At 68.1% G+C, this 57,671-nt stretch carries 22 protein-coding genes (1 of these 22 running past the window's edge); 19 read left to right on the top strand and 3 right to left on the bottom strand.

Annotated elements, in window-relative coordinates; translation table 11 throughout:
• The 5 genes from A6A27_RS23860 to A6A27_RS23840 form a co-directional block, all read left to right on the top strand.
• Positions 1 to 29,552 carry the 3' portion of a hypothetical protein gene (locus tag A6A27_RS23860; protein WP_143194132.1) on the top strand. The gene continues 6,526 nt to the left of window position 1, outside the view, so 29,552 of the gene's 36,078 nt are visible here — the last part of the coding sequence; the start codon falls outside the window, past its left edge; it ends in the stop codon at positions 29,550 to 29,552.
• A gap of 291 nt (positions 29,553 to 29,843) precedes the next feature.
• Positions 29,844 to 31,157, top strand: coding sequence for a hypothetical protein (locus A6A27_RS23855; RefSeq protein WP_073836886.1), 1,314 nt, complete (start codon positions 29,844 to 29,846; stop codon positions 31,155 to 31,157).
• 273 nt (positions 31,158 to 31,430) lie between these two features.
• Complete coding sequence (locus tag A6A27_RS23850; protein WP_073836885.1) at positions 31,431 to 34,151, top strand: hypothetical protein; 2,721 nt, start codon at positions 31,431 to 31,433, stop codon at positions 34,149 to 34,151.
• A complete protein-coding gene (locus A6A27_RS23845) occupies positions 34,148 to 37,468 on the top strand; it encodes a right-handed parallel beta-helix repeat-containing protein (RefSeq protein WP_073836884.1) in 3,321 nt (1,106 codons plus the stop codon). The genes A6A27_RS23850 and A6A27_RS23845 overlap by 4 nt, the downstream gene beginning before the upstream one ends.
• A 50-nt stretch (positions 37,469 to 37,518) precedes the next feature.
• Positions 37,519 to 39,945: a hypothetical protein gene (locus A6A27_RS23840; protein WP_073836883.1), complete on the top strand. Its 2,427-nt coding sequence runs from the start codon at positions 37,519 to 37,521 to the stop codon at positions 39,943 to 39,945.
• Here the strand turns inward: A6A27_RS23840 and A6A27_RS46155 are convergent.
• The 3 genes from A6A27_RS46155 to A6A27_RS47575 form a co-directional block, all read right to left on the bottom strand.
• Positions 39,911 to 40,936 carry a MinD/ParA family ATP-binding protein gene (locus A6A27_RS46155; RefSeq protein WP_241825424.1) on the bottom strand — a complete coding sequence of 342 codons (1,026 nt, stop codon included), beginning with the start codon at positions 40,934 to 40,936 and terminating at the stop codon, positions 39,911 to 39,913. The genes A6A27_RS23840 and A6A27_RS46155 overlap by 35 nt on opposite strands.
• 178 nt (positions 40,937 to 41,114) lie before the next feature.
• Positions 41,115 to 41,624 carry a thioredoxin family protein gene (locus A6A27_RS23830; RefSeq protein ID WP_143194131.1) on the bottom strand — a complete coding sequence of 170 codons (510 nt, stop codon included), beginning with the start codon at positions 41,622 to 41,624 and terminating at the stop codon, positions 41,115 to 41,117.
• Between the two features lie 302 nt (positions 41,625 to 41,926).
• Positions 41,927 to 42,349, bottom strand: coding sequence for a WhiB family transcriptional regulator (locus A6A27_RS47575; protein WP_073836881.1), 423 nt, complete (start codon positions 42,347 to 42,349; stop codon positions 41,927 to 41,929).
• Positions 42,350 to 43,200: 851 nt separating this feature from the next.
• Between A6A27_RS47575 and A6A27_RS43335 the strand changes: the two genes are divergently transcribed.
• The 14 genes from A6A27_RS43335 (at position 43,201) to A6A27_RS23760 (ending at position 57,394) form a co-directional block, all read left to right on the top strand.
• Positions 43,201 to 43,506 (top strand): hypothetical protein, encoded by a 306-nt coding sequence (locus A6A27_RS43335; protein ID WP_143194130.1) that lies wholly within the window; start codon positions 43,201 to 43,203, stop codon positions 43,504 to 43,506.
• Between the two features lie 106 nt (positions 43,507 to 43,612).
• Positions 43,613 to 44,047 carry a peptidase inhibitor family I36 protein gene (locus A6A27_RS47570; RefSeq protein ID WP_073836880.1) on the top strand — a complete coding sequence of 145 codons (435 nt, stop codon included), beginning with the start codon at positions 43,613 to 43,615 and terminating at the stop codon, positions 44,045 to 44,047.
• 1,486 nt (positions 44,048 to 45,533) lie between these two features.
• Positions 45,534 to 45,887, top strand: a complete 354-nt coding sequence (locus tag A6A27_RS44370) for a hypothetical protein (RefSeq protein ID WP_158074036.1) — start codon at positions 45,534 to 45,536, stop codon at positions 45,885 to 45,887.
• Positions 45,888 to 46,053: 166 nt separating this feature from the next.
• Entirely contained in the window at positions 46,054 to 47,397 is a 1,344-nt protein-coding gene (locus A6A27_RS23810; protein WP_073836878.1) for an ammonium transporter, read from the top strand.
• On the top strand, positions 47,394 to 48,563 hold the full coding sequence (locus A6A27_RS44365) for a hypothetical protein (protein ID WP_073836877.1): 1,170 nt from the start codon (positions 47,394 to 47,396) through the stop codon (positions 48,561 to 48,563). The genes A6A27_RS23810 and A6A27_RS44365 overlap by 4 nt, the downstream gene beginning before the upstream one ends.
• Positions 48,553 to 51,252: a sensor histidine kinase gene (locus tag A6A27_RS23800; protein ID WP_073836876.1), complete on the top strand. Its 2,700-nt coding sequence runs from the start codon at positions 48,553 to 48,555 to the stop codon at positions 51,250 to 51,252. The genes A6A27_RS44365 and A6A27_RS23800 overlap by 11 nt, the downstream gene beginning before the upstream one ends.
• A 2-nt stretch (positions 51,253 to 51,254) precedes the next feature.
• Positions 51,255 to 51,689: a roadblock/LC7 domain-containing protein gene (locus A6A27_RS23795; protein WP_073836875.1), complete on the top strand. Its 435-nt coding sequence runs from the start codon at positions 51,255 to 51,257 to the stop codon at positions 51,687 to 51,689.
• A 6-nt stretch (positions 51,690 to 51,695) separates the two neighbouring features.
• Complete coding sequence (locus A6A27_RS23790) at positions 51,696 to 52,130, top strand: DUF742 domain-containing protein (RefSeq protein WP_083672803.1); 435 nt, start codon at positions 51,696 to 51,698, stop codon at positions 52,128 to 52,130.
• Between the two features lie 25 nt (positions 52,131 to 52,155).
• Positions 52,156 to 52,692, top strand: a complete 537-nt coding sequence (locus A6A27_RS23785; RefSeq protein ID WP_198940423.1) for a GTP-binding protein — start codon at positions 52,156 to 52,158, stop codon at positions 52,690 to 52,692.
• A gap of 114 nt (positions 52,693 to 52,806) precedes the next feature.
• Positions 52,807 to 53,091: a hypothetical protein gene (locus tag A6A27_RS23780; RefSeq protein ID WP_143194128.1), complete on the top strand. Its 285-nt coding sequence runs from the start codon at positions 52,807 to 52,809 to the stop codon at positions 53,089 to 53,091.
• A 5-nt stretch (positions 53,092 to 53,096) separates the two neighbouring features.
• Positions 53,097 to 53,303, top strand: coding sequence for a hypothetical protein (locus tag A6A27_RS23775; protein ID WP_143194127.1), 207 nt, complete (start codon positions 53,097 to 53,099; stop codon positions 53,301 to 53,303).
• Between the two features lie 1,047 nt (positions 53,304 to 54,350).
• A complete protein-coding gene (locus A6A27_RS23770) occupies positions 54,351 to 54,869 on the top strand; it encodes a hypothetical protein (RefSeq protein WP_241825423.1) in 519 nt (172 codons plus the stop codon).
• A gap of 311 nt (positions 54,870 to 55,180) precedes the next feature.
• Complete coding sequence (ltrA, locus tag A6A27_RS23765) at positions 55,181 to 56,812, top strand: group II intron reverse transcriptase/maturase (RefSeq protein WP_241825422.1); 1,632 nt, start codon at positions 55,181 to 55,183, stop codon at positions 56,810 to 56,812.
• 93 nt (positions 56,813 to 56,905) lie between these two features.
• Positions 56,906 to 57,394 (top strand): reverse transcriptase/maturase family protein, encoded by a 489-nt coding sequence (locus A6A27_RS23760; RefSeq protein WP_241825421.1) that lies wholly within the window; start codon positions 56,906 to 56,908, stop codon positions 57,392 to 57,394.
• Positions 57,395 to 57,671 lie beyond the last annotated feature (277 nt).

The raw sequence follows: 57,671 nt of genomic DNA, 5'->3' as shown, positions 1-57,671 counted from the left end.
TGCGGCGGCTGGATCCGCAGAGGGTCGGCAGCTTTGAGAACGTTAGGGAGGATTGGGTCGGCCGGTTGGCTGATCACCCCGGTACGGGGATCGCGCTGTTCGACCCAGCGGTGCGGAAGTCGGCCATGATGGACGGCCTGCGGAAGCCAGTTGACACGGCCGAAGCGCTACGCCGGGGATTGGTGACGGGCGCCCGGGAAAGGTTGCCCGAAGATGTGGGGCCTCGTGTTCCGGGGGGCGAGGCATTCGGGCATGAGGAGTCCAGCCGGGCAGGGGCGTCCCGCGCGTCCGCCGGTGGCGGTGACCGTACGGTGGAGGCGGTTCGGCTGGCTTCTGAGAGGTCTCGCCATCCGAGGGGTATGGGTAGGAGGCGGGAAGGCGTCGCTTCGCCGTTGGCCGGTGCGCGCGGGGGCGTACCGGTTTATGAGGCGCTGGAAGACGGCAGCACTGCGCCGGCGAGTCGGGATCTGCCCCAGGTGCCGCGGGCCTATCTCGCTATGCCGTTTGATCAGTTGGCAGCCCTGATCAAGGCTCTCGATCTCGCCGGACCTGAGCGGCAGGTCACGGCTGCGCGGTCGTCGTCGCCGGTGGAGGATCAGGATGCGGTCGCGCTGGTGCACCTGGTGCGAGACCTGGGCTGGCGTTACCTTCTCGGGCGGCTGAGGTTCCTGTACGGGCTGGCGGACCTGGTCACCCTGGAGCTGCGGAAGAGTCAATTCGGCCACTATCTGTCGTCATCCGCGGATGTGGATGCCGCATTGGGCTTGCACCCTGCAATTCGGGAAAGGCTCGTTGAGCTGCGGCAGCCTGGCGGGATATTGGTGCGCGTCGCCGTAGAATTCAACGGGTTGGACGCGGACGCTCAAACTCGATCGAAGTCCCGGCTGGTATCTGATATCGCCTTCAAGGTCCTGGGAGTGGCGCCGAGATACGACAGCGCCGCCTTGGTGGGCCGGGTGCGGAATGATGCGCTGCCACAGGTGCCGCAGGCCTATCTCGCTGTGCCGCCTGAACTGTTGAGTTCGCTGATCCAGGATGTTGATAGCGCGGGGACCTTCACCGGGGATCCCGAGCATCCGGTGGAGCAGCAGATCGCGGTTGCGTCGTTGTTGTCGCCGGCTGCCGTGCGGGATCAGGATGCGGTCGCGCTGGTGCACCTGGTGCGAGACCTGGGTTGGCGTTCCCTTCTCGGGCGGCTGAAGTTCCTGTACGGGCTGACGAACCTGGTCACCCTGGAGCTGCAGAAGAGCCAAATTGGCAGCTATCTGTCGCCATCCACGGACGTAGGTGCCGTCCAGAGGTTGCACCCTGCCACACGGAAAAAGCTCGTTGAGCTGCGGAAGCCGGGCGGAATACTGGCGCGGGTCACTGAGGCATTCAACGGGCTGGAGGTCGGCGCTCGAACTCACCCAACGCCCAGACTGGCAGCCGATCTTGCCGTCAAGATCCTGGGAATGGTTCCCGGGCTTGCGGGCGGCGCGCCTATGAAGTCGGGCGCGGATGAGCCTGAACCAGGTCCGGTTGCCGGCCCGTCGAGGGTCGACCGCCCGCTGCCACCTGGACAGCAGCAAGGCTCCGGAACGGGTCGTTGGCAGATGGAGGAGCAGCTAACCGGGTATTTCGATGAGTCCAGCCACGCGGTGTTGCCCTCGTACGGGGAGCCCAGCCACGAAGGGTCACCCGCGCACGCGGCCTCGGCGCAGACGCCAGTGCTGCCTTCGTCTGAGGTGGGGCCTTCGGCTGAGGTGCGGCAGTCGTCGGCGGTTGAGTTGGCGGCTGTGGTGCGGGCGGAGGCGCGGAAGATTCTGGCCGCATCGTCGGAGACCAGGCCGGGCTCGGGGCAGCAGGAGTCGCTGGCGCGGAGGCGTGCGCGGGTGGAGAGGTTCCTTTCCGAGGTGGAGCCTCTGCTGGTGCGGGCGCCTGCGGAGGTTTGTGTGCCGTTGGTGGCGGCCGGTTATGGGTTGCTGACTGATGGCCGGTTTACGAACAGGCCGGTTGATGATGGTCAGCTGGCGACGACTGATTTGTCGGCGGTGTTGGCCGCGCTTAACGGTGAGTTGACTGCGGTACGGGATGTTGACCTGGGTGCGTTGAGGACCCAGTTGCAGGCCAACCCCGGGGCGATGGTGTTGGTGTCGGAGGTTCCGCCCCGGGTGCGTGGGGGGCTTCCGGGGCTGCGGCACGCGTACTGGTTGTGGGTTGACGACGAGGGTGTGGTGCGGCGGTTGGATCCGCAGCGTCCTGGCAGCTTCGAGAACGACGCTAACGAGGACTGGGTCAGGCAGTTGGCCCACCCGGGTACGAGGATCGCGCTGTTCGATCCGGCGGAGCGGAAGTCGTCCAGTCTGGACGATGTCCTACGGAGTACGCCGGTCGACGCGGTTGAAGCACTGGTCGACCCGGACAATGTCCTCCGCAAGCACGGCGCGATCCGCCTTGAGGTGGGCGGCCGCTGGATTGTCGAGCTGCCGCCCGAGATGACCGGGACGGTGGAGCCCGGCAACGTTCTGGCCAAACGGCCCGGATTGGAGCTGGTGGTCGGTAAAGAAGACTATTGGCTCGGGGACGATGGTCAGCTGTATGACCTTCTCGGTGATCCTGGTGAACAGCCTGACGGCAGCGTAGTGACCAAATTCATCGTGGCAGTCCAGGGCGACCCGATTGCCAGTTTGCCCGGTGATGCCGGCCGCGTGAGCTGGGATTCCTGGTTCAGCGCCTTCCTGGAGATCAAAAACTGGTTGGACAGGGCTCCGACCTGGACGCCTGGGAGCGTAGTTTCCGAAGGAAACCGGATAAGCCAACTTCCCGGTCAGGGCGGATGGGAGCTCTCACCCGTAGGTTCTCCGGCGAGAGTCTTCAATCCGTATGAGCGGGTCCCGGATGACCTCGACGTCCAATACACGGTTGGGCTGCCGTTGGGCAGTGTGGAGGGCTTTTTCGAGTGGCTGCTGCTCCGCGCGGATCGTTCATACCTTGAAGAGTCGCGAGGCTCCCTCGAGGACGGCCTGGTATTCGGTGCCGAAGTTGCCGCTCTATTCCTGAAGAAGCGTGGCCACGAGGTTTCACCACATGCCCTGGATGTGCTCGGCCAGGTCAAGGAGGTTAGGGATCTGCGCGGGTTCGCGGTCCTCACCTACATGCAGGTTGCTGCCCTGGTAAGTGGGCTAGTTACGGGGACAGTTCGCGAAAACTGGGCGGCCGCCGTTCTGCGGAACCCGCTGCAAGCGGTCCGGAAAGAGCTGTCGGAAGACGCGCGAGATTTTCTTGAGGCAAATGCTGAGGAAATCGCAAGCCTCTTCGTGCATCGCTATCTCGATCGGAACCGCGATATCGTCAGAGGCTACGCCGAATACTTGGGTACTTCGGAGGAAAACGTCGCCATCCTGGACATCCGAGACGGCCGGCCCTCTTTCAGTGTCGAGGACTATCTCAACAATTCATTGAAGAGCGTGTCGCCTGGCTCGTCTTTGAGTCAATACGAGGCGCTTGGGGTAAACCGGCACCCTTGGGAGCACGAGGACCTGGATACGAACGGTGGCGGCCATGAACTGCCGTTGCTGCTGTTGGCGCTGCCGTCCTTCGGCGTGACCGCGGAAGAGCTCGGGCAGAATTTCCAGGGGTTCGCCGACGTTAGTAGGACGCTGTACGGCGAGGCTGATGCCCTTCATGGCTTGGCCTCCGGCTACAGCGGGGAGGTGATGGTCAGCCACATCTTGCAGGATCCGTTGACGCGGGCCGGTTTACGGATGCTCGATTCGGTTCGCGCCCTGCCGCAGTCGAGTGCGCTCCTGAGTTCGGAAGATTACTCAGCGATCGTCCGACAATTGGGAAGGCTCCCGCTCGTCGTCGGTCGTCATGAATCGGCGTGGCGGAGCGGCCTCGACGAGCTCAAGCAGAATTTGCAAGCACTCGAACTGCTACTGGAATCCCGGGAAACATCCTCGCCGGATGACGGCTCGGAAGACCCGGGTGACGACTCGGTAGCGACGGCGACAAGCGATCTGCAGGCTGTTGCGCAGCAGATAGACGCCCTGCTGGAGGGCGGCTTGGCGGGGGTTGCCCGCCCGCTACCGCTGCCACCCGGACGGCAGCAGGGCTCTGGAACGATCGACCGCGCGTCAGATTCAGACCAGAGGCCGCAGCGCTCGGGCCACGATATCGAAATCGAAGTCGAGGAACCGAGCCCGAGCCCGAGCCCGAACCTGGACCCGGACCTGGGTCTTGCGGAAACGGCCCTGGACTTCGACCGGATCCCTGGGCGCGGGCCGGGTGGGGCGGTGCGGCGGCTGCATGATGGGGTGTGGCTGGTGCATTCGTCGGCCCATGCTGATGGGGACTTCGAGCGGGTGGCCGAAACGGGTCCTGACACGTTTGGCGCCATGGGTGCCGAGGCGGAACATGTCATCATATGGTCGGAAGACGATCACGATGGACAATGGTACGTAAGCGCGATGGATGACTGGTGGACGATACCTGAGTTCCTTTCCGAAATATCGACGCTTGTCGACTACGCTCGGCCGCTGGTATTCGTACCGATCGGGGCGAGCGAGAGCGAGGCGGAGGCCTTCGGGAGTGCAGTCCAGGCGGAGGTCGATCAACGGGCGTTCATGAACAACCCCGTCCGGCCGTCCGCCGGGTTGGTTGTTGCTTTGCCGGACGGCGAGCTACCACGGGTGAGCTACTATTCGCCGTTCAACGACGAGACCTTCGCAGAGTTGTCTGACGCGCTCACTGACGCGCGGGAGGTCGCGCCCGTTTCCGACTCTGGGCCGATTGACGTGGAGGCGCTACGCCAGGCCTTGGTGACGGGTGAGCCGGTAACGCCGGCAAACTGGGTTCCTCGTGCTCCTCGCGACAGTAGCGACGTTCCTGAACTTCTCGGGTACGCGGACGGGAAATCCGGCCGTCCGCTGGAGATGGAGCAGGCTCCCGTGTTGCGGGTGTCGCTCGATGAGATACGGACCATGTCGGAGCTGTTGGTTCCGGGTAGTGTGTGGCGGCTGCCGCGGGAGGGCGAGCCGGCGAGGGAGATCCCCATTCGGCGGATAAAAACTCAAGATGGCGTCACCCGGGAGTATCCGGCGGGTGTGGTAGTTGTGCAACTGCCGGCTACCGAGGCGGAGCCCGCGTCGTTTGTGATGTTTGTGACCAGGGGCTTTGACCTTCATGGCCTTGAACTGGGCTGGGCGACCCGGTACCGGAACGACCTGCAGGTAATCACGCTAATTTCTGCAGAAGACTATTTCGCGTGGGAAATGTCTCCCCGCGACTCCCGGCCCACCATCGAATACGGCCGGCTCAACACTGAGGCGGATGGAGTCGGCTCGGCCGGAACGCGTATCTGGGTTGATGGTTGGAAGGACGCGGCCCAGTACAGGGATCTGTTGCCAGAGGGTCCTGTGGCCAGCCCCAGCCTCGTGCTGCCTGATGCGGCCCAGGACTCCGAATTTGTTAATGAATTGAAGAAGCTCGGGGTGGTTGTTCTCCCTGCTGGCCGCGGGGGACAGTTGACCGAGGACCGGCCACCCGGGTACGTGGAGCGCCGCCACGGAGGCTCACCCCCCGCGTACGCGGGCGCCGGGCAGACGCTAGTGCGGCCGTCGGCTGGGGCGCGGCAGTTGTCGCTGGTTGAGTTGGCGATCGAGGTGCGGGAGCAGGCGCGGACGATTCTGGCCGAACCGTCGGGGACGAGTCCGGCCTTGGGGCCGGTGGCGCAGCGGCGTGCGCGGTTGGCGGAGTTCCTTAGCGTTGCGGAGGATTTGCTGGAGGGGGCGCCGGCGGAGGTTTGTGTGCCGTTGGTGTCGGCCGTGTTCGGGTTGCTGACTGATGGCCGGTTTACGAACCGGTCGGTGGATGACAGTTATGCGGCGACGACTGATCTGTCGAGGGTGTTGGCCGCGCTCAACGGTGAGTTGACCGCGGTACGGGATGTTGACCTGGGCGCGTTGAGGACCAAGTTGCAGGCCAACCCGGGGGCGATGGTGTTGGTGTCGGAGGTTCCGCCCCAGGTGCGTGGGGGGCTTCCGGGGCTGCGGCACGCGTACTGGTTGTGGGTTGACCACGAGGGTGTGGTGCGGCGGTTGGATCCGCAGCGCCCTGGCAGCTTCGAGAACGACGCTAACGAGGATTGGGTCAGCCAGTTGGCCCGTCCGGGTACAAGGATCGCGCTGTTCGATCCGGCGGAGCGGAAGTCATCCAGTCTGGACGACGCCCTACGGAGTACGCCGGTCGACGCGGTTGAAGCACTGGTCGACCCGGACAATGTCCTCCGCAGACACGGCGCGATCGGCCCCGAGGTGGAAGGCCGCTGGATCATCGAACTGCCACCCGAGATAGCCGCGACGGTAAAGCCCGGCACTGTTCTGGCCAAGCGGTCCGGATTGGAGCTGGTAATCGATAAAGATGACTTTTGGTTGGGGGAAGACGGCCAGCTGTATGATATCTCCGCTGCTGACCAGGCGCCTGGCGAGCTCGTAACCAAACTCATCGTGGAACCCCTCGGTCGCCCGATCGCCACTTTGCCGGGCGATGGAGGACGACAAAGTTGGGGTTCCTGGTTCTGGTCCTTCCTTGAGATCAAGGAGTGGTTGGACAGTGCCCCGATCTGGGTGTCCGGGAGTGCAGCATCCGAAGGAAAGTCGATTAGCGATCTTTCCAGTCTGTCCGGATGGGAGGTTACTGAAGCGGGCTCTGAGGCAAGAATCGTCATTCCCTACCTGCAGGACACGGACGACCTCTACGTCCAGTACACGGTTGGGCTCCCGCTGGCCAGTGTGGAAGGATTTTTCAGGTGGCTGCTCCGCGATAACCGCACATTCGTTAGAGAGCCGAGAGAGTCTCTTGAGGACGCCCTGGCGTTCGGCGCCGATGTGGCCGCTCTTTTCCTGAGGAAGACTGGCCGCGAGGTTTCGCCGCGCGCCCTAGACCTGCTCGGCCAGGTCGAGGAGGTTGTTGCACTCCGCGGGTTCGTTGAAATCACCTACGCACATGTCGATGCCCTGGTAAGTCACCTAGTTGCGGAGCCTGCGCTCGAGCCCGGCATGGCGATGTCGGCCAAGAACCGACTGGTCGCCGCCCTGCGGAATCCGCTAATAGAGGTCAGGAAAGAACTGTCGATCGATGCACAGGAGTTTCTCAACGCGGCTGCTGAGGAAATTGCAGAACTGTTCGTGCGTCGGTACCTCGATCGGAATCGCGATGTCGTCAGCGGCTACGCTGAACGCGCGCGCATTCCGGTGGAAAGCGCCGATATCCTTGATATCGAAGACCGGGGAGGTGAGTTTCGGGTCAGAGATTATTTCGACCAAGCATTGCTCGATTCGCCCGGTTTGTTTTTGAGTCAACACGAGGTGCTTGAGGTAAATCCATCCCACTTCTCGTATCTGCGGCTGGATACGAACCGTGGTAGACATGCGCTGGCATTGCTGCTGATGGAGGTGCGCAACTTCCGGAGGCTAGGGGTAACCGCGGACGAGTTCGAGCAAAATTTCCACGAGATCGCCGATGAGAGCGAGGCGCTGTACAACGGTGCTGTTCACCGTCGTGGTTTGGCCTCCGGCTACCCGAGCGGGAAGGCGATGGTCGACCAGATCTTGCAAGATCCGCTGGTACGTTCCGCTTTGCCAATGCTCGATTCGGTCTCCGCCGTGCAACATACGTCGGAGGAGTCGTTGCCGCACAGCATGCGGGACTACGAGGAGATCGTGGAACACCTTGGGTTGCTCCCGCTACTCGCTGGCGTGGATCAACCGGAGTGGCGACGAAGACTCGATGCTCTCAAGCAGCGTCTGCTGGCGATCGAGGAGAAGCTGACGTTCAGGTTCTCCCCTTCGTCATCCGAGGACGGCTCGGTGGCGACGGCAATAGGAGACCTCAGAGCTGTCATGCAGTCGATCGACGCGCTGCTGCAGCCCTCCGTACCAACCCGTACGCGCCGTTTCGCTGCGGCGATACGTAGGGCGCTGCGCGGGACGATGCCGCACGCCGAGCCGGCTGGGTTGCAGATTGCGGTGACCCGGACGGTTGCCGGTGTAGCGGATCCGACCGTGGCGGCCCAACACGCTGCCGCGGTCGCAGTCCAGCTGGGAATTGCCCCGTCCCCGGCCGCTGCCGGCCGTGCCGCACGGCAGCAAAGCTCCGGAACGATCGGTCGCGTGTCGGCTTCAGCCCCAAGGGCGCCGCGCTCAGACAACGAAGCCACGGCTGACCGGGCGACGATCCGCCCATCGGCGAACGCGGCTGGTAGTCGTTCGGGCTCGCCTGCTCCTGGTTCGTCGGCTCAGGGTGGTCAGCCTTCGCCGACACAGGAGAGCACTTCGGCTGACCTTGGTTTACGCGAGGACCAGACGCCATCGACCGGTGCGCGCGGGGGCGTACCGGCCGACGGGCTGGCCTCGGCTGTGGGGGATCCGACGCTACCGGATGAGTCGCCGCAGGTAGCTCCTCCGGCGTCCGCTGACGAAGGGGGAGGGACGTCCGGGACCGGCGGTTTGCCGGCTGTTTCAGGTCATGGTGGAAGGACCGCCCCGCAGCGGCAGGTGCCGTATGGCCGGTCCCCGTGGGCTGAGGAGGCAGGCGCTTCGGGGTCGCCCGGGGTCGAGCGGGACAAGTGGCAACCGATGCGGCGGATGCGGGATGGGGTGTGGCTGGTGCGTCCGCCGCGAGCGGACGATGGGGAGGTCGGGGATGAGGCGCGAACCGAGCAGGCGGCCGAGGCGATTCTTGGCGCGGTATCAGACCTAGGCAGGGAAGCGGATGTTGTCTTCTTCGTGCTGAATGACGGATACATAGCCTCCAGCAGAGGCTGGTTGACGGTGAACGATTTGCTCAGCAACATATCGGTATCCGTGGATGCCACTCGGCCGCTGGTGTTTGTACCGATGGAGGTGAGCGAGTACGAGGCGAGGAGGTTCGGGGACGTAGTCCAGCAGCTGGTTGATCATCGGGCGCGCGTGGGTGACAATGCCCGGCCGGCCGCCGGGTGGGTTATTGCGACTGGTGCTTCGGCGGACCGCTGGCCACAATTGCCGAGCTTCTATTCGCCTAACGACCGCCGGACCTTCGGGACGTTGTCTGAGGCGCTCAGTCACGCGCCGGTGCCCGATTCTGTGCCGGCCCTGTCGCTTGATGCGGAGGGGCTACGCCGGGCATTGGTGACGCGTGACCGGGTGAGATTGCCCGAAAATCCGGATTCTGTCGTCGCTCCCCGTAGCGGCGAGGAGGACTGGACTTTCGATAGTGCCGGCGACGCGCGCGATTTTCCTCAAATTCCAGCGTACGCGGCGGCGGCGGTACCCAGCCCGGCGACGGATTGGGTTTCCGAGTTGCGGGTGCCGCTCGATGAGCCACGGGCAATGGCTGAGTTGTTGGTTCCGGGTACGGTGTGGCGCTTGCCGTCGGAGGGTGAGCCGGCGAGAACTTTCCCAATTCGTGAGCGGGTGGAAACTGACGACGAGGGCGTCACCAGGAAGCTTCCGTCGGGCGTGGTGGAGGCGCAGTTGCCGGCTACTGAGGCGGAGCCGGCGCTGCCTGTGATGGTGGTGACCGGCCACTTCGACGCCCGCCAGCTCGAACTGGGCTGGGCGACCCAGTACCGGAACGGTCTGAGCGTGTTTACCCCAATGCCTGCCGAAGAATACGCCAGGTGGGAGCGGCTTCCGCGCAGCGATCGACTGACCATCGAATTCGGTCGGCTCAATGCCGAGGCAGATGAAGCTGGCCCCGCCGGAACGCGTATCCGGGTTGATGGTCTTTGGAGAAACGCGGACGAGTACCAGGAGCTGCTGCCGCAGCGTCCCGCGGGTGCGGGCCGCCCTGTCGTCGTTCTGCCTAATGTAGTCCGGGGCGCCAAATTTGTTCGCACATTGACTGAGCGTGGGGTGGTTGTTGTTACCGGCCCCGAGGGAGGCGGAGCTCGCCCGAATCTCATCGGAATGCCTGGCAGGTGGCACGCGAATAGGAGCGCGGCATTCTCCGATTTCCTCCCGTACGGGGTGGATACCACAGATCTTGAACAGTTCCTTGTTGCGTTGTTGCAGGTCACGCACCGGGGTCAATGGGCCGGGGAGCAGAGGGACGCCCTGGAGATTCTGGCCTCAGACCCATTGCGGTTGCATCCGCGAGGGGTGTACGCCTCAGCCTGGCGGGCGGCGTTTGAGCGAGGCATTCAAGAGGTTCCGGGCGTTCACCGGCGCGGCGAGGATTTGGTGGGGCTGGAGCTGGAGCTGCCCTTCCGCGACCATAGCCGCAACTCGCAGGAGAAGGCGCTGAATCGGTGGCGCTTCCAGGGTGACGTCGGTGTCGTTCGGCTGGGCGGCACGTGGCGTGGCCGCCTTCTGGGCAGCACCAGGCTTTGGCTACCCAGGCAGTACGTTAGTTATGTTGAGCCGGGCTGGGCTGTCGTCGACCTGCGGAACCTTCGAGGGGAAATCACCGTTGTCGACGGCCGTTGGCGGTTGAACGATAAGCGGCCACCCGGGTACGAGAAGGCCGCCGTGGACGCGGGCGCGGCACGGACATCGGAGCCCGTGCCCTCGCCGCCGTGGTACGCGCAGCGTGGCGCGCTTGGTGGTGGTCGACTCCGCGGGGCGGAGGAGGTAGCCGCGAAGATCCGTCGACGTCGACGGGACGACGAGGTCCGCACCTCCGCCGTCGAGCAGCTTGTCATCGGGCAGCTTGCCGGCATGGGCTACGGCGTCGAGGACCTCGACCCGGTGGGGGAGATGATCCGCCAGGTGACCAAGGGCTTGAAGCCTTCGGTCGCCCGCCGGATCCGGACGGAGATCCTCAGGGTTCTGTCCAACGGCGATCGGAAGCACTGGGAAGGGCTGCTGCGGCATGGTGCGCTGATTGTCAAGGGTGGGGTGCAGGTCAGGCTGGCTTTTAAGCCAGTGAATATGGAGTTCACGGCGCCGGACCAGGCGGACACTGAGCCGGGAGTTCGGAATTATCTCAGCGAGTACGGCGACACCTCGTATACGGAGGAGTATTCGCGTAGGAAGAGCAGTGTACTTAAGGCGATCGTGGATCCGTTGCTCTTTCTGCCCAACCTGGCCCTCGCCAAAATCGCCCCGTCGTTGCGGCTCGGCGCGAAGTTCGATTCGCATGGGCGGAGAAAGATCGGGGGGGAGGTGCAGGCTGGGAACCGGGTCGTCGCCGACGATATGCATGACTTTAGGGCCGACATCTCGGTAGCGGCGACTGTCGTTCCGTCGGGTCGGCCGCGCCGTACCCGTGACGGCGAAGCGCCGGTGGGTGGGCCCGGCGGGCGGGCAACGGTGGTGCTGCCGGGAAAGGCGTACCTGCAGTTCCCGAAGGCATTCTCGACGGCGGCCGATGCGCGGGAAGCGGTGTCGCCGGATCTGGCGGAGGATCCGGGGGCCGGTGGCCGTCCGGTCGTGGAGGTAAGGAACCCGGAGGCGTTGGATGGCTTGGACTTCTCGATGTCCGGGGTCGTCGTGGAGCGCCTGCTTACCGGGCTCCGGCGCAAGCTGCTGGTCGAGGCGGCCATGCCGGCTCAGGAAATTGACGAGGTGGTCCAGAGCGCTGCTGAGCACACCTTCAACCAGAAGACAGTTCAGGACCGTAGCCAGTGGTGGCTTACCGGTAGTTGGGTATCAGATCTACTGCGCGCGAAGGTGTCTCGTCGGGACTACACGACCTTGACGGCCGACGGCCGGCGAGTGCTGACCAAGAAAATCCCCGGTAGGAAGGACTTCGCCGGACACCTGACGGTCAGCGGCAAGCCGACTTGGGTGCGATACCTGACCACGACTGATCAACCGTTAATGATCCGCAACGATATCGCGGAGACCGTCATTCAGCGGGACGGGGAGGGCTGGGCCAGCGGGGGTGCTCTCGGCGTGGGTATTTACCTGGGCGTGGACGTCGCTGATGATGCCCTTTTCGTCGCTGACGTGGAGTTGCCTGGGGTGACGACCTCGGTGGAGCAGGTTCGCACGCTCGGCTCTGCAGGCCAGGCGAAGGTAGCGATCTCCCGCAAGACTCCGGTGGCGCGGTACCGCACCGAGACCACGATGGCGGTGACGCTCAAGTCGACGCATGGGGAATTCACCTACGAGGAGAAGGTGCCTGCCGAGTTGCTTGTCGGTGCGGAGCATGCGGATCGGTTCGAGGATGAGGCACTTGGTGGAGCGGACACCGGTCGCCCCCGGACCGCGCCGACGCCGGTTCCCGCGCCGCCTGAGGCTGGTTCGGCCTCCGAGTCTGATGGATCGGGTTCGGCCTCCGAGTCTGATGGATCGGGTCCGGACGCCGAGTCTGATGGATCGGGTCCGGACGCCGAGTCCGACGGATCGGGTACGGCCGCGCCGGCGACGTCGGAACCCGGCTGGCGGGGGCACCTCGCCGACCGGCTCACCGCTGCCGCAGCGGGGGCCGTTCCGGGGGTGGCGGAGATCGCCGAGTTCCTCCGGCGTGGCGGGACGCCGCAGATCCAACTCACCGACGCGCTGTGGGCGCGGCTAGCCGGCTCATCCGAGACGTCATCGCCTGATCCGGCCGGCGGCCCGGTGCCGCAGGAGTTGCGCGACGCGGTAGACGCGCTGCTGGGCAGCGCCCGCGTCCCGGTGATCCGCGCAGACGGTACGCCGCTCGGCGCGGACCCGACACGCTCGGGCCGGGCGGCCGCGCACCCGGCCCAGGCGCGGTTCATCGTCGACGCCGACGGCACGGTTCGTGAACCATTGCCGGTGCAGCACCACGTGGTCGACCCGCAGGAACCACCGGCATTGGCGGCCCGCAAGGGCCTCGGTCCGGGCGTGGTGCGGGAGATCCCGGGTGCGACGAGGATTTTCGCTGAGGTGCAGGCGGAGCTCGGCCGTCAGATGAAGGCCGTGGGTGTGCAGCTCTCGCCCAAGGAGTCGCAGCACCTCGACCGGGTGTTGGCCATGAAGTTCGGCGTGCCAGGGCTGCGCGGGGAGTACAAGGGGCTAGCCGCAGGCAGCAGCGTCACGCATGAGTTCGAAGCTGGCGGATATGTGTTCACTGTCCAGCTCGGCGCCGAATTGCGGGAGCTGCGCGACAAGCGAGTCGAGCCGGAGGTGACCCTTGATAGCCAGGCCAAGGACACGACTGTGCTGGACATGGGCGAGAAGCGGTCGACGAGGTGGAGCCTCTTCAAGGTCCGGGTGCACCCGAGATTCAATATTGGCAAGCGGTTCGTCCTCGATGTACCACTGGCGAGCCTTGGGGTGAGCCGCAGTACGCACCGAAAGTTGGTGGTTGGCACTGGCTTCAAGGGGTACTCGCGCCGCAAGACAACCGGCGATGTCACCCGCTTCGTGTACGGCGCCGCGTACCCGCTGGCAGTCACGACCCGCCGATCGTTGGGTCCCATCGTCGCTGGACGCGTCAGAGAGCTGTCGGGCCCGGAGTATTCGACGGCCGTCCTGGTTGCCGCGGAGGATCTGGCGACCGCCCCGCGGAGCGCCGATGATCTCCTCAAGCTCGGCCGGGTCGAGGTTCGACCCGGGTCGCTATCGGACCTGCCGGCTTTCGCCGTCGGACCCGACGGCAGGCCGGGCCGCGAGGTCCGCTTGGGTGCGGGCGACATGTCCGGCATCAAGATGTCGCTACTGGGCGCCAAGGACGTCTCTGATGAGCTGGCCGTGCTGCTGGCCGAGTACAACGACACGCCGTGGTTCACCCGACTGTGGAACAGGGCTGGACGGTTCCTAGCCAAGATCATCCCGTGGGGTCGGCCGGTGGACCCGATCGGCATGGACCCCTTCCGAGAGGCCCTCCGCGGGATAACCCCGACCGCCAGCCAGTACGGGGTGGTGGAGGAGATTGTGCGCCTGGGGACCCCGGCGTTCCTTGAGGCACACGACGCCGAACTGGTGAGCGAGGACGGGTTGCCGATTCCGCTGCCAGAGACCAGGAACGGCTGGCAGCAGGCCTTGACCCTCCGGTTGGTGCCGTTCAATCCGGACCTGGAGCGGGTCAGCAAGAAGGCCACGCTGGAGCAGTACCACGAGTCCGACGGCCGGCTGAGCGCCGACGACGGTGTCGGGTGGCAGACGGAGGCGGGTCTTGCCGGCGGTGGCGCCGTGCTGCTGCCGATGAAGGGCGAGCACGGCGGCTCGGGCACGGTGCAGACGAGCAGCAACATCGCCTTCGGGGCCGGCGGGGCTGCGCTGTGGTCCCGGGAGAGAAAGACAAAGCAGACGGAAGGTCACCTTAACCTTTTCCTGGCCACTTACAACGGCGACACCTACAACTACCGCGCCGACGGGGTCTACGTACTCACACACACACGGTGGCGGGAAAAGGCACTCGGCCGGCACGAGGCCAAACACCGGCCGAGTGCTGGACGCTCGGCGCAGCCGGCGTCGGTTCCGGCAGCCGGTGCCCGGACCGACGCGCAGCCGGACTCGTTGGCGCCGCAGCCGCCGCGGGACGCCGTTCGGCACGTGAAGATCACCGGCGGGGTAGAGCTGTCCGTGCCCTATGTGCGGGCCCACGACCTCAACCTGCCCACCCCAGCGGATGCGGTCCTGCCGCAGAAGGACGGAGAACTTTACTACCTGGACCACGACCTTGCCCGGAATGTGGCGTCCTACGAGCGGATCGACGCCAAGCGCGTGCTGCCGGCGGTCAAGGAACTGCTGGCCAAGGGTGTGCTGGACGGCGATCGCGGCAAGGTGCCGTCGAACGTGGTCCGGGCACTGCAGACGGCGTACTCCGAGGTGGCGATCCAGCGAGAGCACCAGGCCGCCAGCACTGGAGGGATCCCGCTGGTCGTGCGCGTACGGCAGCGGCTCTGGCGATCGCGCGACCATTGGTGGCAGCACGTGGCCGACCTGGCAAACCTGCGAACGGTTCGGGGCACGATCCACGTCGGTATTCGCGTGGTGGCCGAAGATCCGCAGGTGACCTACGTACGGCCACGTCCGGATGTGGTGGTCTCGACCGGTGGGCAAGCGTTCCACCAGCAACACGACAGCAACGACCACAGCTTCGCCCGCCTCTTCGGCGGCTATCTGCGGGGACGCTTCGTCGGTGCGGGTGACGGCGGTCCGCGAATCGCCGGCGGTCTCTACTACGAGTACGAGACGCAGTCCGAGACCAAGGTCGGCACCACCAAGACCGTGCGAGACATCCGGCGTACCGCCGCGCAGGAGACGGCCCAGGAGTTCCGGGAGGACGTCACATATCGCATCGAAGTCTTCGAGCACATTGGGCCGAGTGAGCCGGTACGCCGGATCGGGCAGCTGTTCAGACTTCCGTGGCGACTGACCAACGTCCTGTCGAAGAGCGAGAGCAAGCGGCTCTGGCGGCGCCTGTTCCCGCCGGACACCAAGCCGGCTGGCACGGCGGCGGTGCCAGGTGCCGTACACAAGCTCATCCCGTCCTCGTTGACCACCGTCACGCCGCCACCTCCGGCATCGGACCCGACGTTCCAACCCGTTGTGGAGCGCGCCGCCCCCCCGCAGGTCACCGATTTCGCCAAGGCGATCGCCCCATACGTGCAGGCGGTGGGCCTGCCCGGCGCGGACAAGGTGGCGGCGTGGGCGCCGCTGGCCCGGATGCCCTGGCGCGACGTCGCCCGGAACGCCGCGGACTCGGCGCCGGGATCGGCGCCCGCCACGGACTCGGCGGTAGACCCGGGAGATCCGCCGTACGCAAAGCGGTTCGCCCCGACCACCACCGAGGGCAACCTGCTTCGCACGGCCTGGCAGGAGCCCAACCTCCGGGCCAACATCGCCCCCCTGTTGCTCGCCGAGTTCGAAATGCCAGATAGGCAGAAGGGCGAGAAGATCACGGTACAGATCGATCCGACCAGCGGGCGGTGGCTCACGCGGGGCCCGCAGGCGGCGCTGAACTTCCCTGAGCACAGCTTGGAGCCGGAGCGGGAGACCGGGGGCGAGTCTCGCCACGAAGGCGGCGTCGAGGGGAGTGGGGGCAGCGCCGCCCTGCCAGGCGTACCGGGATCGCAAAAACACTCCATCTTCGACGGTGGGCTCGGTGGTGACGCGGGCCAGGGCACCGGCCGGATCTGGGCCAACTCCGCCGGCGACTACCGCGAGGAGAACCTGGAACGCAAGGGGGAATTCGACTACTACGCCTTCGACGCCGAATATGTCGTCGACGGGGAGCGTGGACACATCGTCCGCACCAAGATTCCGGGTGGTTTGAAGCTCACGATCCCGGCCACCAGGTCGGCGCAGCTGAGCGCCAAGTACCCCACCCTGATGCAACGACCACCCATCGACGTCGATGCGCTGCCCAGGCAATGGGACGCGGACGGCGTGGTCCCGGACGACCCCAGTGCCGCGATTGCCGACCAGGCGATCGCGGATGCCGGCGGGTTCGAACGGCTGCACGCGGAGTCGGAGCGGGGGACGGTTCGGCTGTGGAGCTCCGCGGCAGACATCAATGCCCAGTTGGCCGCCGCGTACGTACTGGCGAACCGGTTGGGTCACCAGGTCGACCTGGTGGTCCGCATGGGCGACCGGCCCACCGTCACCCACCACGCGTACCCCGGCCTGACCGAGGATCGCCAAGGGACGTTGCGGGCGCGGCGGTCAGGTCGGACCGAGGCAACGCTCGATGACGTGCCACCGGCCGACGACTCTTCGTCGGCCGATGAGGCGTGGGTACGGCGGACCGGCGACACTGCCGTAACCGCCGAACCCTCGGCTCAGGTTTTCCGGTACGAGGCGCGGCGGGATGCGCGGTTGGCAACGGTGCGGGCCACTCGGGAGGAGATCGCGGCTGCTTATCGCGAACTGCGGCAGGGTTTCGCGGGGCGGGTTCGGAACGTGCGTGCTGACGGGGATTGCTGGTATCGCACCCTGTTCCTGGCGTTCAACGACCGTTTGCCGGTGCGGGCGGTCGATCCGGGTGCGCCGACGGGGCTGGAGATCCAGGGTTTGCGTAACGCGTTGGCCGACGAGTTGGCGGAGCGTTTCCAGGCCTACGACGCGCAGGTCGCGGCGGACCCGGCGGCGGTGCCGGGGGTGATCGTCGGATTGTTCCCTAGGGCGTCGGATCGGCAGCTTCCCGCCGAGGAGCGAGCGGAGGCGCAGCGGCGGCATCTGGCGTTGATCAGGCAGATGGGTGACTACCTCGGTCAGATAGATCCGCGTGTGGAGGTTACGGGTTCGCTGGCGGTGGCGGCGTCGGCGTTGCTGTGGGATCTGCCATTGACGGTGTTGGACCCGGACCGTCCGGCAGCGATCGGGCCGGAGGATCGGGACCCCATCGGGTACGTGCTCTACACGGGTCTCCATTACATGGCGGTCGCGGCGAAGCCGGGTGAGCAGGTGCTGGGGCCCGACCAGCTGTCGCCGGCGACGCCGGAGGAACCGGTTGCGCTTTCCGCTGGTGAGGTTGCGTCGCTGGTAGCGGCGTACCGGTGGGAGTTTGACCGGCTTGAGAGCCAAGTTGCGGCACTCGATGAGGCCACTGGCCGGCGGGGCAGGCAGATATTGGCCGACGCGCGGCAGCGGTTGGGTGAGGCGCAATCGGCGGCGTTGGTGATGCACCTGAGCGGGCTCTACCGGGGGTTGAACACCTTCCTGGCTGCCCAGACCCCGTTGGCTCGCGACGCAGTAGCGCCGGACGGCGGCCGCGCCGGCGTTGAGAGCAGCGAGCCCGACTCGGACCTGGACGGCCAGGACCGGGACCCGGACGACGATGCTGGCGGCAATGCCGGCCCGGGGGGACCACGTCCTCCCCGGCCAACTCCACCCCCGAAGCCTCGTCCAGGTTCTCCGGGTGCCGGGGGTGAGCCCCGCGACGATGGCCAACCCGGTCACGAACCCGCCTCGGGTAGTTCTGGTGGCCAGGGCGGAGGTCCTGTCCCGGTGGCCTCGGACCCGGGCACGACCGTCCTGGCGTCCCCACCAGCCGTCCTGTCCGAGTTGACGGCTGCTGCCCAGGTTGCTGTCAGCCGGATGGTGGCGCGTGGCGGCACTGGGCCGGCTTCACCTGTCGCCGGGAGGCTGGCTGTGGTGGCGCAGCAGCTAGCGAGCGGGTGGCCGGCTGATCACGGGGCGGCCCAGCGGGTGGCCGAAGACATCGAGTCGTTGGTGGCGGAGTTCTGGCATTCGGAGCGGCCGTTGGACAACCCTGATTGGGGGGTCGCAGAAGCGTTGAGGTCGTTGTTGGAGACCTGGCGACACGACTTGAACATCAAGGCGACCACCCCCGCTGGTGACGCAGAATCGATGAACCTGCCGCAGTCCGCCCACACGACGCTGTCGGAGGCGGAGTCAGGAGCGCCCGACCAGGTCCACCGAGGCCCCCAGGGCATCCGTCTCGACGCGATTGACCTGCCGGCGGACCATCTGGTACGCGCCATCACCGCCGGCATTGCGCTCTATCACCAGAACGAGTCCACCGACGCCCGCAACGACGCGGAGTTCACCCCGGCTGTGCCGAACCGCAGCATCCTTGTGGTGGGACCGCACGTCACCCGCGAGGCGATCCGCCAGACCGTCGCCGCGCTGCCGTCCGGGGTCGCCGACCGCCTCCTCGTACGCCTCACCACCTGGCCGGTCATGACCACGGCGGAGGCCATAGACCTGGCCGGGTATGTGCTCGGGGGCCGTCGCGGGCCGCTGATCGTGCCCGCGACGCTGTTCGACGGCGTGCCGGAGAGTTCGGATCGGCTCATCCCCGTGCGCTCCGAGCGCCACGTCACCTTCGCCGAGTTCGCGCATGAGTACCACGTCTACCCGGCGGACCGCCCGCGCCCGAAGAGGCGCGCACCCGACGGCATGACGCCGAGCGATGAACGGGTCTGGCGCTACGGCATGGCTGACGGCTGGGTGGCCGAGCAGACCAGCGACGGGGTATGGGTGCGCCCGGAACCGCTGCCGCCCGGCACTACCTCGCCGCGCCTCGGGAGGCGGGTGCCTACCGGCGTACCCCGGATAACGGTCGGGTTGCCGGGCACGGTCGTGCCCGATGCGGTCCGGCGGCAGGTCGCTGTCATGTTGGACGCGCTGTCCGCTGCCCCGGGGCCGGGTGGGCGGCCCGACGTGCTCGTGCACGGCGTGCCCGACTGGCGGCTCTGGCTGAACAATGCGGCGGTGCAGCCGCGCGACGGCAGCCACGTGGTCGCCCCCATTCCGGTGGAGCCGGCGCAGACCTCCGCCATCGCGCCGCCGCCGGCCAGTGTGCCGCCCGCCATGATCCGATCGGCACAGCCGACGACAGCAGCGGCCACCACGGCCTCCGGGCCGGCTACGGACTCCCGTCCGGCCACGACACGGCCACAGCCGACGACAGCGGGCCCGACCACCGATGCCGGGTCGCCGCCGCGACCGCCCGGCAACCGCCAGGCGCGATCCCGCCCCGGGCGCCAGGTCTTCCGGTACGACACGCTGACCGGCCACCTCGATCTGGTCACTCTGGCGGCCCGCACCGTACCCGTCTTCCCAGGCAACGGGCAGCGGCTCGACGGCGCGCCCGTCACCACGCCACCCCCGCCCACCACCACGGAACCGCAGGTGGAGGCCGACACTCGCCCGGGTGAGCGCTACACCCACTTCGACGCCGACCCGGTCCTCCAGGAGACCACGCCGGTGCGGCTAGACCCGCAGGACACAGTGCACTCGGTGCGGCCGGCCTCCGGCATCGACCTCGCCGACCCCAGCCGCGGCGGCGCGCGCGTCCTCGTCCATGACGGGGCCACCGGCCAGTGGAACGTGGTCACTGTGGACCAGCGGCCTGCGGTGCCACCGGCACCTCCGACGGGCAGCCCGGCGCTGCAGATCCTGCGCCGCGACCCGTCCGGCCGCATCGATCTGGTCACCTTCCGGGATCCTCCGCAGGTGCAGCCGGCTTCGGACGGCTATCGCTACCGCTACGTCGACGACGACGATTCTCCCTGGCGGGAGGCCACGCTGGTGGGCGACGCCGAGGTGCAGCCACTGGGCGGCGACGGTGCCCGCACCGCAGCGCTCGTACGCGACCAGGACACGGGTCGCTGGACGGTCGTGCCCGCGGGAACCGATCCCGACAGCACCGTTTTGCCGGTCTACGCCGCTCCGCCCGGCGGGAAGCTGCGCCCAATCGCGCGGCCGCCGCAGCCGCTGCCGCAGGTGTCGTATTTCCGATTCGACCCGGCGCGGCCACCCGGCACCGCCCCCGGCACGGCACCCGCGTTGACGGTGCTGCCGGTGCGTGGCGATCACGTCGACGTCGTCGAGGTGGATCTGGACAACGGGCGGACCAACACGAGCACGTTCTCGCCCACGACCGCGCGCGACGGGGAACTGGCCCTCGCCGACGACGGCCAGTTCCTGATCACGCCGCAGGGGATCGATCCGAGTGGCCTGACCTACGACCCGCAGACCGGGCAGCTCATCCTGCGCCAGCAGGTGACCGACGGCCTGTCGGGCGGGTCGGGCGATCCAGCCAGCGGTGGGCGGCCCGGTGGCGGTGGCCGTCCGTCGGGGACCGACAACCAGAGCACGAAACGCCAGGACACCGGATCACGAGTGCAGGTGCAGCGCAAGACCGTCCTGGTCCGCGAGCAGCGGCCGACCTCGGGCATTCCGCCGCGCAAGGACACCCCTTGGCCACCGCTCGACCCGGCGCTGGCCGACCTCGGTCCGCTGACCCCACGCGAGCGGCTGCTCGCTGAGGACACCAGGGAGCCCGTGGCGCAGCGGGTCAACCAGATCCGCAATCAGCGCGTCTGGGCCCGCCAGGCCCAGGAGGCGCTGGTGCTGCTTCAGCGGGACGCGCGGGAGCGACCAGGGTGGCGGCTCAGCCCGGTGGAACGGCAGGCCGCGGTGGACCAGGTGCTGACCCGGGTGCGCACCGATGTGCCGGTGTCGACGCTGTCGCCGCAGGCCCTGGTCAACCAGGCCACCAGGGAGATCCTGGGGGCCGCGGTCACCAATCAGCTCACCGCCGCGGGCCGACAGGCTGCCATGGACGCGTTGCTGAGCCGTCACGGCCTCGCGCTGGTGACCCTCACGCGCGAGCAGCACGCCGCCGCCGAGGCCGCGGACCTGGGTCGGCAGAGAGTTCTGGCGCAGGCCCGCACGCGGCTGCAGGACGACCCCACCGCCGAGCTGACCGCCGAGGAGATCGACGCCATACGCGGGGCCGTTGGTGACCCGCGGCTGCCCGATCGGCTGGTGCTGACCGCGTCGCAGCACATGCAGGCGGCAGCGGGCGAGGTGGCCAACCGCCTGGAACGGATGGCCGACCTGGAGCGCCAGGCCGCTGGCTGGGGCCCGATCCGTGACGCGGAGCCGTTGCCCGTGCCTGAGCCGCAGCCCCTCAGCGGGGTGCTCAACGCGTCGGTCGGCTTGGCCGCCATTGACGCGTTCCACAGCTTCCTGTACGCCGAGCGTGGCATCGCGCCTCAGTCGCTTCCTGACTCCCGCCGGGTGTGGCAGCGGCTGGTTGACCCTGTCCCACCGCGAACGGACACCGCCCCGACCACGGACACTCGCGGACCGCGAGGGCTGCTGTCGAACGCCCGCCCGGCCGGTGACGCCGACGAGGGACCGATCACCTCAAACCTGGTCTGGGAGGCCCGCCCGGCCGACACCGTGCTGACCCCCCAGGCACAGGCCGAACTCAACCAGCTCGGCCTGCATGTGGTGCCCCTGCCTCCCGGCGGCCCGCTCACGGTCGCGGCGGTCGCCGCGGTTTACCACGGCGTCGGTGGGCTCCTGAACGCGCTGGACAGCCCGCCGGCGAGTTGGGCGCAGATGATCACCGGGATGGTGCTGGCCGACGCGGCGCACGCCAACGGCTCCTGGCCGATGTTGGGCCTGACCGACCCCGACGACGCGACGGTCGGCCAGGTATTGCAGTGGCTCGCCGACGGTATGCCGGTCGATCGGGCGCCCGAGGCGCTGGCCCAGCCTGCCGAGCTGATCGTCGGCCTGACGGCCTCTCTGATAGGCGTGGCCGTGGAGCTGGTCCGGGACGACGGCCGCCGGGTACCACTGGGTCCGCCGCCGGCCGAGGGGGTGTCCCCGGTCGTGATCGTCCAGGGCCGGGGCGGGCACCTGCTGCCCACGGTGCCGTTCACCGCGGCTCCGGCCGTGCTCGCGGCCAACGCCGGCACGCGCCTGCTGACCTCGGCGTTGCCTGACCGGGCCGGCGGGCTGTACGCCGACGAGCTCGCGTTCGCCGACCTCGACCAGATGCTGCGCGACCTCACCGGGCGGCCGGACCCGCTGCTGCCCGCCCCCGTCGAACTCTCGCGACGGCTTCGTGACGTGCTGCTGCCGGGGCGCCAGGCCCCGACGGGTGCGGGCATGGCACCGGTGCTCCAAGCGGTGCGGGAGTCGCTCACCCAGAATCCGCCACCGGCGCGTGACAGCGACGGTGCGGCGACCAGGTGGACGCCGGTGCCGCCGAACCAGGACGACCCGGACCGGGGCGGCCGAAACGGCGATCCCCCCGCGCTGACGTCCCAGCAGGCGCAGACGCTGGCCAACCTCGGACTGGCCGCCCTGGAGAACCGGGCGGGCACGGAATCCTTCTTCGAGGCGCTGCGCGACACCGGCCGGTACGGCCATCCCCGGCTGGCCGGGCTGGCGAGCAGTACTGTGCCCCGGCTGCGTGCGGCGTTCGCCGCCCTGCTGCTGGCGGATCTCGCGCAGGCCGGCAACGCCTGGCCGTTGCTGCGGGCCGACGAGTCCGCCCTGGGTGAACGCCTGGATCTGCAGGTGTCCTGGGTGGAGCAACTGGGCATGATCGGCCAGCCGCCGCCGCCGCTGGTCACCGAGGGTCTGGCCGATACCGTGGCCCAGCTTTTCGGCGTACGGGTGGTCCTGGTGCAGCCGTATGCGGTCCAGGAGTTCATTCCCGCGGGGCTGGACGCCACCGCGCTGCCCACGGTGCACCTGGTGGTGGCGGCCAACGGTCACACCGTTGCGACGGTGCCGGTCGGTGCGGCGATGGTGGGCCAGGTAGTGCGACCAGCGGCCACGAGTGACGTCACGATCGATAGCCTCCCCCCGTCCTCGGACGCGACCAGCCTTAGTGAGAGCTCCACCGGCCCGGTGCTGGTCCAGTCGACCGAGTCGGCGCCATCACCGTCGCCGTCGAGTCCGGCTCCGGTGTCCAACTGGCCGACTTCGGAGTCCGCAGCGAACCCGGTGTCGGATCTGGTTGCGAGCCCGGATCCGGTTGCGGGGCCGACTTCGGAGGATCCGTCGTCGCCACCGCCGCCACCGCCGCCACCGCCACCGCCGCTCGTCCCGGAGGGCATTGCGGCACCATTCCCGAAGGACACCCGGGTCACGCTGGATCCACTCACGCACAGCATCGGCATCCCGCGGGCGGGTCTGCCGGCGATGACGGAGCTGGTCCGGACGCTGCGACAGTCGGTCAACCTGACCGGGGTCGAGGTCGAGGCCGCCGAGTGGGACGCGCTGCCTCAGTTGCTGCTGAGCAACTACCGCTACCTGGTGGCCGACGGCTTCCCGGTGGTGCTCGGCGGCGTGGAGTTGCTGATCCAGCTCTCCCTCGACGAGCCGCGGGCGCTGGAAAACCCGGCCGGGTCGTACGACCGGCCGGTCAAGGACGCCTCCAGCGATGACATCGCCGGGCGGCAGAACACGGAGCGGGGCCGCTACCACGCCAACCAGGCCACCAACGGTGTCTTCCAGACCGGCGTCCATGCGCAGGGCCAGTCCGGCCAGGCCGGGGCGTTCCGGTTGAACGCGGCGGCCGCCTTCAGCCTGGGCCTCGACGAGGACACGCTGGTGGCGCTCAAGTTCGGCGTCTCCGTCTCGGGGCAGGCCAACGTCACCACCCGGGGCACCGGATACATCAAGGACGCTGAGGGCGGTCACGTCGAGGACACCAGGGCCGACTCCGCGATTCTCTCCCTGAAGCCCGTCTGGCGCTACCGGATGCGCACCGACCCCGCGCGTCCCTGGGCTCGTACGTCCGACACGACGGTCGCTGAAGTCTCGGATGAGCGGCTGATCCTCGCCGTCGCCGAGCACAACCTCGGTCAGGCTGGTCCGCAGGTGCGGGCCGTGGCGCCGCCTGCGGACAGCCCGCACGCCGCCGCGTTCGCGCGCAACGCGACCCGTATCCCGGTCACCTACTTCGCGTCCGGAATCACCGGGCTGCCGGAGCTGGCCGACGGCATCATCGGTGAGCTGCGGGCGGGTGGTCTGGCCATGAAGATCGGGAGTGACACCCGCAAGGAGCTGCTGCAGAAGCTGTCCAATCTCGATGCCCACCTCGACGCGGCGGTCAATGACCAGGACGGCTACCGGTTCACCCTGCACGAGCGTGGCCGGGTGGTGGCCGAGGTGGTGGTATACGGCACCCGGCTAGCCGACGGCACGGTCCGGGTCGGCACCACCAGTGACAAGGCCCACGTCGAGAAGGTCAGCACCGCGATCTCCGGCAACGGCGGCAGTCACGGCCTCAGGAACACCAGCGGGGTCAGTGTCTTCGGCGAGGCGAACCTGCTGCCGCTGCCGTTCCTGTCCCTGGGTCCGAGCATTTACGGGGGCTTCAACTGGCACAACTTCGACAGCGCGAGCGCGAGCCGGGCCGGGCTGTGGGTGCATGTGTCGCGCTACACCGGGTTCACCGGCGGATATCACGTCAAGTTTGACTTCCGGGCCAAGGTATCGGTGCGCAACAAACCCGATGCCACGCCCACCATGACCGACCCGGTGAGCGGCAGCGCTCTGCTGCGCATCCCCGAGCCAGATGCGTTCTCGCACGGGTTCCCCATCGACCAGGACGCGCTGCCGCAGGAAGTTCGCGACTCGTTGTCCAAGGACGACGACGTTTCCACGGTGCCGTACCAGCCGCGCCTGGTGCGCAACACCAGGCCCCTGCCGGACGTCCCGACGTCCATGCCGCTGCCGCGGCATGTGGCTGAGGGTCGCGGCGTCGGGCAGGGGCTTGTCCGGGTGGAACAGTCACTGGTCGACGAGATGCGGGCGATGCTCCTGCCCGAACTGCGCGCGCGGAAGTTCGTGCCGCCCGACGCCGATCGACCGTTCCACACCGGCCCGCAGGCGATCAAGTGGACCCGCAAGACGGCGCTGGACAGCCAGCTCGACAACTTTGATCTTGTACGCAAGATGGTCTCGACCAATGGGGTGCACTCGCACTACAACGCCATGCATCAGGACGGGGTCTCCTTCACGCTGCACCACCGGCACGAGCGCGGCCGGGTACGCAGCGCGCGGGTCACCATCAGCGCCGAGATGGATCTTAAGGACCGGGTGAACCCCGACGGCACTTCGAAGGATTTCGACCGATTCACGGACGAATACCACTTGGTCAACCTCGCGATGGGGATGGACGTCGCGGTCCAAGGCGCGGGTGGTGGTAAGGAGTTCATCTTCGGCGGGAAGCTCAGGGGCGGCATAACCGGGCTGCCCTTCGGCGACTACGTGCGTGGCGGCCTCCAGTATCAGCGGGGCGTCGGGGCCAGAGAGAGCGTCGTCTCCCTGTCCAATCGGCCGGAGCTACTGGAGTATGCGCATCGGCTGGCCAGGTACTGGCTGCGCAGCCGCTACCGGATCACGGTGGAGTACGACGATGGCACTCCGACCTTCTCCGCGCAGACCGGCGCGCACGAGGCGAGGGTGCAACTCATCCCGGCGTTCAACTTGCCGAACCGGCCGCTGGGCCCGTCCCAGCACACCGACTCCGGCGTGCTCGACCAGGCCGTCATCCTCCACTTCGACACCACCGGCGTGCTGCCGGCGCTGCGGGAGATGCAGCCGAAGCTCACCGGGCCGGGAAAGGTGACCGACGAGGAGGTCGCCAACTTCGGCGGCACCATCAGCCTGGCCGCCCATGCCAAGGAGATCATGCAGGGGGCGTACGACACCGACACGCTGTTCAAGTCGAAACTCTTCCTCGACCGGTACGGCTCCCTGTCCGTCTCCGGCACGATGGGGCAGAGCACTTTCGTCGGCTCCACCGACGAGGCTTATACGCTTGGTCTGATCTTCCTGCAGTTGTCGAAGGCCGCCCAGACCAGGACCGTCAGCGACGGCATCACGTGGGAGAAAGTCGCCTTTGGCATGAGCGGCGATCCGCAGGCCGCCGGGCTCACCGGGATCGCGCCCGCATGGGCGGCCAGCCGGTATTGGGGCTGGTCAGAGTCGCAGACGGCCGCCCGCACCGGCGCCAAGGAGTTCCTCGACCTCGACTTTCACCGGGCGTACGCGTTCGCGACCACAGTCGACCTCACCCTGCGCAGCTCGCACGAGCGGCACGGCAAGCTCACCATGCTGACCGGCTCCATGGGGCGAACCGAAACCAGGAACGTCAAGGACCGACAGCTGATCTACCTACTGTCCGAACCGCAGGCGCTGGCCCGCTACGGCGAGGACCGGGTGCCGCTGGACGACGCCCAGCTGCTGGACGCAATGCGCCGTTGGCAGTCGGGTGAGCTCGTCCTGCCCGGCGACGTGGTGGCGAGCGTCCTGTCCCGCTGGCAGCGCGACAGCACCCGCGCGGCGCAGCAGAAGCGGCAGGAGCTGCCGGAGAAGGAGCAGCACACCCTGCCCGACACCCGCGCGCCGTATTACGTACGCCGTGCGGCGATGGCGCTGGACCTGGCGAGGCGGCACAACCTTAACCAGACGCCGATTTTCGACCCGAACGTGCGCCGATGGTTCAGCGAGCAGTTCGGCGGCCCGCGGCTCAACGATCCGGTCGATGCGTTCCCGCACGTTCACCTGCCCGAGTACCTCACGCGTAACGGTCCCCGTGCCCTGGGCCATGCCACGGTGGCCGACTTCAAGCTTGACAGCGGCATCAGCGTTTTAGACCTCGTCTACAACGCCGTGGACCAGGCCGCGCCGGGTCTGCTCGCGCGGCGTCCGCAGGTGTGGGTTGACAGCAAGGACAACATCGGTCGGCTGCAGGGTGGGGTCGACACGCTGCAGGGCATGCTCGCCGGTGGCCGTATCCGCGGCCTCGCCGAGGACATGATGCACACCGAAGGGGTTTGGGTCTACCTGGTCAATCCGGTGGGCTGGCTCAACGCCGACGTGGTGGCGATCAACCTGCGCCTCGAGATCAACGACGGTGCGAAGGTGCGTTCGTTCGTGCCGGACTCCGGCGTGGAGAACTACGGGCACGGGTACGTCGAGGCCAGCAGCAGCGCCAACCGGGACGGATCGCGGTCGTTCAACGTGCTCGGGCTCGGTTTCAGCGGTGAGCACGGCACCTCCGGCGGTCCGTCGCTCAGCGTGTTCGACGGCAACCACCGCAGGACCGGACGGGAAACGGTCGGCACGACCGAGCAGACCGTGTACGACTGGAGCGGCCACTACCTCTTTGGGGTCTCGGCCACCATTAAGATCGGCGTGCGCCGTTACGACCAGGTGAACCGCCCCCTCAACACGGCCGCGATGCGCGCCTTCCGGGCCAAGAAGGGCCTCAATGATCCGAAGGCGGTGCGGCGCTCCGGTGTCATCGAGCTCAAGGTGCCCCGCGGCATCGCCGAGGCGCCCGCCATCTTCGGGCCGGCCCAGATGCCCGACCTGTCGGCGCTGCTGCCACTGCCCGGTGACGCGTACCTGACCGCGGTGCTGCTCGACGACGGGTTGCCGGTCGCGAGGCAGCTGCTCGCCCGGGCGCTGGGCAGCGGGGCCGACAGCGCGGACTACCGGGGCAGCCTGTCGCTGCCGGTGCTGCTGTCGCGCTCTCACCTGGCCAACCACCTGGTCGAGGCGCTGCGGCCGCAGGGATACCGGCTCGTCGACGACTTGTTCCTGCCCGGCCACTCCAGCGACCGGGTGGAGCTGGACATGCACGCCGAGCTGTTCGACATGCAGATCATCTCCGAGATCGTCAACGCCACCGGCACCGGCCGATACGCCAAGCACCAGAGCGGCACCACCGCCTCCACGTCGACCGACCTCAAGGCCTCCTCCCTGGACGGCAGCGTCGGCCAGAGTGGCGTCATCAGCGTCAACGACCCTGCCCACGCCAACGAACCGTGGGGGGCGAACCAGCACTCCGAGGCCACTAGCGCCGCCCGGCTCGCTCCACGGGGCCAGTACAGCGGCGGCACGGAGAACTACCGGCGTGAGCAGCACGTCAAGCAGCAGGGCCCCGTCTTCCTGGTGCGGCTGCGGTTGAAGGCCAGCTTCACCGCGCAGCGCGTACACCAGCACCTCTTCGGTGATCCCGAATATACCGGCACCTTCTACAGCGACCCGGTGACCGGCGACGTCTACGTGGAATTGTTCGTCGACGAGGTCCGCGAGCTGCAGCGCCGGATGAGTGAGCGCAACGCGGCGACCCGGGCGGCCGACGACCCCGCCACCTGGGCGCCGCTGGATCCGCAGGCACCCCGGGTGAACCTGGACCAGCATCTCGTCGACGTGGCCGGCGCGGGGTCCGACGCGGTCCGGGCCGCCGGGAACGTGGCGCAGGTGCTGCGCGACCAGCTCGGTCGGGACGCCCGTAGCACGGCCAACGCGCGGCGCACGCTGTGGGACCCGGACCACCCCCGGGACGCCAGGCCCATCGTGCTTACCACCAGCGAGGCGTCGCGGGCCTACGAGTCGTACCGTGCGGTGCTGAACTGGGCCGAGTCGCACCGGCTCGCCGACCGGTTGCGCAACCGCCCGAACCTGGCCAGGAGGTATAAGGCCTGGCGGGGAGACCTTGCCTTCGCGCCACTGTACGGCGCGGACAACACAGCTGCGGTAGAGGCGTGGCGGTACCGGGTTAAGAAGATCATCAACTGGGTCAACAAAACCCAGCCGATCCCCGAGGGCGCCCAGGCGACTGGACCGCTCGCGTTGCCGCCGGAGGCGTCGGTGCTGTCGCTGGATTCGGTGCACGTCGGCCGCCGGATCGCCCGCGAGATGGGACGCCACGTGCAGGTGGAGGAGACTGCGGCCGATGGCACGGTCACCCGGCACCGCATTGACCCGACCGGTCGCGTGTACCGCGCCAGCGCCGACGGCCGTCCGGAGGCAGTTGAGGCCGCGATCGCGAACCTGCCCGAGGATGTCCGCCAGGCCCTGGCGGAAAATCCCGTGCCTTCCGGGGAACTGGCCGACCTCTACCGCGACTCGTGGACCAGCCAGCAGACGACCTTCGAGCTGGCGGTGCGGGCGCGGCTGGCGCGCGACGCCGACAACCGAAAGCTGGCGGCACGGGCGGAAGAGTTGTATGCGCAGCTCGGCGCGGAGCAGGTCGAGCAGCTTACCGAGGAGGCCGCCGTGATCATGTGGCGGTGGACGCTTGGCCTGACCGCGACCGACAACCTCATCGACCGGTTCCCGTGGGCCGCGGCGGCGCGGTCGGGGTCCCTCGCGGAGCAGGTGGCGGCAGTGGTGCGCGACCCGGCGCTCATGCTCACGGTCATCGAGGCGCTCGTCAAAGGCCGCGCTTGGGCGGTGCTCGCGGCGGTCAAGATCGGGCGGCAGCTGCAACACCGCGGCACCCTGCCAGGCCTTGCCACAACCTTCCCGGTCACGCCGGGTCCGCTGCCGCCGCTCGGGGCGTCGGTGTCCACCACGACGCCGATGAACCCCACCACATCGGGGAGTCTGGGGACACCGGGCGGCTTTGCCGGTGGAGGGGCCTAAAAGGCGTCTCGTAACGCGGTGAAGGCCTTGCCCGGTAACGGGTTGGTGGTCAGCTCGTCGATGGGAGGTCAGAACCTCCTGCGGACCTGAGTCCGCGCGTCCCCAAACCGCGCCCTGGTCAGGTTCATTTCGGGTCGGACGCTGGTAGGTGCGGGATTGAACCAAACCGGTAAGCCTCTCGTCGTGAGTGCACGGGCCTCTCGATACGTGGAGGGGCCAGGTTGACACGGGGCTGGTGGGATCACCGGCAGAGCTGGAAGCAACCAGCAGAGCAGGGAGAGGGGCATCGCCATGACTCAGGCGGTCGAGGCGCCGAACGATCAACCCGCCGCCTTCCACCAGCTACTGCTTCGGATGGCTGGCCAGCTGCCAGACGAGCTGATCTCCGAGGCTCGGCGTTGGCTCGCCGGGGGAGAGCTGCTGGAGATCGCGCAGGCGGTGCTTTTTGCCGCGCTGACCGGGCAGGTGGCGGTGACCGAGGCAGATGCGACGCTGCTGGCCGACACGCTCGCCGCCGCAGGCGAGAGCACCGATGGCGTGGCCGACCTCGATCGTTCCGAGGCCGACCCCCAGATCCCGTACGGCTTGGCGCCAGTCAGCCCAGAGGTGCTGGCCGAGCATGGTGGTGACGTGCCGTACAGCATCGATCTGACCGGTCCGTACGACGGGCCGGGTGCGGCTGAGGAGATCGACCTTGCGGTCGTCGCGGCCGTGGAGGCGCAGGTCGCGGACGGCGCGCAAGTAGTCGGGCTATGGCGGACGTGGAGATTCCCGGCCATGGACACGCAGTGGCCACCGCCACGCCGGATATTTCTGGTCCACGCCGCCGACGACACGCAGTTGCCGAGGCTGGCCGCCCGGCTGCAGGAAACGCTGGAGGCGGTGGGGGAGACCGATCCCCAGGTGGAGGTTTTCGCCGACCCCGACGAGCTGCCCGCGTACCAGCGCAATGCGCTAGCTTTCTCCACCCTGCTCTGGGCGGCGGCCCCGGCGACTCCGGTGCTCGTCGCCCAGGTGTTCGACACCTTCTCCGAGGAGAGCGGTCCCGGGTTCGACCCGGCGCATCCGCAGCTCGACGATGATGAGCGTGATCGGGTGCTGAGCTACCTTGACGAGGGCGTTCCGTTGTTGATCACGCCCGAATTGACCGAGGACGTGGTGGACCGGTCACGGGGCGAGGCGGTGCCGACGGTGTTCCGTACCGACGGCCAGTGGATTTGGACCGATGCGGTTAGTTACTACGTGCGTGAGCATCGGCTGGCCCCCGACCCGGATCTGCTCGACGACATCAGGGACAACGACTACCAGCCGCCCGAGGTCGACGCCGTGGCGCTGCACCGGGCGCTGTCGGCGCTCTACGCGCCGGTTTCTGACGTGGATGTCTGGGACGCCGATCTTGACGTTGACGACGATTGGGGCGCCAATCTTGACGTCGTCGGCGATGGTGACGCCGGCGATATCGCCGGTGCCGGCGCTGATGTCGCCGGTTCCGACGCCGATATCGCCGGCTGGGCGGAGCCCGCGCCGCCCGTCGAGAACCCATCAGCTCGGCCGACGCCGACCGGTCGAGTCGATGTGGAGGTGGCTACCTCGAACCTGCTGTAGGTGTGTCCTGCCGTTGAACCGGCCAGGCAGTAGGCGGGAGATCGGACCGCGTCCGGTGTCCGTAGCTGCCGCAAGACCGTACGCCGTGGAGAGGAGATCAGCCCGATGTCTGGGGGCCGCTCCGATCAACCAGTTGCGGACCGCGTCATCGCAGATACTGTCGGTGAGGTTCTGGTTCTGCGTACCCCGGCGGATCCGCGTGAGCCGCTGGTCGCCCTGGCCGCCGCGCTGCCCCCGGAACCACATCGTACGGCGGTATTGAGTACCCCGTCGGTGACCATCCGGCCGGACCTCTTCGAGATCCTTCCGGATTTGTTGATCGAACATCTGGGCGGCAGTGCGGGGGGTGTCCGGCTGGTTTCATTGGGCGGGTACGCCCGATCGATCGACGCGTGTGCGGCCGCGCACAGCCTGGCCGAGGGGGTCGGCCAAGAGGTGGTCTTCCCGCCGTCCGGGCTGATCGTGACCCCCGACGGCACCAGCGTACGGGCCCGCCCGCCCGCCGCCGAGAATGCCGGCCCGGACACCGTCGAGGGCGGGTGCGGTCCGGGTGCGGGCACCGTGTGGATGGTCTGCGGACCCGATCGCCCAGCCCGCCATGAGTCCTCCTGGCCGCCGCTGCATGAGCTGGCGGCGGACCCGTCGCCGCCGCCGAGCGACTCCCCATTCGATCCGCAGCAGACGAGCCGAATCGCGGCACCGGCCGATCCTCCTTTGCGGCCGGTCAGGTCGAGGTGGGCGGCCGGCACCAACTACCAACTCTTCGCGCGCGCCGACGGCGGGCTCACCTACCTGCCTCGCAGCCGTCCGGCCACCGCCTGGCTGCCGCCCCGGCTGCTAGGCCGGCCACCGCGCTCACCATCGGCGCCGGCCGCGGCGCAGACCGTGGTGCCCGGCGTGCGGACCACCGCGGGCTGGTCATTCCTGGACGAACCGCCGATGGGCGTCGGCCGGGTGCTGGCGGGTTTCGTCGTCCAGATACAGGTAGAGGTCAGCGGGTTCCGGGTCGCCGGCCGTCCGGTATCACCGCGGTCGTTGGCGAAGATGATCGTCGCCTGCCGGGACGACGCCAGCCAGCCGGTGGTGGTCGTGGCGCAGGGTGTGTCCGTCACCGGGCCCGCCGCCGATCTGCTCTTCGGCGGCCTCGCCGACGCGCTGGCCGTCCCAGTGCTCGCCGCCGATGCCGAGGTCTCGACATTCGCGACCGGGATTCTCCAGACCACCGGCACCTTCCGCCGCTGGAGTCCGACGGTCACCCGCCCCGGTGAGCGGCGAGGCACCCGTCGGATCCAGACGCTAGGCGCGGTATTGCCGCCTCGACCGGCCAACTCAGGCCGGCGTACCCAGCCTCAGCCGACGACCGCGGCGGCACCGACCGGGTCAGTAACCGCAGCGCCCGCTACCTGGGCCGTCCCAACCGCGGTGCCTGAGCCGATCGCGTTCGGGTTCGACGTCCCGGAGTTGGTCGTGTCCCCGGCCGTCGAGGTGGCGTTGGCGGCGTCCCCCGGTGCCGACCCGACGCCCGCTGCTCGTCCAGTCGCCGCGGGTGATCCTGACCGCATCCACCCCGACGGTGGGCAACTGACCGAGGAGCACCTCGACCGGATGGTTCGGGAGGCCGACCCCTACCCACCCGATGTCATCGGGCACCTCGCCGGGGCGAAGCAGGCCCTCCTGGAGGAGATCAGGTCCGAGCCGACGATCGACCGCGTCGGCCGGGCCGCCGCGGCCGTGGCTCAGACCGCCCGGCTCAGCGAGCTTCCGGCGCAGGCAATCCCTGCGCCGGCCGTGCTCGGTCCCGAGTTCGTTGTGCTGACCGACTCGGACCGCTGGCGGCCACCAGCCGCGGTCGATGCGCCGGTACCGCCCGTGTCGGTGGCCGCGGCAGCGGCGGAGGCCGAATCTGCCCCCGTCGCAGCACACGATATGGCGGCAGTGGACCCGTTCTCAACCGAGATCGCCTTGCAAGCGGCCGCTGCGGGTAGCCGTGTCGCCGCGTTTTCCTCGGCGGTGGCAGCCGATCCGGCCACCGTCCCGCAGGCCCTGGGTGAGGCAACGTCCGCCGGCCAATCGGACCTGGCACCGACCCAGGCAACCGACAGATCGGCGCCTCCGGACGTACCCGCCAGCTCGGTACTATGGATCTGCGAAAATGATCCGATTCAGGCAGCTGGTGACCGTACGGCACTGCGCCAGGCACTCGGCAGCCGATATGACGCCCACGCCCGGGTGGCTTCTCGAAAGTTGGGCGAGGAGCCTGGGATCCGCGCCAGCGCCAGCGCCAGCGCCAGCGCCGGCGCGGGTGCGGGTGCTGGCGCGCTCGCTGAGCTCACCGCCGGGCTGGTCGCGGTGCTCGCCTATTGCGACGGTGAGCGCGACGTGGTCAATCAGGTCCTCCGCGGCACCGGGCCCGACGAGGGCGTCGAGCAGATCTCCATGCTGGCCCGATATGCCGCGTACGGCCTGCGCCGACTCCCGTCCGTGCTCGGGCCCGTCTTCCGGGCAGGCGCCACCGAGCCGGACCTTGCCGCCCGGTACCGACCCGGCGACGAGCTGATCGAGCCGGCGTTCATCGACGTCGACCTGACGGCCGGTCCGGCCCCGGCGTCGGGCGTGGAGTTCGCCATCTGGTCGGTGAGCGCGCACCGGGTGAGCGGTTTCGCCGATCGGGGTGGTGCGCTCTTCCCACCGGGCAGTCGATTCGTCGTACTTGCTGTTGACCGCGAAGCGGCAAGCGATGGGCCGGTACGCGTGTTGCTGCGGGACCTGACCACGGCGCGGCGAAGCGATCGGGCCAGCCAGCAGGCGGGCGGCCGGGACGACGCCGAGCGCGTCCTGGCCCGGCTGCGCGCGGCACCTCGGGGCGCCGCCTCCGAGCCGGCCAGCTCACTACTGTCGAACTTCCTCCCTGGCCTAGATGACGCGGGCCGTTATTTCGTACGACCGGCTGAGCTCGCCGGCGCCGTTTCCGTGGAAAGGGGTGGACCAGCGTGACCAACAGTGTGGTTTCGGTATCGCCGAGCGAACCGGGGTGCCTGCCGACCATTGCCGCCGCCCTGGAAGCGGCGGCTCCTGGCGCCACCGTAGCTGTACAACCGGGAACCTACCGGGAACGGCTGCGGCTGACTCGTGACGTTACTGTGGTGGCGGAGGATGGCCGGGGTACCGTCACCATCGACGGTGGGGATGGGGTGGCCGTCTTCGTTGCCGCTGGCGCGGGCACCCTGCGCGGTGTGAAAGTGCGTGGCGGCGGTCCGAATCTGCCCGCGATCCAGGTAGGGCAGGGTCGGCTTGACGCCCACGACTGCGAGGTCGCAGCGAATGGCATCGTCGCGGTGCACGTCCCGGCCGGGCATGTGGGGATGCGCGATTGCCTGGTGAGCAATCCGGGCGGGGCCGGTTTCCTGATCGAGAAGGCTGGCGGCGGCGCGGTGACCACGACCACCGTACGCGAGGTCGGCAGCGCCGCGATCGTCATCGCTGGCCACGGGGAGCCTGTGTTTCGGCGGTGTACCGTGACCGACGGCCGGGGAGCCGGCGTGCTGTCCACCCGGAGTGGGCGCGGCACGATCGAGGAATGCGACATCAGCGCGGTTGACGGCCCGGGGGTGGCCGTGGAGGACGGCGGCGCGGTCCGCTTGGTGCGGACGAAGGTGCACGATACGCCGGGCACGGGGGTGTTCGTCGCCGGTGGCCAACCGACACTGGAGGCCTGCGAGATCCAAGCGGTCGGCGAGCACGGCGTGATCTTGTCCGGCACCAGCAACGCGGTGCTCAAGGCTTGCCGGGTAAGCGGGACGGCCGGTCATGGCCTGTTCGCACTCGACGAGGCGCGCGGGGCGTTCCTCGACGGAGAGATCAAAAGCACCAGGGCGCCGGCCGTGGCGGTCAGCGGCTCGGCGGCACCGCGGATCGAGGGCGGCTCGGTGGCTGCTGGTGGTGGGGTGGCCTTGGTGTTCGAGGCGGAGGCCGGCGGCGTCGTACGCGGGCTCACCGTGCACGGCGGACAGACCGGTCTGGTGGTCGGCGGCGCGGCACAGCCAGTTCTCGAAGAGGTCACCATCGTTGACTGCACCGAGTACGGCGTGCAACTCGCCGACAAGGCTCAACCGACCGTTAGCGGCGGGCGGATAGAGCGATGCGCCGCAGGTGGACTTTTGGTCGGCGGCGGTACGGCGCTGACCGCAGAGGGCACTACCGTCCAGGGCGGGAAGATCGGGCTGACCCTCGCCGCCCGTGGCACGGCGACCGTCACCTCCTGCGATATCGGGTCCGCCCGCAACATTGGGATTCTCGTCCAGACGCAAGGTCACCTCACCCTGGTCGGCACGCGGGTACGGGGCAACCGCGGTCCAGGCGTCCGGTTTACCGCCGGGTCCTCCGGCCGGATCGACGGCTGCGAGCTGCTCGACAACGCGGGTGACGGACTGCTCGTGGAGACCACGGAGCCAGTGCACGTCGAGAACACCAGGGTGGTCGGCAACGGTGGCGACGCTGGCCGCGGGGCCACACCGAGACCGGTGCCAGACATGGCCGACCCGAGCACCGAGCGAAGCCCGACGTCCCCCGTCACCACCCGACCCGACCAGGTGCGACCCAACCCGACTCGGACTTGGGCGGCCTCGGCGCACGCGGACGGTTCGTCTGATGCGGCGAGTCCGCTGTTGGCTGAGTTGGAGGCACTGGTCGGCTTGGCCGGGGTCAAGCGGGAAGTGGCGACGCTGGTCGGCCTGCACCGGGTCAGCAAGCGGCGGGCCGCCGCTGGCCTGCCGACGCCACCGATGTCCCGGCATATGGTTTTCGCTGGTGCGCCGGGCACCGGAAAAACAACAGTGGCCAGGTTGTACGGGCGGATCCTGGCCGCATTGGGAGTGCTACCGACCGGCCAACTGATTGAGGTGGCCCGGGCGGACCTGGTGGCGGAGCACATCGGTGGCACCGCGGTGAAGACCACGGAGAAGTTCGAAGAGGCGCGCGGCGGCGTGCTGTTTATTGACGAGGCGTACGCGCTGGCTCCGGTGGAAGGTGGTTCCGGACATGATTTCGGCCGGGAGGCCGTTGACACGCTGGTCAAGCTGATGGAGGACTATCGGGACGAGGTGGTGGTGATCGTCGCGGGCTACTCGGCCCAGATGCGTGCCTTCCTGGACTCCAACCCGGGTCTTGCCTCGCGTTTTGCCAAGTCGGTGGAGTTCGAGAGCTACTCGACCACCGAGCTGGTCACCATCGTTGAGCGGTTGTGCAGCACCCACCACTACTCGCTGGAGTACGACACCCGACTCGCCTTGGCGCAGCTTTTTGACGGGATGGTGCGGGACGCGAATTTCGGTAACGCGCGGGTTGCCCGCAAGGTGTTCGAGGAGATGATCGGGCGGCAGGCGGTCCGGCTCTCCGAGGACGGTTCGGTATCCGGAGTGGAACTGGCCCAGTTGCTGCCTCAGGACCTTGGCATGCCGCCGTCGGCCGGGGTACCGGTAGGCATGGCCAAATCGGATGAGCTCGACAAGTTGCTAGCCAAGCTGAACGGCATGATCGGGCTGAGTGGCGTGAAGAAGGAGGTGGCCGAAGTGATCGACCTGTTGGCCACCATCCGGACCCGCGTGAGCGCAGGTCTGCCCGCGCCAGCCATCTCCCGGCATCTGATCTTCTCCGGGCCACCCGGTACCGGGAAAACCACGGTGGCTCGGCTGTACGGTCAACTGTTGACCGCGCTTGGCGTACTGGCCGGTGGGCAGCTCATCGAGGTTGCCCGGGCGGATCTGGTCGGCGAATACATCGGCCACACGGCACAGCGCACCAAGGAGGCGTTCGAGCGAGCCCGTGGTGGGGTGCTGTTCATTGACGAGGCGTACACACTGGCCCCGCCGGATGCCCGGCAAGACTTCGGCCGGGAAGCGATCGACACACTAGTCAAGCTCATGGAGGATCACCGGGACGAGGTGGTGGTGATCGCGGCCGGGTACGAGCAGGAAATTGAGGCGTTCCTAGCCGCCAACGCCGGCCTCGCCTCGCGGTTCTCGCGGCGGATCCACTTTGCCAACTACAACCCGGATGAGCTGGTGGCCATCTTCCAAGCGCTGGCCTCGACCAGCGGGTACGAATGCCCGGGAGCAACGCTGGTAGCGCTGCGGGAGCACTTCGAGCACGTCCCGAAGTCCCGCACCTTCGGCAACGGTCGATACGCTCGTCAGGTGCTGGATGAGGCAATCACCCGCCAGGCCGGCCGCCTCCGGTCACTGCCGTCACCCAGCGTCGACCAGTTGCGGACCCTGCTGGTCGAGGACGTCGCGACGGCGGCGGTGCGTGCCTGAGCTGGGAGATCATTCTGGCGGGCAGCGCCATGGCGGGTAAGGATGGCGCATTGAGCAACCAGACCGACCCACCCCGGGTCTTCGGGCACGACCGGGTCATCCTCATCGTCCGCGGCAGCGCGCCGCCACCGGAGGCCGTGTACGCACACCTGCCGCGGGAAGGCGACCGATACACGGTGATCGTGGCCACCGACCCGCCGCTGGACCTGCCAACGCTGATCGGACTTCTCGCCAAGCATCTGCCGGTTCGTTGCGAATCGATCCGACTCGTGCTCTCGCACGCGGGGCGCCCCGAGATCGCGCAGGTCATCGCGGACGAACTGCGGATCGACGTGATCGCGCCGTCCGGGCCAGTACTGCTGCTGCGCCCCGGGACGCAGTTCGTGGATGGCGGCGAGTGGTGGAGCTTCCGGCCGAACAGACCGGCAGAGCATCAAGGCCCCCGCCATCCGGCGCCTCGCTGGCAGCGCCTGTTGCCCACCGGTCCCTGGGCCAACCCGTCTGATCTGCGGGTGACCGCGATTCCGGCCGGTCTCTGGTTGCACGACGCGGATCCACCCGAACCCGAGCTCACCGCGCGGATACTGGCCACGTACGTGGACCACGATCAGCCAACGGTGGTGATAGGCCGTCCGGGCAGCCCAGCCTTGCCGCCCGAACCGGTCTACGACGTACTGGAGTCGCTGCCACGGCAGGCCCGGCGCCGGATGATCCTGGTCCCGTACGGCCCGGACAGCACCACAGCCGACACGGTGGGGGAGTGGCTCGCGGCGCGTACCGCGGCAACCATCGACGTGATGAGCGGGGTCGCCGACACCGACCCAGCCGGCGTGGCGGTTCGTACGATGGTCGACGCCAGTGGCCATCGGGGCTGGCGGCCGTTCGCTCAGCGGCTCACGTACCGCGCCGGCGCGCCGCCGCAGGTTACCGAGTGGCGCCGGCCCCTGCCGGAGCTGCCGGGTACCGGCGGCATGCAGCAGGTCGATGAGCGCTGGGCGATTGAGGTGGTCCGTTGTGGTCTCTGGCTGCGACTGACCGGCGACGATCCTGATCAGGACATCGTGCGGCGCCTGCACGCCGACCCCCGTCACCCGCTGCTGGTGCTCGGTGCCGCTGCCGCCGCCGAGCCGGCCGACGCGCTGGCCGTTCTCGATTCGGTGGTCGCACAGTTGCCGAGCAGCATCTCCGGCCCGCTGCGGCTGGTCGTGACCCGTCCGCTCGCCGACCGGGCTGCGGCGGCTTGGTCCTCGGTCACCGGCCGCTACGGGCCGATGCTCACGATTGTCGGACCGGGGCACGTGGTCGAGCTGCCCGACCAGAGCCACCCAGAGGCGCCATTGGCCCCGCTGTCGGCGGACGCCAGTCCACCCCGGCAGGCCGCGTCCACCGTGCCGGCCGAGCCCGTTCCGTCGGCTGAGCCCGTTCCGTCGGCTGAGCCCGTTCCGTCGGCTGAGCCCGTTCCGTCGGCCGAGCCCATTCCGCCTGCCGAGCTGGCTGTGCCTGTTGAGCCCCTGCCCGGATCCGGCCCAGTGCCGGACCGTCACGCCGATCCGATACCCGAGCCGTCCGCGGTGGACCTCCGGATCGAGCCGGCGCCGAGACCCGAGCCAATCTCAGGCGATGGCCTCCACGTCGAGCCCGTGCTGGATCCCATGCCAGACCCCCGCACCGATCCGGTGCCGAAACCCGTTACGGGCGTCGCGGTGCTGCCGTCGCCCGAGTTGGTCGTACCGTCAATGGGCTGGGAACCGAGCTTCCCGGGCAACCATTCGAGCACTCCCCACGAACGCCAGGCGCTGCGCGATCTGCTGGGCCACCGCTACCAGGCGTACGCGCAAACCGCCGCCACCTGCCGGCAAACGCGCCCAGTGGACGGAGACGGTGATGAACGCCTCGCCGATCTGGCCGCGCTGGTGGCCTTCTGCGCCGGCGATCCGTCCTTCGCCGCGAGCGCCGGGCCTGTTCCCGCAGCCGCGAAATCGTGTTTGATCAGCGGCCTCCTGCGGATGCCACCGTACGCCGGGGTGGTGTTCGCGTCCTGGGCCCTCGGAGCAGGGCTGAGCTGGGAGTACGGGCAGGTGGTCAGCGCTGACGACGTACTGCCCGCGACCGCGTCGCCGCTCTGGACGGAACGAAACCAGACAGCGCCCGGCCAGACCGAGGTGGACGTCCCGGTCCTCGTCGTCCGGTCGATCACTGGCCGGCCGGCACCCGCGGTTACTCCGATCGGCCCCGACTGGGTGCTCTTCCCACCAGGCGCCCGGTTTCGAGTGGTCGCAGACGAGCACGGTCGCGGCGGGTCGGGGCTGGTCCTGCTGCGGGAGGTAACCCCGCAGACCGGAACCGGGACAAGCGTCGACGTGCTAGACCGGCGGGCCCGAGAGTCGCTACGTCGAGTGGTCTCTGCCATTCACCGAGCGCCGGGGGGTAGTACGTGGCCGCTCATGCCTGGTCGCGGATCGCCAACGAGTCGATGATCGAGCTGCATGCCATCAACCAGGCCCGGCGGGTCTGTATGTCGAGCGCGTCGAGCTCGATCCGGCCGCCCGAACGGATGAGCCGGTCGAAGGGAATCACGACGACATCCCGGACGACCGGGCGGTACCGCTCGATGATGTCGTTGAGCAGCTGCGGGTCCGGCTTGGGGTCCGCACACGAAACGATCGCCACGGCGTTCTCCACCAGGTCGGACCGATTGGTACGGATTAGGTGGTCGAGCATCCACAGACCGCTGTCGGCCACGTCGCGTTGCACGGTGGTCGGCACAATCAGGCAGTCGGCGACCGCCGTGGCGGATTGCCAGTTCGCCGCGCGGATGTTGTTCCCGGTGTCGATCACGATCAGCCGGTAGAACCGGCACAGCGCGGTCCAGAGCCTACGGAACGCCAGGTCGTCGATGATCTCCATGCTGCCGGCCGCGTCGTCTGAGGCGAGTACGTCGAACCGGGCGCTCTGTGGCCGCAGGTACGCCGAGAGCTGGCCAACGCTCGCCGTCGCGGCCAGGAACTCGTCGATGTTGTGCAGCAGGTCGATCACGGTCTGCTGGTGTGGCGCGGACTCCGCGCGCATGCCGAGAGTGCCGCGGGTCTCGTTGTTGTCCCAGGCCAGCGTGTACCCGCCGCGATAAAAGCCGAGGCTGGCCGCAGCAAGCAGCGCGGTGGGGGTCTTCGCCGCGCCACCCTTGGGATTGGCCACCACGATGGACATGGTCCGGCTGAACGGGCGCAGCAGCCTCCGCCGCGCTGCCTGGTGAACCAGTTCCTCCTTGGTTGCCGGCAACGTGAGCGTGCCGCCGCTGATCCGGTTGGCCCGTCCCCGCCAGCCCCATTCCGCAGGCTTGGTCGGGTGCTGGGGTGTCTGTGCGTCGTCGGCGGTGGCGACGGGAATGTTCGGCCGTGCGCCGTCCGGTGCGGTCAGCGGTTGGCTGGGGGCTTGCCACGCGAGTCCCGCCGCGGGTTGGGCGTCCAAGCCGCGGTTGGAGTGCGGGAGAGTGTCCGGGTGTGACACGGACGGGGAACCGCCGGTGGCATCGCGGTCCGCTGCATCTGGCTTGTGCCCGGGGTGCGTCATCCTGGCCTGGCTCCTTGTCGATGAGCGGAACTTCGGTGCCGTCGGCGCAGCGCGATGCTGGTGCGGTGTCGAACGTTCACCGGTGTCCGGTGGTTGTTGTGGTCCTCGCCGGGTGGGCCCTCGCCGAAGCATCCGTGGAGCCCGGTGAGTCGAGGTAGGCGGACGTCGCCTGCTCGGCTCGACGTGCGTCAGATGCGGGGGCTGACACATACGGGGAACCGGCCTCACCGGTCTCCAACATCTCGAGCATCCAGGCGTTTAACTCCTCTTGCATGTCGGCGTGAATCACCTCGTTTACCGCCTCGTCGAGGTCGTCCGCCGAGATGCCACCGGCGAAGCGACGGACTGGCATGCCGTCGCGGTAGACCACAATGCTGGGCAGCGCCTGAAGGTGATGCAGGTCGGCCAGGTTTCGCTGCTCCATGGCCTCGACGGTCCAGACCGCGCAATCGGGGTGCCTCGCCACGAATTCGTCGAGCTCGGGCTGGAACTGCTGGCAGGCCGGGCTGTCGGCCATCCGGAAGACCAGGACGGCGACGCCGGCTGAGAGAGCGACATCATGCTCGTCGGCCGTTAGCGATCTCATCACACCACTACCAGACGTCCGCCAGACGGTGGCGGTTCACGCGCAGGATCAACAACTTCGGCAGGTGATCACTAAGCAGGGCACAACCATGGTGCGGTGGTCCGCGGCTGAGGCGGCCCACAGCGCACCCCACACGGCCGGTTGGGGTCAGCTTCTCAGCCCTTCAAGGCCAAGGCCGCGTAGTTAGGCCACCGCGGCCGTCGACGGCAACAGTCCGCCAACGCCGGTAACACACCCCTGGCGTCCTGGGCGTGCCACAGGTCCGGCCACCGACCCTCCATCCACTGTGAAAGTAGAACGGCTTAAGGCACGGCTGACGTCGGGGACCCGCCGGTGACCGGAAGATCATCCGCATGCGGGGCGCCGGCAAGGCCCCTCCTACGCCTAGCGGCCCGCCGCCGCGCTTTCGACTCGCACTGTCGACCGCAGTACCGGCTTACAGTCGTGTCAGTGAACCGAACGGGGGAGCCACACTGCACGCAGATCAGCTGCACCACCTCGGTCCCCTGTCTGCGCCGCTGGAGCAGCACGCCACCGCGGATGACCCCGACGTCGCCGTTCGCCAACGCGTCGGCCAAGCAGGGCTCCCGCACCGGGCACGCGAGGCAGATGCGCACTGCCCGGCTGCAGTGTGGACCGCTGTCGGTCCACCACTCGCTGTCCCAGCTGACACATGCGGCGTAGCGCCACCAATCGGTGCGGCCCGGCGCAGCTTGCTGGCTCACGTGTGATCACCGTCCTTCGCAGAAGGAGAGCCGTGCCGGTTGACACGACTCGTCCGTCCGCCGCCGCAGTCCCTTTGACGTGCAGCAGCGGAGCCTCACCATGGACTACGGACCGAAGACTTCCTGGTTCATCGGATTTGCGGCGAGGACACCCCTGCCCTTCAGGGCCGGGAGGATGTCAACCCGTGTGCAAAAGGGCGCGGTAGTCGTTCGCTGGTCGATCGACGAGCCGGAGTGGCGCCGCTTCCGGGATATGGACAGTCAACTCGGCGCGACGGCCCATCCCGGCGACGGGCCGTCCAACGACGTATGTAGTCGATCTCCGGTTCACCGCACTCCGCCATGCATGCAGAAGACGATAGCTAAGGCATTCTGGCTGGCGGAGAAGGCAGAACTGCGGTCCTATGTAGCAAGCCCCCGGGTTTGGCGCATCACACCCGTCCAACGCCGGGGTGGCTCGGCGCCATCCCCTCCCCGGCGTCGGGCCCGCGTCGGTCACATCTTCGGCCGGCCGCTGCGGGTGCCCGACGGTCTTGCCCCGCGACCGTCGGGCACCTGCGGTTGTTGGGCGTGCGTGCGGGAGGCAGCGCTTCGTCTGCGAGCGGACCGCCGGTTGGCAGTTGGCATGTCGTCCTGAACCCAGGATCGGCCCTGCACGTCGTCCCTTCGGCAGTAATGGCGCCAAAGGAGCGCCAGTTGCCCATCAACGAACGGCACGTCAACTCGCCTACCTCGGTGGTGCCCAGCAGCGATCCGTCGGACCTGAGCCACCGCCGTGCCGCGTCGTTCGTCGGTAACGGCGGATCCCTGGTCGACTTCGCATTCGCCTTATCCGCACGCGAGGTGCGCTCTTGGGTTTGGTCGAACCACTCGCGGCGACCGGGGCGGCGTGGGATGCGCAGCTCTCGCAGGACCTCGCGGGACTGATAGGCCGGGTCGATCCCGGCATCCAGCGGCTCGAGCCGGTTGGTGATCTGTTCATGCGGCCGGCGACGCCTCTGGCCGTTCCTTCTCGTGCACGCAGTGAGTGGGGTTCGTCGATGGGGCCACCGGCGCACAAGACCTACTGGACCTGCGTCCGCCGGGAAGCCGCCGGTAGCGGTGATCCAGGAAGCCGTGAGCCGGCTGGCACTCGCCAACCGGCGATGAACTTTTGAGGCGCCGGTACGTCGTGACTGACGCAGGTCCGCTGCGCGCCCTGACGGTCCGCCAAACTGGGGGCGCAGCGGACATGGATCCGTCCCGACATAAGGAAGGCGCATTGTGAAGGTAAGAGAGGCAGTTCAGCGGATCGCCACTGGGATCCTGGCTACGGTCTTGGCCGTTGGTGGAGTTGTGGCCCTGGGTGCCCAGCCCGCTTCCGCCGCATATGTCTGCGCAAACAATCAGGTCTGTTTCTATGAGGGAGCCAACTATAGTGGCACGGCCTTCGTTCCGCAGGAGTTGAGTAACAGCTCCAACTCTGTCCCGGACTTTCGCTATCGGGTCTTCACTAACGGCACGAACGCTAATGACAGGGTCTCTTCAATCGTCAACAACACCGGCTGGTCCCTGGCCGTATATCGTGACGTGTGGTTTGGCGGCGACCACTTGATTGTCCCGCCGTACACTAGGACAAACCTCAGCTGGCCCTATGACAATGAGATCTCTTCGGCGAAGTTTGCGACGGGAGTTCCAATCGGAAGCTCTCCCGCGTAGCTGACGTAAATGCTCGGTTACCCCGTGTAAAGATCGACGCGCGCGCGGGTCAACCGAAGGCTCCTCAAAATTTCACGGGTTAGCCGCATATTTATGAAATGGCGGGCCGGAGGCGGGCCGCCATTTCCCACTACCGCCGGGCTGCCGCCGAGGTTCGGGCGTTCGGCCGGCAAACCGAGTCACAACGCAGGTAATCGAGGCCCGACGAAACACGCGTCCCCGCCCACCACACCTCCAAACACGCTTATGCACTCTTCCTTGACCCCGCCTGGTACTGCTGCTGGTGCTGGCTTGCTATCCAATTGCCTATACGCTCTGGCTGAGCTTTCGCAGTGGTGACGGATCCCCGTGTTGGCGGTGGTCGCCGTCCGAGCGGCTTAACAGCTGGTCGGGCCGCCGGTCTGACCGGTGCTCGTCGTCTCTCGGCTTTGGAGGAAGGTTGTGCCGGGCTATTTCCGGCACAACCCGCCCGGTCACTCGCCGCCGCAGCCCCTCTGGCAGTACGTCAACGAGGCTCATGACTTTAGCTACGGATGTGCGTAACTTCTGGTTCACATTGTTCAGCTCGTTATCGCGCGGTCGGCCGCCGCCGACCGGCATTCAGGCTTTGGTCGACCTGCATGCGAGCCGTTGTTCCGACTTTTGCTCGGCCTGGCGGGGTGAGCGGCAGGCCGCCGAGGAAGGGCTACTGGCTGCTACCTGGTGTCCGCCCTCCAGCGAACCTGTTCAGGCTGCCGGCACGTCCGAGTAGGGTGAGGCTGAGACCGTTCCGCCGCAAGGCGGACTGCCGATCACTTGCTCACCGGAGTGCACTGAAAAGACATCGGCTGACCCTGCCCCACTCGGCGTCGAATCGCTAATGAACGAGCTGGCCGGCAGATACGTCATACTGAACGGTGCACGGTAGGGCGTGACGAACGTTGCGCCAGTGACGGCGCGGCGTTCACCGGTGAGGGCTGGCGTGATGACTGAATTCGATCAGAGTGGCTCCTCCGGTCACCCGTCAGCCGCGCTCTACCTACTCGGGGCCCTGGATTTCGACGCGGAGGCCGACTTCGAGCGCCACCTTGGCTCATGCCCGACGTGCCAGCGGGAGTGTGACGAGTTTGGTCCGCTGGTGACCGGGCTCAGTCAGGTGTCCGTCGATGAGGTGGCCGGCCCGCTCCCGTCCGGCCCGTCCGGTGCCAGCGCGATCGCGGCTCCGCCGGGCGACCCGAACGCGCCGTCCGTCGTGGACAGGCCCTCGGTTTCTGGCGGGTCCCTCCTTCCGTGTCCCGTGCCTGGCGCTGCAGCCACGACCGGTCGGGTCGGCGCTACGGTGCGCCCGTCGCTGTCCGGGGATACCGTGGGCCCCACTCGGCCGGGTCATCCCGGCGGTCGACGTGGCCGTCGTTTCCGGCTCGTCGTCGGTGGGGTGGCCGTGTCAATCGCCCTGTCCGGCGGAATGGCCGTCGGCGTGATGCTGCGATCCCCGCAGCCTGCCCGGGTGACGCCGTTGGATTCCACGGTCACCGTCGAGGGGACCGGCTCGTCCGCGCGACTGTCGGTGGTTATGGCGGAGAGCGGCGGCATCACCGCGATGGTCGCGACAGTGGCGGGGCTCAAACCCTCCGTCCGCTACCGGCTCTACGCCATGACGGTCGACGGGCAGGCCCACGAGGTTGCCGAGTGGATGGGCACCGACGGGGCCAGGGACGTGATGGCCGAACTGGAGTTGTCCCTGGCCGACCTCGCGTTCTTCTCCATCACCGGGCCGGACGGTACCGCCGTGGTGGTGGCCCGGTTGGATCACCGGGCCCGGTTGGATCACCCCTCGTTGAGGGCCTCGCCCGGCCGCTGACTCGGCCACCGCTCCCGATGGTCGCGAACATGGGCGGTCCGCAGCACCACGGCCACCGTGCCGTCCCGCTGGTAACAGGTTTGTAACACGCGTGAACGGCCTCATCTGGCCAGCCGTCGAGCAGACGCGTGTGAGGACAGTGCCGGCAAGCAATGAAGGGACACCCATGGCGGTGGATCATGCACAGGTGGACGCCGGCGCGACGGCGTGGCTGCTCATCTCGGCGGCTCTCGTCCTACTCATGACGCCCGGCATGGCCTTCTTCTATGGCGGCATGGTTCGAGTCACGCACGTACTCGGCACGGTCATGTTAAGCCTGGCCACAATGGGCACGGTTACGATCATCTGGCTGTTGGTCGGGTTCTCGCTTGCGTTTGGTGCAGGCAACGGAATTGTCGGCGGATTCCAGTTTGCGTTTCTAACCGACCTGACCGCCGCGGTGCCCGGTGTCGATCCCACCGGGGTTCCGCTGCTCGCCTTCGTGATGTTCCAGCTGACGTTCGCGATCATCACGCCCGCTCTGATCACCGGGGCTGGCGCGGAACGCTGGCGGTTCGGCGCGTTCGTGCCGTTCATCGGGCTCTGGTCGCTGCTGGTCTACGCGCCGGTCGCGCATTGGGTCTTCTCCCCACTGGGCTGGCTGCACGAGCTCGGGGCGCTCGATTTCGCCGGCGGTACCGTCGTGCATGCCAACGCCGGCGCTGCCGCCCTGGTGATCGCGGCCCGCCTGGGCCGCCGGGTCGACTGGCCTGGTCCCCGGCACCGCCCGCATAACCTGCCGCTGATGCTGCTCGGAATGGCGCTGTTGTGGTTCGGCTGGTTCGGTTTCAACGGTGGATCGGCGTTGACCGCCGACGGGGTGAGCGCCCTCGCGGTCGTCAACACCCAGGCGGCGGCCGCAACGGCGCTGATGTCGTGGGCCCTCGCCGAGCGGATCCGGTTCGGCAAGCCGACCGCCCTCGGTGCCGCCTCCGGCGCGGTATCCGGGCTGGTCGCGATTACCCCGGCCGCCGGCTATGTCACCCCGGTCGGCGCCGTCCTGATCGGCGCCGTGGCCGGCGTCATCTGCCACCTGGCGGTCGGACTCAAATCGGTGCTGCGGCTGGACGACGCCCTGGACGTCGCCGCCGTGCACCTCGGCGGCGGTGTGGTCGGTTCGCTGGCGGTCGGGTTGCTGGCCACCAAGTCGGCCAACCCGGCCGCGGTCGACGGTCTGTTCTACGGCGGCGGATACCGGCTGCTCGGCGCACAGGCGATCGGTGTGCTCGCCGTGGTGGCCTATTCGATCGTGGCCACGCTGCTGCTCAGCGCGTTGATCGACCGGATCTTCGGCAACCGGGTGAGTAGCCGTGACGAGTTGATCGGCCTCGACCTGTCGCAGCACGGCGAGTCCGCATACTCCTTCGACCCACCGCCGAAACCATCCGCCCGTGAGTCAGCCGCACGTACCTATGGGCAGGCCGCCGCGCAGCCCGGCCACCCCCTCGCTCGCGAGGGGAGCCAGCCGTGACCGCCCGGCCAGCCCGCCACCGACGCGGTCCGCGGATAGCCGTCGCCATCCTGCTGCTCGTCCTGATCGCCGGTCTCTTCGGTGCGCAGGCGGTGCAGCTGCGCCACAGCGTTCGGGCCGATGCAGCCACCGTCAGCCTGGAACAGCAGGGGGTCCGCTACTTGCGGCCCGCCGTCCGGCTGGTCGCCGAGCTGGCGAACGCGCGGTCCGCGGCGGTCCGCTCGGAGACGCCGGAGGCGGCAGCGTTGACCGCTGCGATCAGCGCGATGGCGGACGCGGACGCGGCCTCGGGTGACGCGCTGCGCAGCCGGCAACGGTGGTCGCAGCTTCGGGCCCAGGTCGAACGGCTTCGCTCCCAGGCGCCGACCGGACGGGCGGCGCTGCAGGAGTACGGAGAGGCGCTCGCGCTGGCGCTCGACCTGTGCCGGACGGTGCTGCACACCGCCCACCTGGCCACCGATGGTGATCCATACCGCAACTATCTGGCGTACACCGCGGCATCCCGACTGCCGGTCGTGCTGGCCGGCGCGGGGTTCATGGCCGATCGCTGGTACCTCGACGGTCGGGGGAGCGGGGCGGTCCGGGAGCGGGCCACGCTGGCGGTGTCGGTGACCCGTTCCGAGGTCGCCGAGGCGGCCACGGCGATCGGCGCCGGTCCCGGCGCTGCGTCGGACGTGTCGGCCAGCGTGGGCCGGGACCTGTTCCGCCCGCTGGATGTCTTCCGGGACGTCGCCGGTCAACTGGCCGGACCGGCCGTGCTCGAGCAGGAAGCAACGCCGTCGGATGTCGCCACCGTGACGACGGATGCCCGAACGGTGCAGGAGGCGGGCCGGGCACTTGCCGGTGCCACGTTCAACGAACTCGACCGCGAGTTGGTGGCCCGCCGGGACGACCTGGCCGCTGCGGAACTGCGTCAGCTCCTACTCGCGCTCGCGGGTGTCGCAGGTGGCCTGGTGCTGCTCTGGTGGGCCGTACCGGCGCGTGGACGCGACCTTTCGGATCGCCCGGCCGACACCTCCGAACCCCCGTTCGCCGGTGACATCGCCTCGGTTGCCGTGGCCCTGCCCGAGGTGGACGCCCGCGACCTGCTGGCCATCGAAGAACTGGTTCACGTCGGGCGCGGCGTGCGGCCGCGACCCAGGGACGAGGCCGGGAATGCTGAGTGAGCTGCGGATCACCCAGCGGCTCAGCCTGCTGCTGGTGTTGCCGCTCGCCGCTGTGGTGCTCACCAGCGTGCCGGTTATCGTCGAGCGGGTCGACGACGCTCGCGCCGCCGGCGCGGTCGTGCACGCCGCTGACAATGCGGGCCTGGTCGGCGCGGTCGCTCGGGACCTGCAGCGGGAGCGCCTGCTCGCCGTCGGCTACCTAGTTTCGGATCGGGTCAGCCGGAACGCGCTGGTCACCCAGATACAGGCGACGCTCGACAACCGGGAGCGGGCCAACGCCGAGATCCGCTCACCGTTTCCGCCCGCGCTGCGCGAGATGCTTTCCGGGTCCGACCCGCTGACCGAGGTACGGCGGGCGGTGCTGCGGCGCGACGCCGTCCCGCGCAACGTGGCACAGGCGTACCACGACACCGTCGTCAACCTGTTGAACGCTCTGGGACTGGCGAAACAGGGCAGGGCCGACGCCATCGGCCTGCGCCAGGTGTCCGCCTTGGACTCGCTGTTCCGAATGACGGAAGAGGTTGGTCAGACCGGAGCGGCGCTTGTGGTGGCCGCGGTCGACCCGCCGGGGGCCCGGGCGCTGGCGAGCATGGCCCGGCCGCTCGCAAGGAGCCATCACGAGCGCTTCGGCGAACAAGCCGAGCCTGGCCACGTCGCCGAACTCGCCGCAATCGACGCCGGCCCGTCGGCCACCCGCGCCGCCCGGCTCGGCGACGCGCTCAGCTCCGGCGAGTCCGCCGCCCCGATTCCACTCGACCAGGGCCTGTCCATCGCACAGCATGACATCAGTGCCCGGCAGGCGGCACAGGACGGCATCGCCCGCGACATCAGGGCACGGGCGGCGGCCCGGACCACCGCCGCCCGGACCGCGGCGGCCGTCGTCGGTGTGGTCGCCGGGGCCCTCCTGGTCCTGGTCTGCTGGCTGGGAGTGCTGGTGAGTCGATCGGTCGCCCGGCCGCTGCGCCGGGTGACACTGGCGGCCGCGGCGGTAGCCGACCTTGCCACCCGGGAACTGCGCCGGGTCAACGATGCCGACGTCGACGACGAGGGCCCACCCCGGCTGGCTGCGGTCATGGTGCGCTCGACCGATGAGATCGGCGAGCTCGCGTCTGCCTTCAACCGGGTCCAGGCGACCGCCACGCTGCTCATGCAGCAGCAGGTGACCACCCGGCGCAACGTCGCGGTGATGTTCGGCAACATCGCCTACCGTACCCGGAGCCTGGTAGAGCGGCAGCTCGAACGGATCGACCAACTGGAGCGCAACGAGTCGGACGAGCAGCGGCTGGCCCAGCTCTACCATCTCGACCACCTCACCAGCCGACTGCGCCGCAGCGCGGAGAGCCTGCTGGTGATCGCCGATCGCCGGGACGAAGGACGGCTGGAGGCGCCGTCGTCGCTGGCCGACGTGGTGCGGTCGGCCGTCGCCGAGATCGAAGGCTATCGGCAGGTCGCGTTGGGTCGGCTGGCGGACGTCACCGTGACCGCGGCGCTGGTGTCGGACCTGACGCTGATGCTGGCCGAACTGCTGGAGAATGCCACCTCGTTCTCGCCGCCGGCCGCGCCCGTGGAGGTGACCGCGACCATGCGATCCGACTGTGTGATCCGGATCGTCGACCAGGGCATCGGGATGAGCGCCGGGCGGCTGGCCGAGGAGAACCGGCGGTTGCTGTCCCAGGAGCGGCTCGACGCGGCACCGACGACCATGCTGGGGCTGCTGGTTGTCGGGCGGTTGGCCCGCCGGCACGGCATGACGGTCCGGCTGCTACCGTCGCCGACCACCGGCGTCACCGCGGAGATTGCCGTACCGGGGAACATGCTGCTGTCGATCCCCGCCAGCGAGCGGATGCGTACGCCGACGGCCTCGTCGGCGACGGAGCCGCTGCCCCACACGCCATCGCCACCGGTCGAAGTACCGTCGATGGGTATTTCACCGCCAGCGGCGGCGGCACCAGGTCCGACGCTGCCGTATGGACCGTTGGATCGACCGGCCCTTGGCGGGCGGCCCTCTGAAGGGATGCCGGTTGGCAATGGCCGGCCAGGGGGCCACTTCGGCTGGTTCAATCCGGGGGCGCCTGATGACCCGGCCCAGACGAACGGTGCCCATGCCGCGACCGGTCCGGGCGTCATCGGCGACTCCGTGTCCGAGACCCGTGGCGGGCTGCGCCGCCGGCGGCCGGGACAGACCCTGATCGACACCGAGCCGCCGGTCGCGGCCGTGCGGCCGGCACCTCGCCGGCCGGAAGCGGAACGGGCCGAGCTGGATGCGATGACGGAAGGGGCAGCGCGAGCCGCCGCAGCCGCGCCACCGCCGTGGCCGGCAGCCGCGCCCAGGGGTGGGCCGCCCTTGGCCGCGTCGTCCCTACCACCGCAACGGCTGGGCACCCCGGCGGCGCCAACCTCCGCCGACGCGCCAGCCTCCGCCGACGCGCCAGCCTCTCGCGTGGACCTTCGGCAACATTCAGAAAGCCTCGACGCGAGCGGTAGCCAGGGATTACCCCGGCGGCGTCCGGGTGAGCACCTCGCCGAGTCGCTGCGGGCCGAGGACATCCCGGCCACTCAGATACGCCGCCGTGCCACAGGGCCCGCGCCGACGTCGTCGCGGCGCGATCCCGACGCCGAACGGGCCGCTCTCGACGGATTCCTGAACGGACTCGCCAGGGCGGCGAGCCAATCTACTGATCGGAGCTGACCATGACTGTTCCCGCGTTCCAGATCAGCGATGAAGCGCAGCAGTTCAACTGGCTGCTCGACCGGTTCGCCGCGGAAACCGCCGGTGTGCGGGAGGCGATAGCGGTCTCCTCCGACGGCCTCCTTGTCGCCAAGTCCACGCATCTGGGCCGTGCGGACGCGGACCGGCTGGCTGCGATCACCTCGGCGATCTGCAGCTTGGCCGGCGGTGCTTCACGGGTCTACCAACTCGGCGACACCAACAAGATCATCATCGATCTGCAGGGCGGTTACGTGCTGGTGAGCGCAATCAGTGCCGGCTGCGCCCTCGGCCTGGTGGCGGCCAAGGACGCCAACTTGGGCAACCTCGCCTATGAGATGGCGGTCTTCGCCAATCACGTCGCTCCGGTGCTTACCCCGCAGCTCATCGATGAACTGAAGACGACCGTGGGGGAATGAGCCGAGATGGTGGCCGATTCGCCGCCCCCGTACGCGGCCCAGTCCGGCGCCGACGAACCGGGTGACCCGCGGTCCTGGGACCGCGACAAGCCGCGGCCCCGGATCTCCGGCGTCCGACCGTACCTACTCACCCATGGTCGGGTCCGCCCGTTCAACGCTGCGGTCCTCAACGTGGCAGCTCAGGTGATGACCACCTGGGAGGGCCGAACGGCCTACGGCCGGCTCAGTTACGAGCATCGCGACATCGTGGCGCTTTGCGTCCATCCGGTCTCCGTAGCCGAGATCGCCGCACACCTCCACCTGCACCTCGGAGTCGCCCGCGTGCTGGTCGCCGACATGGTGGCGCTGGGCTACCTGGTGGTCCGCGGCCTGGAGGTCCCCGTCAACCAAAAGTCAGTGGTCATCGAGAGGGTTATCCGTGGACTCACCGCGATTCGCTGACGCCCCCGGCGTCGGTTGGCCGCCCATGCCGGTCAAGATCGTGATTGCCGGTGGCTTCGGCGTGGGTAAGACCACTGCAGTTGCCCAGGTCTCCGAGACTCCGGTCCTGACCACCGAGGCTCCCATCACCGAGATCGCCGCGGCCATCGACCGGGCGGAGGAGGTGCCGGAGAAGACCACTACCACGGTCGCCCTCGACTTCGGCCGGATCACGATCGATGACGAGATCAAGCTATATCTCTTCGGCACGCCCGGACAGGACCGGTTCGGCTTCATGTGGCGGGATCTGACCGAAGGCGCCCTGGGAGCCCTAATCATCGCGGACAGCCGCCGCCTGGACGACAGCTTCGCGGCCGTGGACTACTTTGAACGCGCCGAGATTCCGTTCGTCGTCGGGGTCAATCTCTTCGATGGCGTGGCCCGGCACGAGCTGGCGGACGTCCGCTGGGCCCTGGCCATCCCGGACGACGTGCCGCTTATCACATTCGATGCCCGCGATCGCGGGTCCGTGCTCGACGCCCTGCTCGCCGTGCTGAACCACAGCCTGTCCAGGGTCACGTGACCCGGCGGACGGCGCAGCGCCGATCCGCAGGGTGATCACACCGTTACGGCGTTGCTGGCCCGCGTCGACGGGCTCGATGCCGACATCGCCGAACTCGACCATCAGATCTAGCAGGTGATCGCCCCTTTCGCCCCAGCGGTGCAACGCCTCACTGAGATCCCCGGCATCAAGGCCACCACCGCGCACACGCTCATCGCGGAGATTGAGAAGCACGTTGATCAGTCGGGTGCGGCGACGGCGTATCCGCACCGGGGTGGGGCTTATCTGTCCCGGAGGAGCGCCGGACCCGAGGCCCGGCAGAGCTGGGCGAATGCCCCGACGGCTGTCTACCCGCAGCAGCGGCCGCTGATGACGCCGGGGCAGCTGTCTCGCGGGCACGGCGGCCGGATGCCGCGGTGAGGGCGGTGGCGCTGCGCCTGGAACGCGGGGGTCAGCCGATCCTCGTGCGCGTCGAGTACGCCGCGCTGCACGCTGGCGATACCGTCGAGGTCGCCGGGCAACAGATCAGCCGCGACGGGATGCCGCGGGGACAGGTTTGGCTGACCGTCGACGTGCGCGCTCTACGGTCCGCGGTCGTCGGTTACGTTGAGCTGCCGGCGAGCCGGGGGTAGGCGGCGCAGCGTGGAGGAGCCATGCGCCGCCGGTGTGCGCCGGCAGGCTGGCCTGGCCGCCGCGGATGGAACGACTCGATTCGTTCGCTCAGGAGTTGGTCACGGGAGCCCTGGGGCTGCGTCCACCTGTGGTCAGATACTGGCTATGAGGGCAGCCTGTTCAACGCCCACCAAGGGGAGTTGTGGCCGACTCTGCCTTGGTGGATTGATAGGAAGACCTCCTCGGTCTCCAGCGGCGTTTGCTAGTAGGAGATAGTCGCGCGACGGAGCCGCAGCCCGGCCTCCAGCCTCGATGTGCGCTGGCTCCGTTTGCCCGGTGGCGTGTCAGTTGCGCCACCGGGCCTTTTGGTCTTCAGCACGGCTGCGGGTTGCGCGCCGGTCACCCTGTCTGCTCGGCCTAACTTGATGCGATGAAGGAGCGGGGCCGTGCGCCACGAGGCGCTGGTGCGCCGTGAGGCGCCGGGAACCGAAGGAGGTGGAAGTCCTCCTCGCCGGGCTGTCGCAGCATCCCGGTAGGAGCTGAGCGCAGTCCGATCCGGGAGACGTCGGTGAGGGCGGGAAGCAGCGCTGACAAAGCCGGGACGGCTTGGTACTGCCAGACGGGCCGGGTCCGGCAAGCGAGATCAGACGGTATACGAGAGGAACCAGCATCATAAAGCTCCGTAAGCGTGGCACCGGCTCAAATCTGGTGGATATGGGCCGGGATGCAGTGCACGGCTGCTCGTTGTGGGCGGTCGACTCCGAAGCCGGTTTAGCGTGCCGGTGGGGAGGCCATGGTGAAGGTCTGCGGCGTAGCCATGGCGATGCTGCCGGGGCAAAGTTGGGTGCCAAGCTGATCGATCGGTTCGCGGTGAACACGGGAACCATCCCGGATCGCTCCTGCTGCCTGGAATCCATTCAGGATGGTGGGATAGATGCGTCGTCCGTTGAAGGTGCGGGATGTGGGCGGAGGCCCCGTAGTAGTCCGAGCGTGTTAATGGCACGTACACGGCGAAGGGGGCCAGCAAGTCAGCAGTGTAAGTACCGGAATATCAGGAGTTTTCGCTGGTGAATACCGACGAACTGGAATCGGCCCTTTTGCGGGCCGAGATCCGGGTACTGAAGATCCAGACCAAGCTGCACCGTTGGGCTAGTGATGATCCTCATCGCAGGTTCGACGATTTGTTCAATCTTGTCACCGACCCCGGGTTCCTCCTGGTGGCCTGGGATCGGGTGCGGCACAACAAGGGAGCACGCACCGCCGGAGTGGACGGGGAGACAGCCCGTTACATCGAGGCGGTGCGTGGGGTCGAGGGATTCCTCACGGAGCTACGCGAGGATCTCAAGACTCGTGCCTTCCGGCCGCTGCCGGTGCGGCGGCGGGCGATACCCAAGGCGGGCGGTAAGGTCCGTTACCTGGGTATCGCGACGGTCCGCGACCGGGTGGTCCAGGCATCTTTGAAGCTGGTATTGGAGCCGATTTTCGAGGCGGATTGTGCGCCACGAGGCGCTGGTGTTACCGGGTGGGGTGCGAGACCTCACCGGGCTCCTGTCGCAGCAGGAGTTCAGAAGCTGGGGGCAACCTGATCCGGGAGGTGCCGGGGAGGGTGGGAGCAGCCCCGACAACGTAGCGGAGACGCGGTACTGCCAGACGCGTCGGCCGCGCTAGCAAGGCGGGAAGGGATAGCGATCGCGAACGAGTGTCTGATGCCCCGTGATTCGAAAACGGCCCTGAACCTGGCGGATGCGGGCTGGTGCAGTGCTGGGCGGGTTTCAGTTGGTGACTCGCCCGCTTCCTGGTCGTCCATTCCGTGCGGCCAGGAAGACCGTGAGGAAGGCCTGCGGCGTACTCGCGGTGATGCTGCCGGGGTAAAGCTCGATCCCGACCCCGCCGACCGGTGGCCAGTGAACGTGGGAAGCGTCTGGGCGCCGCCCTACCCACCCGACATCCAGCAGGGTGGCGGGCAGGCGCACCGTCAGCCGACGGCGTCCAGGCGTGGCAGAGCCCTCGTAGTAGTCCGAGTGCAGGAAAGCTGCGCACATGGCGAAGGAGGGCAGCAGATTTGCGGCAAGGACTGGTCGAGAGGAGGCCGGCGGTGAATACCGTCGCGCCGTGGCCGACATTCCGCGAAGCGGAGGCCCGGGTACTTCATGTCCAGACCAAGCTGCACAAGTGGGCAACAACCGATCCCAACAAGCAGTTCCACGATCTGTTCAACCTCGTCGCCGACCTGGCCACCCTGCGGGTGGCCTGGCTGCGGGTGCGAACGAATCGTGGAGCCCGCAGCGCCGGGGTTGATGGTGTCAGCTGCTCACACGTGGAGCAGCAAGTCGGCGAGGAACCTTTCCTTCGGGAACTCCGCGACCGGCTGAAGAACGGCACCTACCGACCCGAACCCGTGCGGGAACGGGCGATCCCGAAGAAGGGCGGCAAGGTCCGCCGGCTCGGGATTCCCACCGTGACCGACCGGGTGGTGCAGATGGCGCTCAAGCTCGTGCTGGAACCGATCTTCGAGCCCGACCAGTACCGGTCCAGCTACGCCTACCGGCCAGGACGTCGCGCCCAGGACGCGGTAGCCGAGATTGTGCACTACATCAACAACGGCTACACGTGGGTAGTCGAGGGCGATATCGAAGGCTGCTTCGACAACATCCGACACTCGGTCGTGGTCGAACGCATCCGCCGACGCGTCACCGACCGCAAAGTGATCAACCTGTGCAAGGCGTTCCTCAAAGCAGGTGTACTCACCGAGCTGGGCCAGTTCGAACGACGGGTATCCGGCACCCCGCAGGGCGGGGTCATATCCCCCCTGTTTGCCAACCTGGCGCTGACCGCCCTGGACGAACCGTTCCAAGCGGCCTGGGCGGCCACGTCGAAGTACCGCAACCAGCGCACCTACCTACGCTCCAAGGGTATCGCCACCTATCGACTCATCCGCTACTCGGATGACTTCGTGATCATGGTGCACGGCACCCAAGCGCAGGCAGAAGCCCTGAAGGCTGACACCGCAGCCATCCTGGCCAACCAGGGACTGCGGCTGTCGGAGGCGAAGACCCACATCACCCACGCGGACAACGGTTTCGACTTTCTCGGCTTCCGCATCCAGCGGCGGTCCCGGAAAGGCAAGACCCCCTGCGCCTACACCTTCATGTCGCCGGCCAACTTCGATGCGACGAAACGCAAGGTCAAGGCGTGGACCCGCCGCAACCGGCTCAACCTGATCCTGCTGGACATCTTGGAGGCCATCAACCCGATCCTGCGGGGCTTGGCCAACTACTTCCGGCACGCCGCGGTGAAGCGGACCCTGCACTACCTCACCTGGTACTCCTGGTGGCGGGTGATGCGGTGGATCCGCGCCAAGCATCCCAAGGCGAACTGGACGTGGCTCAGGAGACGCTACTTCGGCAAGGACAAGATCAGCCAAGCGGGCGTGACCCTCTTCAGGCCCGACTCGGTACCGGTGACCCGCTACCGTTACCGGGGCTCGAAGATCCCCACGCCGTGGGACGCGGCAACTGCAACGGTATAGACGCCCACCCGCACGTCTGTGGAGAGCCCGGTGCCGGGACGACCGGCACGCCGGGTTCGGGGAGCGGGCCGGGGAAACGGACCACCCGAAACGGTGGCACCGCGCCCCGGTCCGACTCCATTCAAGCCGGTCAGCTACGGCTTCCGTCCGAACCGTCGGGCTCAGGACGCGATCGCCGAGGTGCAACGCTTCGGCACCCAGGGATACCACTGGGTGTTCGAAGCCGACATCACGGCGTGCTTCGACGAGATCTCACACTCCGCGTTGCTAGAGCGAATGCGTCGACGAGTCGGAGACAAGCGGGTCCTGGCCTTGGTCAAGGCGTTTCTGAAGGCGGGCATTATGTCCGCCGACGGCGCGATCAGGGACTCGGACAGCGGCACGCCCCAAGGCGGCATCGCAAGTCCGCTGCTGGCCAACATCGCCCTGACGGCGCTGGACGAGTACTTCTGCGCCAAGTGGGACGCTCACGGCAGTAGCGCCAAGCGGATAGCTCATCGCAAGCGCGGCGGGGCCACCTACCGGATCGTCCGCTTCGCGGACGACGGTGCGCCACGAGCGCTGAAGGGAGCTCCGATGTAGAAGGAGGAGGTCTTGGATGCGGTGCTGCACCGGTGATGGAGGTTGGGCCCTCCGTGATCGCCCGCGCAGGGGGAGGTCGCAAACCACCGCGAACTGCTGCGGTAAAGAGCCGTGGTGGTGAGCTCGCGGAAAAGGCGCCCGGTGAGGTGTCAGGTGGGATCCGAGAAGACGAACGTGAGTGAACCGCTGAGGAAGTGTCGTAAGCGTATCGACGATGACCGAAACCGGGGTCCAGTTGTTGCCTCGGGATGAGCCTGGCGGGGGCCTGCCCGTGCTG

It is taken from the genome of Micromonospora sp. CB01531 (assembly GCF_001905095.1).
Classification (GTDB): Bacteria; Actinomycetota; Actinomycetes; order Mycobacteriales; family Micromonosporaceae; genus Micromonospora.
The sequence above is the reverse complement of the archived record's forward strand: the minus strand, read 5'-3'. Positions and strand labels throughout refer to the sequence as shown.

Coding starts and splice junctions, on each gene's coding strand:
- A6A27_RS23800 (WP_073836876.1), top strand. CDS start 48,553: ATGCTGAGTGAGCTGCGGATCACCCAGCGGCTCAGCCTGCTGCTGGTG.
- A6A27_RS23795 (WP_073836875.1), top strand. CDS start 51,255: ATGACTGTTCCCGCGTTCCAGATCAGCGATGAAGCGCAGCAGTTCAAC.
- A6A27_RS23830 (WP_143194131.1), bottom strand. CDS start 41,624: ATGAGATCGCTAACGGCCGACGAGCATGATGTCGCTCTCTCAGCCGGC.
- A6A27_RS23790 (WP_083672803.1), top strand. CDS start 51,696: ATGGTGGCCGATTCGCCGCCCCCGTACGCGGCCCAGTCCGGCGCCGAC.
- A6A27_RS23810 (WP_073836878.1), top strand. CDS start 46,054: ATGGCGGTGGATCATGCACAGGTGGACGCCGGCGCGACGGCGTGGCTG.
- A6A27_RS23855 (WP_073836886.1), top strand. CDS start 29,844: ATGACTCAGGCGGTCGAGGCGCCGAACGATCAACCCGCCGCCTTCCAC.
- A6A27_RS23785 (WP_198940423.1), top strand. CDS start 52,156: ATGCCGGTCAAGATCGTGATTGCCGGTGGCTTCGGCGTGGGTAAGACC.